50 protein-coding genes (1 of these 50 cut by a window edge) are annotated in these 56,562 nt (G+C 64.9%); 23 read left to right on the forward strand and 27 right to left on the reverse strand.

Features of this window, described 5'->3' with window-relative positions; translation table 11 throughout:
- Positions 1-91: 91 nt before the first annotated feature.
- From mtnA to gyrA, 3 genes are all read left to right on the forward strand, one after another.
- The gene (gene mtnA, locus AC1DYM_RS14790) at positions 92-1,105 is read left to right on the forward strand and encodes an S-methyl-5-thioribose-1-phosphate isomerase (RefSeq protein WP_477339648.1); all 1,014 of its coding nucleotides are present in this window, start codon (positions 92-94) and stop codon (positions 1,103-1,105) included.
- Positions 1,102-1,515 carry a GtrA family protein gene (locus AC1DYM_RS14795; RefSeq protein ID WP_477339548.1) on the forward strand — a complete coding sequence of 138 codons (414 nt, stop codon included), beginning with the start codon at positions 1,102-1,104 and terminating at the stop codon, positions 1,513-1,515. The genes mtnA and AC1DYM_RS14795 overlap by 4 nt, the downstream gene beginning before the upstream one ends.
- 139 nt (positions 1,516-1,654) lie before the next feature.
- A complete protein-coding gene (gyrA, locus tag AC1DYM_RS14800; RefSeq protein ID WP_477339550.1) occupies positions 1,655-4,285 on the forward strand; it encodes a DNA gyrase subunit A in 2,631 nt (876 codons plus the stop codon).
- Positions 4,286-4,334: 49 nt separating this feature from the next.
- Here the strand turns inward: gyrA and AC1DYM_RS14805 are convergent, their stop codons facing one another.
- Positions 4,335-4,817, reverse strand: coding sequence for a redoxin family protein (locus AC1DYM_RS14805; RefSeq protein ID WP_477339552.1), 483 nt, complete (start codon positions 4,815-4,817; stop codon positions 4,335-4,337).
- Positions 4,818-4,973: 156 nt separating this feature from the next.
- Here AC1DYM_RS14805 and AC1DYM_RS14810 point away from each other — a divergent pair, with 156 nt between their 5' ends.
- Positions 4,974-5,426, forward strand: coding sequence for an Hsp20/alpha crystallin family protein (locus AC1DYM_RS14810; protein ID WP_477339554.1), 453 nt, complete (start codon positions 4,974-4,976; stop codon positions 5,424-5,426).
- A 90-nt stretch (positions 5,427-5,516) separates the two neighbouring features.
- Entirely contained in the window at positions 5,517-6,434 is a 918-nt protein-coding gene (locus AC1DYM_RS14815; RefSeq protein WP_477339556.1) for a DnaJ C-terminal domain-containing protein, read from the forward strand.
- A gap of 61 nt (positions 6,435-6,495) precedes the next feature.
- Here the strand turns inward: AC1DYM_RS14815 and pilH are convergent, their stop codons facing one another.
- The 8 genes from pilH to AC1DYM_RS14855 all read right to left on the reverse strand — a co-directional run bounded on the left by pilH (position 6,496) and on the right by AC1DYM_RS14855 (position 16,348).
- Entirely contained in the window at positions 6,496-6,861 is a 366-nt protein-coding gene (gene pilH, locus AC1DYM_RS14820; protein WP_046969102.1) for a twitching motility response regulator PilH, read from the reverse strand.
- Positions 6,862-7,097: 236 nt separating this feature from the next.
- The gene (locus tag AC1DYM_RS14825; protein WP_477339650.1) at positions 7,098-7,679 is read right to left on the reverse strand and encodes an LOG family protein; all 582 of its coding nucleotides are present in this window, start codon (positions 7,677-7,679) and stop codon (positions 7,098-7,100) included.
- Between the two features lie 237 nt (positions 7,680-7,916).
- Positions 7,917-9,344, reverse strand: coding sequence for a dihydrolipoyl dehydrogenase (lpdA, locus tag AC1DYM_RS14830; protein ID WP_477339559.1), 1,428 nt, complete (start codon positions 9,342-9,344; stop codon positions 7,917-7,919).
- 110 nt (positions 9,345-9,454) lie between these two features.
- Positions 9,455-10,645 (reverse strand): 2-oxoglutarate dehydrogenase complex dihydrolipoyllysine-residue succinyltransferase, encoded by a 1,191-nt coding sequence (gene odhB, locus AC1DYM_RS14835; protein ID WP_477339561.1) that lies wholly within the window; start codon positions 10,643-10,645, stop codon positions 9,455-9,457.
- A 7-nt stretch (positions 10,646-10,652) separates the two neighbouring features.
- On the reverse strand, positions 10,653-13,505 hold the full coding sequence (locus AC1DYM_RS14840; RefSeq protein WP_477339563.1) for a 2-oxoglutarate dehydrogenase E1 component: 2,853 nt from the start codon (positions 13,503-13,505) through the stop codon (positions 10,653-10,655).
- Between the two features lie 132 nt (positions 13,506-13,637).
- Positions 13,638-14,132 (reverse strand): DUF7931 domain-containing protein, encoded by a 495-nt coding sequence (locus AC1DYM_RS14845; RefSeq protein ID WP_477339565.1) that lies wholly within the window; start codon positions 14,130-14,132, stop codon positions 13,638-13,640.
- Complete coding sequence (locus tag AC1DYM_RS14850) at positions 14,129-15,331, reverse strand: JmjC domain-containing protein (RefSeq protein WP_477339567.1); 1,203 nt, start codon at positions 15,329-15,331, stop codon at positions 14,129-14,131. The genes AC1DYM_RS14845 and AC1DYM_RS14850 overlap by 4 nt, the downstream gene beginning before the upstream one ends.
- A gap of 33 nt (positions 15,332-15,364) precedes the next feature.
- The gene (locus AC1DYM_RS14855; protein ID WP_477339569.1) at positions 15,365-16,348 is read right to left on the reverse strand and encodes a hypothetical protein; all 984 of its coding nucleotides are present in this window, start codon (positions 16,346-16,348) and stop codon (positions 15,365-15,367) included.
- A gap of 219 nt (positions 16,349-16,567) precedes the next feature.
- On the opposite strand from AC1DYM_RS14855, the gene AC1DYM_RS14860 reads away from it, so the two are divergent.
- On the forward strand, positions 16,568-16,741 hold the full coding sequence (locus AC1DYM_RS14860; protein WP_477339571.1) for a hypothetical protein: 174 nt from the start codon (positions 16,568-16,570) through the stop codon (positions 16,739-16,741).
- A 68-nt stretch (positions 16,742-16,809) separates the two neighbouring features.
- Here the strand turns inward: AC1DYM_RS14860 and purB are convergent, their stop codons facing one another.
- Positions 16,810-18,177, reverse strand: coding sequence for an adenylosuccinate lyase (purB, locus tag AC1DYM_RS14865; RefSeq protein WP_477339573.1), 1,368 nt, complete (start codon positions 18,175-18,177; stop codon positions 16,810-16,812).
- Between the two features lie 230 nt (positions 18,178-18,407).
- On the opposite strand from purB, the gene AC1DYM_RS14870 reads away from it, so the two are divergent.
- Positions 18,408-19,805 (forward strand): class II fumarate hydratase, encoded by a 1,398-nt coding sequence (locus AC1DYM_RS14870; protein ID WP_477339575.1) that lies wholly within the window; start codon positions 18,408-18,410, stop codon positions 19,803-19,805.
- Positions 19,806-19,822: 17 nt separating this feature from the next.
- On the opposite strand, the gene AC1DYM_RS14875 is transcribed toward AC1DYM_RS14870, so the two are convergent.
- The 8 genes from AC1DYM_RS14875 to AC1DYM_RS14910 all read right to left on the reverse strand — a co-directional run bounded on the left by AC1DYM_RS14875 (position 19,823) and on the right by AC1DYM_RS14910 (position 30,191).
- On the reverse strand, positions 19,823-23,344 hold the full coding sequence (locus AC1DYM_RS14875) for a hypothetical protein (RefSeq protein ID WP_477339577.1): 3,522 nt from the start codon (positions 23,342-23,344) through the stop codon (positions 19,823-19,825).
- Between the two features lie 180 nt (positions 23,345-23,524).
- On the reverse strand, positions 23,525-24,772 hold the full coding sequence (locus AC1DYM_RS14880) for a serine hydrolase domain-containing protein (RefSeq protein WP_477339579.1): 1,248 nt from the start codon (positions 24,770-24,772) through the stop codon (positions 23,525-23,527).
- Positions 24,773-24,861: 89 nt separating this feature from the next.
- Positions 24,862-25,827 carry a hypothetical protein gene (locus tag AC1DYM_RS14885; protein WP_477339581.1) on the reverse strand — a complete coding sequence of 322 codons (966 nt, stop codon included), beginning with the start codon at positions 25,825-25,827 and terminating at the stop codon, positions 24,862-24,864.
- Positions 25,824-26,681, reverse strand: coding sequence for an ABC transporter ATP-binding protein (locus tag AC1DYM_RS14890; protein WP_046969112.1), 858 nt, complete (start codon positions 26,679-26,681; stop codon positions 25,824-25,826). Before AC1DYM_RS14890 ends, AC1DYM_RS14885 begins: the two co-directional genes overlap by 4 nt.
- Complete coding sequence (locus tag AC1DYM_RS14895) at positions 26,678-27,052, reverse strand: GntR family transcriptional regulator (protein WP_046969113.1); 375 nt, start codon at positions 27,050-27,052, stop codon at positions 26,678-26,680. The genes AC1DYM_RS14890 and AC1DYM_RS14895 overlap by 4 nt, the downstream gene beginning before the upstream one ends.
- Before the next feature lie 4 nt (positions 27,053-27,056).
- The gene (locus AC1DYM_RS14900) at positions 27,057-27,392 is read right to left on the reverse strand and encodes a hypothetical protein (protein ID WP_477339583.1); all 336 of its coding nucleotides are present in this window, start codon (positions 27,390-27,392) and stop codon (positions 27,057-27,059) included.
- A 41-nt stretch (positions 27,393-27,433) separates the two neighbouring features.
- Entirely contained in the window at positions 27,434-27,619 is a 186-nt protein-coding gene (locus AC1DYM_RS14905; RefSeq protein WP_477339585.1) for a hypothetical protein, read from the reverse strand.
- 313 nt (positions 27,620-27,932) lie between these two features.
- The gene (locus tag AC1DYM_RS14910; RefSeq protein WP_477339587.1) at positions 27,933-30,191 is read right to left on the reverse strand and encodes a TonB-dependent receptor; all 2,259 of its coding nucleotides are present in this window, start codon (positions 30,189-30,191) and stop codon (positions 27,933-27,935) included.
- Between the two features lie 304 nt (positions 30,192-30,495).
- On the opposite strand from AC1DYM_RS14910, the gene AC1DYM_RS14915 reads away from it, so the two are divergent.
- Positions 30,496-31,917: a porin gene (locus tag AC1DYM_RS14915; protein WP_477339589.1), complete on the forward strand. Its 1,422-nt coding sequence runs from the start codon at positions 30,496-30,498 to the stop codon at positions 31,915-31,917.
- 106 nt (positions 31,918-32,023) lie between these two features.
- Here AC1DYM_RS14915 and AC1DYM_RS14920 read toward each other — a convergent pair whose 3' ends face one another.
- Positions 32,024-33,769, reverse strand: a complete 1,746-nt coding sequence (locus AC1DYM_RS14920) for a M28 family metallopeptidase (RefSeq protein ID WP_477339591.1) — start codon at positions 33,767-33,769, stop codon at positions 32,024-32,026.
- A gap of 122 nt (positions 33,770-33,891) precedes the next feature.
- Between AC1DYM_RS14920 and AC1DYM_RS14925 the strand changes: the two genes are divergently transcribed.
- The 3 genes from AC1DYM_RS14925 (at position 33,892) to AC1DYM_RS14935 (ending at position 37,663) form a co-directional block, all read left to right on the forward strand.
- On the forward strand, positions 33,892-35,280 hold the full coding sequence (locus AC1DYM_RS14925) for an Hsp70 family protein (RefSeq protein WP_477339593.1): 1,389 nt from the start codon (positions 33,892-33,894) through the stop codon (positions 35,278-35,280).
- Positions 35,281-35,500: 220 nt separating this feature from the next.
- Positions 35,501-36,481, forward strand: coding sequence for a helix-turn-helix domain-containing protein (locus AC1DYM_RS14930; protein WP_477339595.1), 981 nt, complete (start codon positions 35,501-35,503; stop codon positions 36,479-36,481).
- 252 nt (positions 36,482-36,733) lie between these two features.
- The gene (locus AC1DYM_RS14935) at positions 36,734-37,663 is read left to right on the forward strand and encodes an LD-carboxypeptidase (protein WP_477339597.1); all 930 of its coding nucleotides are present in this window, start codon (positions 36,734-36,736) and stop codon (positions 37,661-37,663) included.
- Positions 37,664-37,719: 56 nt separating this feature from the next.
- Here AC1DYM_RS14935 and AC1DYM_RS14940 read toward each other — a convergent pair whose 3' ends face one another.
- Positions 37,720-38,061, reverse strand: coding sequence for a hypothetical protein (locus AC1DYM_RS14940; RefSeq protein ID WP_046969573.1), 342 nt, complete (start codon positions 38,059-38,061; stop codon positions 37,720-37,722).
- Between the two features lie 214 nt (positions 38,062-38,275).
- Between AC1DYM_RS14940 and AC1DYM_RS14945 the strand changes: the two genes are divergently transcribed.
- Genes AC1DYM_RS14945 through AC1DYM_RS14955 form a run of 3 tightly spaced genes read left to right on the forward strand, consistent with a single transcriptional unit; the run spans position 38,276 to position 40,621 of the window.
- Entirely contained in the window at positions 38,276-39,517 is a 1,242-nt protein-coding gene (locus tag AC1DYM_RS14945; protein ID WP_477339599.1) for a histidine kinase, read from the forward strand.
- Positions 39,510-40,277 carry a LytR/AlgR family response regulator transcription factor gene (locus tag AC1DYM_RS14950; RefSeq protein ID WP_046969575.1) on the forward strand — a complete coding sequence of 256 codons (768 nt, stop codon included), beginning with the start codon at positions 39,510-39,512 and terminating at the stop codon, positions 40,275-40,277. The genes AC1DYM_RS14945 and AC1DYM_RS14950 overlap by 8 nt, the downstream gene beginning before the upstream one ends.
- Before the next feature lie 14 nt (positions 40,278-40,291).
- Positions 40,292-40,621 carry a hypothetical protein gene (locus AC1DYM_RS14955; protein WP_477339602.1) on the forward strand — a complete coding sequence of 110 codons (330 nt, stop codon included), beginning with the start codon at positions 40,292-40,294 and terminating at the stop codon, positions 40,619-40,621.
- Between the two features lie 138 nt (positions 40,622-40,759).
- On the opposite strand, the gene AC1DYM_RS14960 is transcribed toward AC1DYM_RS14955, so the two are convergent.
- Entirely contained in the window at positions 40,760-42,751 is a 1,992-nt protein-coding gene (locus tag AC1DYM_RS14960) for a CocE/NonD family hydrolase (RefSeq protein ID WP_477339604.1), read from the reverse strand.
- A gap of 82 nt (positions 42,752-42,833) precedes the next feature.
- Complete coding sequence (locus tag AC1DYM_RS14965) at positions 42,834-43,025, reverse strand: hypothetical protein (RefSeq protein WP_046969577.1); 192 nt, start codon at positions 43,023-43,025, stop codon at positions 42,834-42,836.
- A 137-nt stretch (positions 43,026-43,162) separates the two neighbouring features.
- On the opposite strand from AC1DYM_RS14965, the gene AC1DYM_RS14970 reads away from it, so the two are divergent.
- From AC1DYM_RS14970 to AC1DYM_RS14980, 3 genes are read left to right on the forward strand one after another with little or no spacing between them, the layout of a single operon-like run.
- Positions 43,163-43,885: a VOC family protein gene (locus tag AC1DYM_RS14970; RefSeq protein ID WP_477339606.1), complete on the forward strand. Its 723-nt coding sequence runs from the start codon at positions 43,163-43,165 to the stop codon at positions 43,883-43,885.
- Between the two features lie 56 nt (positions 43,886-43,941).
- Positions 43,942-44,331, forward strand: a complete 390-nt coding sequence (locus AC1DYM_RS14975) for a VOC family protein (RefSeq protein ID WP_477339608.1) — start codon at positions 43,942-43,944, stop codon at positions 44,329-44,331.
- Complete coding sequence (locus tag AC1DYM_RS14980; protein ID WP_477339610.1) at positions 44,331-45,962, forward strand: GMC oxidoreductase; 1,632 nt, start codon at positions 44,331-44,333, stop codon at positions 45,960-45,962. The genes AC1DYM_RS14975 and AC1DYM_RS14980 overlap by 1 nt, the downstream gene beginning before the upstream one ends.
- Here AC1DYM_RS14980 and AC1DYM_RS14985 read toward each other — a convergent pair.
- Entirely contained in the window at positions 45,928-46,392 is a 465-nt protein-coding gene (locus tag AC1DYM_RS14985) for a heme-degrading domain-containing protein (protein WP_477339612.1), read from the reverse strand. The two genes, AC1DYM_RS14980 and AC1DYM_RS14985, sit on opposite strands and share 35 nt — an antisense overlap.
- Positions 46,393-46,579: 187 nt before the next feature.
- Between AC1DYM_RS14985 and AC1DYM_RS14990 the strand changes: the two genes are divergently transcribed.
- The 3 genes from AC1DYM_RS14990 to AC1DYM_RS15000 all read left to right on the forward strand — a co-directional run bounded on the left by AC1DYM_RS14990 (position 46,580) and on the right by AC1DYM_RS15000 (position 49,109).
- Complete coding sequence (locus AC1DYM_RS14990; RefSeq protein WP_477339614.1) at positions 46,580-47,518, forward strand: enoyl-CoA hydratase/isomerase family protein; 939 nt, start codon at positions 46,580-46,582, stop codon at positions 47,516-47,518.
- Between the two features lie 145 nt (positions 47,519-47,663).
- The gene (locus tag AC1DYM_RS14995) at positions 47,664-48,374 is read left to right on the forward strand and encodes an SDR family NAD(P)-dependent oxidoreductase (RefSeq protein ID WP_046969583.1); all 711 of its coding nucleotides are present in this window, start codon (positions 47,664-47,666) and stop codon (positions 48,372-48,374) included.
- 81 nt (positions 48,375-48,455) lie between these two features.
- Positions 48,456-49,109 (forward strand): DsbA family oxidoreductase, encoded by a 654-nt coding sequence (locus tag AC1DYM_RS15000; RefSeq protein WP_477339616.1) that lies wholly within the window; start codon positions 48,456-48,458, stop codon positions 49,107-49,109.
- Here the strand turns inward: AC1DYM_RS15000 and AC1DYM_RS15005 are convergent.
- On the reverse strand, positions 49,106-50,026 hold the full coding sequence (locus AC1DYM_RS15005; protein ID WP_477339618.1) for a LysR family transcriptional regulator: 921 nt from the start codon (positions 50,024-50,026) through the stop codon (positions 49,106-49,108). The genes AC1DYM_RS15000 and AC1DYM_RS15005 overlap by 4 nt on opposite strands.
- A gap of 87 nt (positions 50,027-50,113) precedes the next feature.
- Between AC1DYM_RS15005 and AC1DYM_RS15010 the strand changes: the two genes are divergently transcribed.
- Positions 50,114-51,706: a Na+/H+ antiporter gene (locus AC1DYM_RS15010; RefSeq protein ID WP_477339620.1), complete on the forward strand. Its 1,593-nt coding sequence runs from the start codon at positions 50,114-50,116 to the stop codon at positions 51,704-51,706.
- A gap of 9 nt (positions 51,707-51,715) precedes the next feature.
- Here AC1DYM_RS15010 and AC1DYM_RS15015 read toward each other — a convergent pair whose 3' ends face one another.
- Complete coding sequence (locus tag AC1DYM_RS15015; protein ID WP_477339622.1) at positions 51,716-52,795, reverse strand: NAD(P)-dependent alcohol dehydrogenase; 1,080 nt, start codon at positions 52,793-52,795, stop codon at positions 51,716-51,718.
- A gap of 249 nt (positions 52,796-53,044) precedes the next feature.
- Here AC1DYM_RS15015 and AC1DYM_RS15020 point away from each other — a divergent pair, with 249 nt between their 5' ends.
- Positions 53,045-54,157 carry an alkene reductase gene (locus AC1DYM_RS15020; RefSeq protein WP_477339624.1) on the forward strand — a complete coding sequence of 371 codons (1,113 nt, stop codon included), beginning with the start codon at positions 53,045-53,047 and terminating at the stop codon, positions 54,155-54,157.
- Between the two features lie 65 nt (positions 54,158-54,222).
- Positions 54,223-55,125 carry a LysR family transcriptional regulator gene (locus tag AC1DYM_RS15025; protein ID WP_477339626.1) on the forward strand — a complete coding sequence of 301 codons (903 nt, stop codon included), beginning with the start codon at positions 54,223-54,225 and terminating at the stop codon, positions 55,123-55,125.
- Positions 55,126-55,154: 29 nt separating this feature from the next.
- Here the strand turns inward: AC1DYM_RS15025 and AC1DYM_RS15030 are convergent, their stop codons facing one another.
- Together AC1DYM_RS15030 and AC1DYM_RS15035 are read right to left on the reverse strand one after the other, a co-directional pair.
- On the reverse strand, positions 55,155-55,493 hold the full coding sequence (locus tag AC1DYM_RS15030; RefSeq protein ID WP_477339628.1) for a hypothetical protein: 339 nt from the start codon (positions 55,491-55,493) through the stop codon (positions 55,155-55,157).
- Between the two features lie 97 nt (positions 55,494-55,590).
- Positions 55,591-56,562 carry the 3' portion of an FAD binding domain-containing protein gene (locus tag AC1DYM_RS15035; protein WP_477339630.1) on the reverse strand. 147 nt of this gene lie beyond the right edge of the window, so 972 of the gene's 1,119 nt are visible here — the last part of the coding sequence; the start codon falls outside the window, past its right edge; its stop codon occupies positions 55,591-55,593.

Below are 56,562 nucleotides of genomic sequence, written 5' to 3' on the forward strand. Positions count from 1 at the left end.
GGACGCGCGAGCCAAGGCCTACGCAGGTCGTGTGTGGAGCCGCTTCAGCGGCGATTCGCGCGGTAGCGCGCACGGATGCGATAATGGCGGCATGACTACGAACGACTCCCACGACTCCATTCGCGCCGTGCAGTGGCAGGGCGATCGACTTCGACTGCTGGACCAGCGCCGCCTGCCGGCGGAAGAAATCTGGTTCGATTGCGTGAACTCGAACGACGTCACGCGCGCTATTCGTGACCTCGCCGTACGCGGTGCTCCGGCCATTGGCATCGCCGCCGCGTGGGGCGTGGTGCTCGCCGCGCAGAAGGGCGAAGACCTCGTCACCGCGATGGCGACGCTGCGCGCGGCGCGGCCCACCGCGGTGAATCTCATGTGGGCGCTGGATCGCATGAACCGGCGTGTCGTCGCCGATGCCGATGCCGCTGCGCTGGAGACCGAAGCGCAGGCCATCCAGGACGAAGACCTGGCCGCCAACCGCCATATGGGCGAACTCGGTGCCTCGCTGATCGAAGCCGGCTCGCACGTGCTCACCCACTGCAATACCGGTTCACTGGCCACCGCTGGCTACGGCACCGCCCTGGGCGTGATTCGTGCCGGTGTCGCGATGGGCAACATCGAGCAGGTCTATGCCGGCGAGACGCGTCCCTGGCAGCAGGGTGCACGCCTCACCATGTGGGAGCTGGTACGCGACGGCATCCCCGCCAAGCTCATCGCCGATTCCGCCGCCTCGCACCTGATGAAGGACGGCAAGGTGAAGTGGGTGATCGTCGGCGCCGATCGCATTGCCGCCAACGGCGACACTGCCAACAAGATCGGTACCTATCAGCTCGCCATCGCGGCACGCCATCACGGTGTGAAGTTCATGGTGGTCGCGCCGTCGACGACCGTCGACATGGCGACGGCCACTGGCGCGGATATCGAGATCGAGCTGCGCGACGCGACCGAACTGCTTTCCATCGGTGGCACGCGTACCGTGATCGACGGTGCCGACGCCTGGAACCCGGTGTTCGACGTGACCCCGGCCGACCTGATCGACGCCATCGTCACCGAGCGCGGCGTGATCCTCAAGCCGGATGAAGAACAGATGCGGATCCTGTTTCCGTGAGTCCTCTCCGCCGCGAAGTCGCGCTTTTCGCGGTGGGTGGCCTGCTGGGTTTCATCGTGGATGCGGGTATCGCGCAGGGCCTGGTCGGCCTGGCGGGGTGGAGTGTGTACACCGCGCGCGTCGTATCGTTCCTCAGCGCGGCGACCGTCACCTGGTGGTGGAACCGCAACCACACCTTCGCGCAGCGCGATTCGGGCCGTAGCCAGGGCGCTGAATGGCTCCACTGGATGGGCCTGATGGCGGTCGGCGCCTTGATGAACAACGGCGTCTACGTGCTCGCGTTCCAGCTGTTTCCCGCGCTGCGCGAGTGGCCTGCGGTCGCCGTGGCGGCAGGGTCGGTGGCGGGCTCCGTGGCGAATTTCGTGTTCGCCAGGACACTGCTTTTCGGTACCGCCAAAACACCTGCGTAAGTCATTGAATTAGAACGTCTTTTAGCTGTCTTTTAGACGCCCGTTGTGCTACCATCGACGGGTTGGGTCGGCCGCGTCGCGATACCGCGAATCGCGCGGCCGGCGGGGGCCTATTGATGGATATCCAGGAAGCCGATTGATGGCAGAACTCGCCAAAGAAGTCATCCGCGTCAACATCGAAGACGAGATGCGTCAGAGCTATCTCGACTACGCGATGAGCGTCATCGTCGGGCGCGCACTGCCCGATGTGCGCGACGGCCTCAAGCCGGTACATCGACGCGTGCTGTTCGCCATGAACGAGCTGAGCAACGCCTGGAACAAGCCGTACAAGAAGTCGGCCCGCGTGGTCGGTGACGTGATCGGTAAATACCATCCGCACGGCGACGCATCGGTTTACGACACGATCGTCCGCATGGCGCAGCCGTTCTCGCTGCGCTACATGCTCGTCGACGGCCAGGGTAACTTCGGTTCGGTCGATGGCGACAATGCCGCCGCCATGCGATACACCGAGGTGCGCATGGCGCGCCTCACGCATGAGCTGATGGCCGATATCGACAAGGAAACCGTCGATTTCGGGCCGAACTACGACGAAAGCGAACACGAGCCGCTGGTCCTGCCGACCCGCGTGCCGAACCTGCTCGTCAACGGTTCGGCAGGCATCGCCGTCGGCATGGCGACGAACATTCCGCCGCACAACATGACCGAAGTCATCAACGCCGTGCTCGGCCTGATCGAGGATCCCTCGCTCGGCGTCGACGAGCTGATGACCTTCATCCCCGGTCCGGATTTCCCGACCGCCGGCATCATCAACGGCTCGTCCGGCATCGTCGAGGCGTACCGCACCGGTCGTGGCCGCATTCTCGTGCGTGCCCGCACCTCGATCGAAACCGAAGCGAACGGCCGCGAGACGATCCTCGTCCACGAGCTGCCGTACCAGGTGAACAAGGCTCGCCTGATCGAGAAGATCGCCGAGCTGGTCAAGGAAAAGAAGCTCGAGGGCATCAGCGAGCTGCGCGACGAGTCCGACAAGGACGGCATGCGCGTGGTCATCGAGATCCGCCGCGATTCCATGGGCGACGTCGTGCTGAACAATCTGTTCCAGCAGACCCAGCTGCAGGTCACCTTCGGCATCAACATGGTGGCCCTGCTCGACGGCCAGCCCAAGCTGATGAACCTCAAGGACATCCTCGAGGCCTTCATTCGCCACCGCCGTGAAGTCGTTACGCGCCGCACCATCTTCGAGCTGCGCAAGGCTCGCCAGCGCGCGCACATCCTCGAAGGCCTCACGGTCGCGCTCGCCAACATCGAAGAGATGATCGAGCTGATCCGCACGTCCGCATCGTCGGCCGAGGCGCGCGAGCGCATGGTCGCCCGTCGCTGGGAGCCGGGCCTGGTCAAGGCACTGCTCGCTGCCACCGGTGCCGAGTCGTCGCGTCCGGAAGACATGGATCCGCGCGACGGTCTCAACGAGAACGGCTACCAGCTGTCCGAAGCGCAGGCCACCGAAATCCTGCAGATGCGTCTGCATCGCCTCACCGGCCTGGAGCAGGAAAAGCTCTCGGACGAGTACCGCGAAATCCTCAACACGATCCGCGCGCTCATCGAGATCCTCGAGAATCCGGCGCGCCTGCTCGAAGTCATTCGCGAAGAGCTCGAACAGATCCGCACCGACTACGGCGACGCGCGTCGCACCGAGATCCAGCACTCGCAGGAAGACCTGAACGTGCTCGACCTCATCGCGCCGGAAGACGTGGTGGTGACGCTCTCGCACACCGGTTACATCAAGCGGCAGCCGGCCAGCCTCTACCGCGCGCAGAAGCGTGGCGGCAAGGGGCGCTCGGCCTCGGCACTGAAGGATGAAGACGTCGTCCAGCAGCTGTGGGTAGTCAACACCCATGACACGCTGCTGACGTTCACCAGCACCGGTCGCGTTTACTGGCTCAAGGTGTACCAGATGCCGGAAGCCGGCCCGGGTGCGCGTGGCAAGCCGATCGTCAACCTGCTGCCGCTGGGCGAGGGCGAGAAGGTACAGGCCCTGTTGCCGGTGCGCGAGTACGATCCCACCTGCTTCGTGTTCTTCGCCACCCGCAAGGGCACGGTGAAGAAGACGCCGCTGACCGAGTTCGCGTTCCAGCTGCAGAAGGGCAAGGCCGCCATCAACCTCGACGAGGGTGACGCCCTGGTCGATGTCGCGATGACCGGCGGCGAGAGCGACATCCTGCTGTTCGCGTCGAACGGCAAGTCGGTGCGCTTCGATGAAGGCACAGTCCGTTCGATGGGTCGTACCGCTACCGGCGTGCGTGGCATGCGCCTGGCCGACGAGGCTGAAGTGGTCTCGCTCATCGTGGCGGCGGGTGAGGGCGACATCCTCACCGCGACGGCACGTGGCTTCGGCAAGCGCACGACACTCGACGAGTTCCCGAAGAAGGGCCGCGGCACGCAGGGCGTCATCGCCATCCAGTGCTCGGACCGTAACGGCAGCCTCGTCGCAGCCACCCAGGTCACCGAGACGCAGCAGCTCATGCTGATCTCCGACCAGGGCACGCTGGTCCGTACGCGCGTGTCGGAAGTCTCGCAGCTGAGCCGTAACACGCAGGGCGTGACGCTGATCAAGTTGCCCAAGGACGAGACGCTCATCGGCGTGGTTCGTCTGGAAGCCGAGGAAGAGCTGGAGATCGAAGGCGAGAGTGAGGTCATCGACGGTGACGTCGCCGCCGACCTGCCGCCGATCGAAAGCGGTCCTGTCGGTGACGAGCCGAGCGACGCGTAAGAACGAAAAACCCGCCGAAAGGCGGGTTTTTTTTGCGCTGCTGTATTTCCTATTTGTCGATGGCTTCGAGCATCGCCTCGGCGGCCGTGACGCGGAACTCGCCGGGTGCTTCCACGTGCAGCACCTTCACCACGCCGTCTTCGGCATAGATCGCGAACCGCTTGGAGCGAATGCCCATGCCGTTCTTTGTGCCGTCGAGCTCGAGGCCGAGGGCGATGGCGAACGTGGCATTGCCGTCACCCAGCATCAGCAGGTCGTCCGGCACGCCCTGTGAGATACCCCAGGCGTGCATCACGAAAGCATCGTTGACCGAGATGCAGGCGACCTTGATGCCGCGCTCGCGGAAGTCTTCCATGTGCTGGATGTAGCCGGGCAGGTGCTTGTTCGAGCAGGTGGGGGTGAAGGCACCCGGCACCGCGAACACGACGACCCTGCCCTGGCCGAGGACGTCGAGGCTGGAGACTGTCTCGAGACCGTCCTTGAACTGGGTGAGGGTGTGATCCGGAAGCTTGTCGCCAACCGCGATGGTCATGGGGTGTCCTTTGTGGGGAGAGATGTCCGAGCTTAGCGCGAACGCCACGTCTCGCCCAATCGGCACGGAAGGGGCGGCACTTGAATCCCGGCGCGTCGGTCATATGTTTGTTCCCAGACGGCCACGGGGCCGAAAAACTTCTTGGGAGTCAAACAGATGAACCAGCTTCGTCATGTGTCGTTCCGTCGTGCGCCAGTGTTTGGCAGCGACGTCCGCAATGTCTTCGAACAGCTCTTCGGCAACGAGATTGCCGCGCCGGTGGCTACCACGCAGACCGCTTGGGTACCGCGTGTGGACGTTCGTGAAGAGGACGGCCGTTTCCTGATTCTCGCCGACGTGCCGGGTGTGAACCTGGCCGATATCGAGATCCAGATGGAAAAGAACGTGCTCACGATCAAGGGCGAGCGTAAGGCATTCGCCAGCGAGACCGAGGGTAAGTTCAGCCGCGTCGAGCGCACCACGGGTGCCTTCACGCGTAGCTTCACCTTGCCGGAAAGCGCCAATGCGGAGGGCATTACGGCCTCCGGTGCGCATGGCGTGCTCGAAATCGCGATTCCGAAGAAGGCTGAAAGCGCGCCGCGCCGCATTGAGATCAACGCAGCGGGCTGATTCGCTTTAAGCTTGTAAACTGGCCCGCGGTGGACATGCGCCACCGCGGGCATTCTGCTTTTTGTTTTCGACACAAGCCCGGGAGAGCCTGTGGAGTTCAAGGATTACTACGAAGCACTTGGGGTGAAGCCCGAAGCGACCGACGCCGAGATCAAGGCGGCGTACCGCAAGCTCGCCCGCAAATACCATCCGGACAAGAACAAGGAGCCGGGTGCGGAAGAAAAATTCAAGGCGATCAACGAGGCCAACGAGGCCCTGAAGGACCCCGAGAAGCGCAGGGCCTACGATCAGCTGCGCGCCGGTGGCTACCGCCAGGGCGAGCAGTTCCGCCCGCCGCCGGGCTTCGGCCAGGGCGGTGGAAGCTACGATTTCGGTGACATGGGTGGCCGCGGTGGCGGCGACTTCAGCGATTTCTTCGAGAGCCTGTTTGGCGGCGCAGGCCGCGGCAGGGGCCATCAGCAGTCCCAGGCGCGGCGCGGTCGCGATATCCAGGCGAAGATCGAAACCGACCTGCAGACCGCCTTCAATGGTGGCAAGACCCGCGTCGTGCTCAATGACGCCTCCGGTGGCGAGCGCGTCCTCGAGGTGAAGATCCCGGCCGGCATCACGCCAGGCCAGACGATCCGCCTGGGCGGGCAGGGGCATCCCGGGATGGGCGGTGGCCCGTCGGGCGATCTGTTACTGGAGATCGGTATCCGCGACGATGTGCGTTTCCGCCTGGAAGGTCGCACGGTGACGCATACCTTGCCGATCACGCCCTGGGAAGCGGCGTTGGGTGCCACGGTGCCGGTGCCGACGCTGGGCGGGCATGTGGACCTGCGTATTCCCGCGGGTTCGCAATCGGGCCGCAAGCTGCGTCTCAAGGGGCGCGGGCTGCCGGGCTCGGAGCCGGGCGACCAGATTGTCGTACTGGAGATCCGCGTGCCGGTGCCGGAGACCCACGAGGAGCAGGCGGCCTACGCGGAATTCAAGGATGCGTTTGCGGGGTTCGACCCGCGGCAGGGCTAGGTAAAACTCGTTGAAATCTACCGAGCCCACCTACATGGCGGGCTCGGTGGGAGCCGATTCATCAGCCCGGCAGGTGCTCCTTCAGGGCCTTGACCAGCTCCTCTTCCTTGATGGGCTTTACCACGTAGTCCTTGGCGCCCTGGCGCAGGCCCCAGACCTTGTCCGTGTCCTGGTCCTTGGTGGTCACCAGGATGATCGGGATGTGCTTGGTCGTCTCTTCCTTGCTGATCGTGCGCGTGGCCTGGAACCCGTTGAGGTTCGGCATGACGACGTCCATCAGGATCAGGTCGGGAATTTCGCGCTTGGCGACTTCCACGCCCTGCGCGCCGTCCTCGGCCGTGATGGCCTCATGGCCCAGTTTCTCAACGATGCGCTTGATGCCCAGCAGCTGCGACGGCGAATCGTCGACGATCAGGATACGAGCCATTCACTTTCCCCCGGGACCAGGCCCGATGTGTTGTCCTTGATGACGGACGCCTTCCAGGCGGCCGTCTCGAATACTGCGGTGACGTAAATACGTCGCGCGTTGCGCCTCTGGCGTGCGCTCATTCTACCGGCCGGCGCGCTTGTATCAATGGTGCAACGGTCGAAACCTGTTTTGACAGGGGTTTGAGGCACCGGTCCAAGCTGCCGGTCGACGGAAAAGGCCCATCTTATCGGCGATCAGACGGCGTCCGAGGTGATCCACTTCGGCGTGTACGACGACTCGTAATGCTTCATCCAGTCGAACAGGGCGTCGATGCTGGCGCCAAACCAGACCTGGTCGCGCTGGTTCTTCTTGACGAAGCCCTCGGCCACCATGTGGTCCATGCTGGCAGCCAGGCCGGCGTAGAAGCCGCGTATGTCGAGGAAGGCGCAGGGGTAGCTGTGCAAGCCGAGCTGAGCCCAGGTGAGCATCTCGAACATCTCGTCCATGGTGCCGAAGCCGCCGGGCAGGGCGACGAAGGCGTCGGACAGTTCGTACATCCGGGTCTTGCGCTCGTGCATGGTCTCGACCACCTGGAGTTCGGAGAGGCCGACGTGGGCGACTTCCTTCTCGACCAACTGGCGCGGAATCACGCCGATGACCCGGCCGCCGGCGGCCAGGACGGCGTCCGCGACCGTGCCCATCAGGCCGACCTTGCCACCGCCGTAGACCAGGGCAATGCCCTCCTGCGCGAGGCGCGTGCCGAAGGCCTTCGCCGCGTCCGTGTATTCCGCGTTACCGCCGCTGCTGGAACCGCAGTAGACGCAGAGGGATGTGATGTCGCGCATAGGGAGTCTCCGATGTGTTTATAGGACGGCACGGCACAAACCATGCCGTCCTATAAAGACATCCGGCATGGATAGCTCTCGCTCGGTAGGAGCCGATTCATCGGCGATCCCTAACGGTGTCGCGAGTACCCATCGCCGATAAATCGGCTCCTACCAAGCAAGGGACCTGAAACGATAAAGCCCGCCCATGCTAAGGGCATGGACGGGCTTCGGGTCACACAGGGGCGATCAGTTGCCCTTGTGGATGGCGCGCTTGTCGACCGACAGGGCGGCTTCGTGCACGACTTCCGACAGGGCCGGGTGAGCGTGGACGATGCGGGCGAGATCTTCCGACGAGCCCTTGAACTCCATCGCCACGACGCACTCGTGGATCAGCTCGGAGACGACCGGGCCGACCATGTGCACGCCGAGGATGCGATCGGTTTCCGCGTGGGCGATCATCTTGACCTGGCCGATGCCTTCGTTCATCGCCACGGCGCGGCCGTTGGCAGCGAACGGGAAGGCGCCGGTCTTGTACGGGATGCCTTCTTCCTTGAGCTGCTCTTCCGTCTTGCCGACCCAGGCGATCTCCGGCTCGGTGTAGATGACCCAGGGCACGGTGTCGAGGTTGATGTGGCCCGGCTTGCCGGCGATGAGCTCGGCCACCATGACGCCTTCCTCGGAACCCTTGTGCGCAAGCATCGGGCCGCGCACGGCATCGCCGATCGCCCAGACGCCATCAACGCCGGTGTGGTTGTGCTCGTCGACCACGATGCGGCCGCGCTCGTCGAGCTTCACGCCGGTGTCGTCGGCCAGCAGGCCGGCGGTATAGGCACGGCGGCCGACCGCGACCAGCAGCTTGTCGACGACGAGCGACTGAGCGGCGCCGTCCTTGTCGGTGTAGCTGACATGGACTTCGTCACCCTTGACCTCGGCAGCGGTCACCTTGGCATTGACCTTGATGTCCAGGCCCTGCTTGGCGAATTCGCGGGCGGCCATCTTGGCGATGTCCTGGTCGGCGACGGCGAGGAACTTCGGCAGCGCTTCCAGCACGGTCACGTCGGAACCCAGGCGCTTCCACACGCTGCCGAGCTCGAGGCCGATCACGCCGGCGCCGATCACGCCCATGCGCTTGGGCACGGCGGTGAGGTCGAGCGCGCCGGTGTTGTCGATGATGTGCGTGTTGTCGAACTTCGCGAACGGCAGCTCGATGGGCACCGAGCCCGAGGCGAGGATGACGTTGGTGGCGGAGATCGTCTGGACGGCGCCGTCGTTGCCGGTGATTTCGACCTGGTTGCCCTTGAGGAGCTTGCCCTTGCCGAAGAACGAGGTGACCTTGTTCGCCTTGAACAGCATGGTCACGCCGCCGGTGAACTGCTTGACGATCTTGTCCTTGCGGCCGATGAATGTGCCGATGTCGATCTGCGGATTCTCGGCGGTGATGCCGTGATCCTTGAAGTTGTGCGTCAGGTTGTGGAACTGCTTGGACGAATCCAGCAGGGCCTTCGACGGGATGCAACCGACGTTCAGGCAGGTACCGCCGAGGGCGGCCTTGCCGTCCTTGCCGACGAAGGCGTCGACCACGGCGGTCTTGAGGCCCAGCTGCGCGGCGCGGATCGCGGCCACATAGCCCGCGGGGCCCGCACCGATGACGATGACGTCGAACTTGTCGCTCATTGCTTTGCTCCGGATGTCACTGCGGTATCTGCTACCGCCCAATATGGGGTCGGAACATGAAAACGGGAGTCTTTCGACTCCCGCCTTCACATTTGACGTTTAGCCGACCATCAAAGGCCGAGCAGCATCCGCTGCGGGTTTTCCAGCTGGTTCTTGATGTCGACCAGGAAGAGCACGGCGTCCTTGCCATCGATGATGCGATGGTCGTACGACAGCGCGATGTACATCATCGGGGCGGCGATCACCTGGCCGTTCTCGACGATCGGGCGCTCCTTGATCGTGTGCATGCCGAGGATGGCGCTCTGCGGCGGGTTCACGATCGGGGTGGAGAGCAGCGAACCGAAGGTGCCGCCGTTGGTGATCGTGAAGGTGCCGCCCTGGAGGTCGTCCAGGCCGAGCTTGCCGTCGCGGGCCTTCTTGGCGTAACCGATGATGCCCTTCTCGACATCGGCGAAGGACATGTCCTGCACGTCGCGGAGGACCGGCGTAACCAGACCCTTCTCGGTCGACACGGCGATCGAGATGTCCTGGTAGCCGTGATAGATGATGTCCGAACCGTCCACCGAGGCGTTGATCACCGGGTAGCGCTTGAGCGCTTCGGTGGCCGCCTTGACGAAGAAGCTCATGAAGCCGAGCTTGACGCCGTTGGCCTTCTCGAACTGCTCGCCCAGGGCCTTGCGCAGCTTGACGACCTCGGCGAGGTTCACTTCGTTGAACGAGGTGAGCATCGCGATCGAATTCTTCGACTGCATCAGGCGCTCGGCGATGCGCGTACGGATACGCGTCATGGCCACGCGCTCTTCCGGACGGCTGCCCGGGGTCGGCTTGGCGGCGGGAGCGGCGGTGCCACCCTTGCCGGCGTTGACCAGGTCTTCCTTGGTGACGCGGCCGTCGCGGCCGGTGCCGGCGACCTTGGAGGGGTCGATGTTGTCTTCGACGGCGACGCGGCGGCCGGCCGGGGAGAGCTCGTCGACGCCCTTCGGCGCGGCGGCTTCGGACTTCTCGGCCTTCGGGGCCTCAGCGGCGGCAGCAGCCGGCGCCGGGGCGGGCGCGGCAGCGGCGGCGCCTTCCTCGATCACGGCGATGACCTGGCTGCTGGTGACCGTCGAGCCTTCCTCGAACTTGATTTCCTTCAGCACGCCGTCGACCGGCGAGGGCACTTCGAGCACGACCTTGTCGGTCTCGAGGTCCAGCAGGTTCTCGTCACGCTTGACCGCATCACCGGCCTTCTTGTGCCAGGTGGCGATGAGCGCGTCCGAGACCGACTCGGGCAGGACCGGGACTTTGACTTCGATGGACATGCTTGCCTTACTCCGCTGCGTGATCGGTGCCGACTGGCGCGACGAGTGCTTGCTCGACGAGCGCCGTCTGTTCGGCGATATAGGTGTTGAGATGGCCCGGAGCCGGCGACGGCGAACGCGAGCGTCCTGCGTAGGACAGGCTCTGCTTCGAACCGATGCAGGCCTGAAGGTGGTGACGGATCTGGAACCAGGCGCCCTGGTTCATCGGTTCTTCCTGGGCCCAGACCACTTCCTTGGCGGAAGCGAACTTTTCCAGTTCGGCCGAGACTTCCGGACGCGGGAACGGATAGAGCTGCTCGACGCGCACGATGGCGACGTCGGTCAGGCCGCGCTTGTCGGCGTCTTCGAGGAGGTCGTAGTAGACCTTGCCCGAGCACAGCACGACGCGCTTGACCTTCTTTGCCGGCAGATCGCGGTGTTCGCCGATCACCAGCTGGAACTTGCCATTGGCCAGTTCATCGAGGGACGACACGGCCAGCTTGTGGCGGAGCAGGGACTTCGGTGTCATCACGATCAGCGGCTTGCGCACCGGGCGCACCTGCTGGCGGCGGATCATGTGGAACGCCTGGGCCGGGGTGGTCGGCACGCAGACCTGCATGTTGTCGAGCGCACACAGCTGGAGGAAGCGCTCCAGACGAGCGGAGGAGTGCTCCGGGCCCGCGCCTTCCTGGCCGTGCGGCAGCAGCAGCGTGAGGCCGCAGAGGCGATCCCACTTGGCTTCGCCCGAGCTGATGAACTGGTCGATCACGACCTGGGCGCCGTTGGCGAAATCGCCGAACTGGCCTTCCCAGATGGTGAGCTGGTCCGGCGAGGTGGTCGCTTCGCCGTATTCGAAGGCCATGACGGCTTCTTCGGACAGCAGCGAGTCGATCACGTCGACGCGGGCGTCGGCGCGCACCTTGGACAGCGGCATGTAGGTGTTGTCGCTGGACTGGTCGTGGAGCACGGCGTGGCGGTGGAAGAACGTGCCGCGGCCGGCGTCCTGACCGACGATGCGCAGGTCGTTGCCTTCGGCGATGAGCGTGCCGTAGGCCAGGTTTTCGGCGAAGCCCCAGTCACCCGGGAGCTCGCCGGCGGCCATCTTGCGGCGGTCGTCGTAGATCTTGGCGACGCGCGCGTGCAGCGTGACGTCGGCCGGGATGGTCAGGAGGACATCGGAGACCTTGGCCAGCTGCTCGCGCGGCACACCGGTGTTCGCTTCCATCGCCAGGTTGGTCTTCTGGAAGCGGGTCCAGTCGACCGGGATGTCGCGGGTCGGGTTCGGATCGATCGCGATCAGCGGCTCGCCCTTTTCGAGGCGGGCACGATACTCGTCGAGCATCTTCTGGCCGTCGTCCGCGGCGATGTCCGAGGACTTCACCAGCGCCTGCGCGAAGAGGTCGCGCGTGGTCGGACGCTTGCGGATGACCTGGTACATGAGCGGCTGGGTCGCTGCCGGCTCGTCGGCCTCGTTGTGGCCGTGACGGCGGTAGCAGACGAGGTCGATGACCACGTCCTTCTTGAACTGCTTGCGGAACTCGTAAGCCAGGCGGGTGACCTGGATCACGGCTTCCGGATCGTCGCCGTTCACGTGGAAGACCGGCGCGTTGACCATCTTGGAGAGGTCGGTGCAGTACAGCGTGGAACGGGCGTCTTCGCGCTTGGACGTGGTGAAGCCGACCTGGTTGTTGATCACGATGTGCAGCGTGCCGCCGATGGCGAAGCCACGGGCCTGCGACATCTGCATCAGTTCCATGTTGACGCCCTGGCCTGCGAAGGCGGCGTCGCCGTGGATGATCAGGGCCATCGACTTTTCGCGGGCGGTGTCGCGGCGGCGCGACTGGCGCGCGTGCACGGAGCCGGCGACCACGGGGTTGACGATTTCCAGGTGCGACGGGTTGAACGCCAGCGCCACGTGGACACCACCGTTCGGCGTCTTCACGTCGGCGGAGAAGCCCAGGTGGTACTTCACGTCGCCCGTATGCATCGGGCTGTCGTCATGCTCGAACTTGCCTTCGAACTCGTTGAAAAGCTGCGAGGGCGCCTTGCCGAGGATGTTGACCAGGACGTTGAGGCGGCCGCGGTGGGCCATGCCGATGATGACTTCCTTGACGCCGTTGTCGCCGGCGGCACGGACGATGTCATCGACCATCGGGATCATGCTTTCGCCGCCTTCGAGCGAGAAGCGCTTCTGGCCGACGTACTTGGTGTGGAGGAAGCGTTCCAGGCCTTCGGCGGCCGTGAGGGCCTCGAGCACGCGGACTTTCTCGGCCTTCTGCAGGCCCGGCGAACCGGCGGCCTTTTCCAGGCGCGAGTAGATCCACGAGCGCTGCTCGTAGTCGGAGATGTACATGAACTCGGCGCCGACGGTGCCGGTGTAGATCTGCTTGAGCTTGGCGAGGAGGTCGCGCAGCGGCATGCGCTGGCCGCCACCGGCGAAGGTGCCGGCGTCGAACTCCGTACCGAGATCGGCGTCGGAGAGGCCGTGGAAGGCCAGGCCGAGGTCGGGGGTGTCGATATCCGGGACGGTCAGGCCGAGTGGATCGAGCTGCGCTGCGATGTGGCCGCGCGAGCGGTAGGCCGTGACCAGGCGGAGCACGCCGGCCTGTTTCTGCGCGTAGGCGTTGTCGGCGGAGCCGGCAGCGGGAGCCGCGGCGGCCGTGCGGCGCTGTTTCTGCGCGGCTTCGATACGAGCAATGGCACCGGAATGGGCGACATCGCCGGCCTCGCGACCCTTGAAGGATTTGAAATAGGTATCCCACTCGCCCGGAACAGAGGCGGGATCGGCTAGCCATGCTTCGTAGACTTGCTCTACGTAGTCGGCGTTACCGCCGGCGAGCTGGGAGGATTCGGAAAACTCGCGGATCAGGTTTGCGCTCACGTCACCACCGGCACACACGAAAAGGACGGGCTGCCGCTGGACTCGTGGGGACGCGCCGCGGCATAAGAATCCGTTAAGTATAGCTCCGTGGTGCTGCGACGCGCCAACCCGGATTCACGTTTCGTATGCCGTTCAGATCCCGAGTGGTCTTATCTGCCACGCCGGCTCCGCCCGCTCCCAGACTTCGTCGAAATACGCCATCAGGCGAGAGGTCTCACCCGGGGCGTCGAGGTCGCCACGCGCCTCGTAGCGGTTGGCGACGGGCCTGAACAGATACCCACGGGCAGTATCGGCGACGAAGGCCGAGGCATAGTCGAGGTGGGTCTCATCCACCGGCACACGGATCGACACGGCGGTCGGCAGGCGCTGGGCGAGGGCGATCAGCCGGTGCCCCTCCCGGTGGGCCTGTTCGGCGTCGTGGGTGAGAATGCGGACCTGGGCCTGCCGACCGCTGGTGGCCAGGCGGCGCAGCTCGGTGAGAATCGCCTCACTGTCGAGGATGCCCGGCTCCATGCGGGGCAAATACATCGCGGTGCGGTAACGCGCCTGGGTCAGCAAGCGGACATGGGCAACCTCGAGACCGGCACGGTCCTCGACAGTCAGCACCGTGTCCGCTGTGCCGGTCACCGACGGCGCCCCTTGCGGACGATCAGCTGGCCCTCGTTGACCAGGGCGAGCAGCACCTCGCGTTCGGCCGCCTTCACCTTACCGTCGAGCCGGAACTCGCGTTCGGCTGACAGTCGCTCGGCGAGGTCGAGCGAGCAGGGGTAGGCGTGACCACTCACATAAAGCGTGGCGTCCTTCTTGCCGCGGACCCAGGCCAGGCGGGCGAACGGGTGTCGGACGAGGGCGGCACCGCCGTCGAGCGCCTTGTCCAGCGCAGCAGCCGTGCTCGGCTTGGGCGGCGCGGCGGGTACCTGGGCGTTCCGATAGCGGGTGATGAATCGGCCGAACCAGTCGGCCAGCAGGTCGCGGTCGAGCGCCGCCGCGAAGGGCAGGGCCTGGCGCAGGCGATTCAGGGCGGCCGTATCGATCTCGCCGACCCGCTTGGCGGGAACGAGGTCGGGATCGGTGTAGCGAAGCTCGTCGGGCATACGCTCGGCGAGGAAGTCCGCGAGGTCGCCGGTGAGTTCCGCCTGCGACGGCGCGCGCATGCCGACCGAGAGCGTCATGCAGTCGCCGAGGGCAACGCCGTCGTGGGGCACGCCCGGCGGCAGGTAAAGCATATCGCCCGGTTCGAGCAGCCACTCGTGGGTCGGCAGGAATTCCTTGAGCTGCTTCAGTTCGACATCGGTACGGAAGTCGAGCGGGGCGTCCGGGTCGTCGCTGATCGCCCAATGGCGCTGGCCGATGCCCTGGAGCAGGAAGACGTCGTACTGGTCGACATGCGCGCCGACGCCGCCGCCGTCCTCGGCGTAGGAGATCATCACGTCGTCCACCCGCCAGCTCGGCAGGAAGGAAAAATGCTCCAGCAGGCCGGCCACGTCGGCGTCCCACTTGTCGACGTCCTGGACCAGCAGGGTCCAGTCGCGCTTGGGCGTCTTGCCGAATTCGGCCTCGTCGAAGGGGCCGCTCTTGACCGTCCAGCGGTCGCGCTTCTCGTCATGAATGATGAGGCGGGCGAGCACGCCCTCTTCGCAGGCCAGGCCGGCGAGGTCGTTGGGCTGGATCGGCGGCTGGAAGTCCGGGAAGGCGTTGCGGATGAGCAACGGACGCTTCTGCCAGTAATTGCGCAGGAACTGCGTCGCGCTCATGCCGAGCGGCTGGCTGGCGCTGCCGCGCACTTCGATCGGGAGGGTCTTGCGGGTGGGGGTCTGGATGGCCATGGGCGGCATTGTAGCCGCGTTATGGCTCATGTCTCAGGGGTGCGCTGTCCGTGAGCGAAGGCGCTGGATCGTCGGCTGGCAACGGTCGATGACGAGCTGGCGGAACCAGGGCATTTCCGCATCGCGCAGGGGCGTGAGGTCGGGGTCGGTCATCAGGCCCATGCAGATCTGGTCGTCGATGCGACCGGCGTCGGCAAGACCCTGCAGCTCTTTGTGAGCGGCCGGCAGGTCGCCGAGCAGAATCCGGTCGATGGCGATGTTGTAGGGGGCGAGGGGGTCGGTTGCGCGGTTCGCGTCGAACGCGTCGATGCTTTCCTCGATGGCCTTGTGCCACTCGGGGCTGCCCTTCGGCGCGCGCTTGGCGATTTCGCCCAGTGCAATGCCATAAGGCTCCATGAGCTCGGATTTATCCGTCGCTTTCGCGATGCCGGCGCGCGCCGTCTGGAGTGCCTTGGCGAGCATGGCATCGACGTCGGCCGGCTCCACTGCCGCTTTTGCGGCGGTGAGGTACCAATGTGCGGGGAAGTAATAGCCCATGCCGCGTGCGATGTTCTTGGGGTCTTTCGCGTGCGCTTCATTGGCGATGTATTCGGCAATGAGTGCGTCGGCCCTGCTCAGGCGTTCACCTTTCATTGCCGGGTCGCTTGTCACAGCAAGGATGAGGAGTGCCTTCGCTTCGCTTCCCCGCGCCATGTTGATCCAGTTGGATGTCGACGGCTCGTTCTTCAGGAAAAACTCCGCGCCTTGCGCGGCGTTCTCCAGCATCGCTGTCTTGCAAGCAGGCTCGTGAGTGAACTCGGTCCACTGCACCTGCGCGTCGAACGCCATGTATATCCGCCAGTCTTCCGGTGCCTCGATACCCTTCAACTCGGTGAGGTAATTCAGCGGCAGACTCGGAATCGGATGGCAAACCGTATGTAGCTTGTCGAGTTGGCCGGAGGCCAGGTCCTGGATCGCGCTGGCATGTGCAAGCGAGGGCAGCAGGAGGACGGCAAATGCGAGTGCGCGAACGAACATGGTCGACTTCCCTGTACGTGACTATCCCGCCTTTGCGGCGGTACCTGAACCGTGGAAGCCCGCTCGACGACGGCGCGCCTTCCCCCGAGGGTCGGCATCATATCGTCCCGGTGTGCTCCTCGCCAGGCGTAACGCGCACAACACGTTTCATCGCTCCTTGATGCAACCGCGCGTACGTTGTAACGACATAACGCGCCGTCGTTATCTCCGGAGTCACCCATGAAACGCCTTCTTCTGATCGTCGTGCTTCTTTCGTCTGTTGTGTCCCTCAGCGGTTGTCTCATTCGCGATCACCGCGATGGCGGACCCGGTCGCTACAACAACGGCCCCGATCACCATTGCGACGATCGTGACCATCACGACAACAACTGCAACGATCGCGACCACCACTGAAGCCTGCAGATACGAAAAAGCCCGGCATCTGCATGCCGGGCTTTTTTGTGCACGATGTTTTCGCGCGATCAGATGGCTTTGGCGAGCTTGTCCGCAAGACCGATGTACGAGGCCGGCGTCAGCTCCGCCAGCGCCTGCTTCGCATCGGCAGGCAGGTCGAGCGTAGCGATAAACGCGCGCATCGAGTCCTTCGTGATGCCCTGGCCACGCGTGAGTGCCTTAAGCTGCTCATACGGTTCCGGCAGGCCGAAACGACGCATGACGGTCTGCACGGCTTCGGCGAGGACTTCCCAGCTATTGTCGAGGTCGGCGGCGACGCGGTCGGCGTTGACGTTGAGCTTGCCCAGGCCCTTGAGCAGCGATTCGATCGCGACCAGCGAGTGGCCGTAGGCCGTGCCCAGCGCGCGTAGCACGGTGGAGTCGGTGAGATCGCGCTGCCAGCGGCTGATCGGAAGTTTCTCGGCGAAGTGGCCGAGCAGGGCGTTGGCAAGGCCGAAGTTGCCCTCGGCGTTCTCGAAGTCGATCGGGTTCACCTTGTGCGGCATCGTCGACGAACCGACTTCGCCCGCCTTCAGTGCCTGGCGGAAGTAGCCGAGCGAGATGTAACCCCAGATGTCGCGCGCGAGGTCGATCAGGATGATGTTGATCCGGCGCAGCACGTCGGCGAACTCGGCGATGCCGTCGTGCGGTTCGATCTGCGTGGTGTACGGGTTGAACGTGAGGCCGAGGCCGTCGACGAAGTTCGAGGCAAGCGCTGGCCAGTCGACCGCCGGATAGGCGATGACGTGCGCGTTGTAGTTACCGACGGCACCGTTGATCTTGCCGGGAATCTCGATGGCGACGAGCTGGCGACGCTGGCGCTCGAGACGCGCGACGACGTTGGCGATTTCCTTGCCCATCGTGGTCGGCGACGCGGTCTGGCCATGCGTGCGGGCGAGCAGGGAAAGGCCGGCGTGTTCGTGTGCGAGACCGCGCAGCTTGGCGATGACCTGGTCCAGCGCCGGGAGCAGCACCGACTCACGCGCATCGCGCAGCATCAGCGAGTAGGCGAGGTTGTTGATGTCTTCGCTGGTGCAGGCGAAGTGCACGAACTCCTTGGCCTGGGCGAGCGCGGGATCGTTGCCGATCTTTTCCTTGATCAGGTATTCGACCGCCTTGACGTCGTGGTTCGTCGTCGCTTCGATGGCCTTGATGCGTTCGCCGTCTTCGATCGAGAAGTCGTCGGCGATGGCGAGCAGGCGGGTCACGGCGTCGGCCGGAAAGGCCGGCAGCTCGACGATGCCCGGGTGCGCGGCCAGGGCCAGCAGCCAGTGGATTTCCACATGCACGCGGCGATGCATGAGGCCGAATTCGCTGAAGATCGGGCGCAGCGGCTCCACTTTGGAGGCGTAGCGGCCATCCAGCGGCGAGAGGGCGGTCAGCGTGGCGTGGGACATGGGGCGATCCTGGAGGCGAGGCGGGAGCAGCCGGCGATTATAAGTCATTGGGCGCAATGGGGTCCCGGCTCGACCCCCTGTAGGAGCCGATTCATCGGCGATCCCGCGGCAGCGGGCCGGTTTGGGGCWGGGGGTGGGTTGGGGCGAGCACCCTTCGCCGATGAATCGGCTCCTACAAAAGCGGAGGGATCGGCCTTACTGTAGGGGAGTCCCCCTACCGAGATCCCCGCATGAGCAAGTTCCGCACCGAACGCGACAGCATGGGCGAGTTGAAGGTACCCGCCAAAGCCCTCTATGGCGCCCAGACCCAGCGGGCGGTGGATAACTTCCCGGTCTCGGGGCTGACCCTGCCACGCGAGTTCATCCGTGCGCTGGGCCTGATCAAGTCGGCGGCGGCGGAGGCGAACGTCAAGCTCGGGCACCTCGACAAGGCCTCGGCGAAGGCCATCCGGGCTGCGGCCGAGCAGGTGGCTGCTGGCGGCGTGGACGAGCACTTCCCGATCGATGTCTTCCAGACCGGCTCGGGCACCAGTTCCAACATGAATGCGAACGAGGTCATTGCGCATCTCGCCGGTGCGGCTGGGACGACCGTGCACCCGAACGACCACGTCAACGCGGGGCAGAGTTCTAACGACGTGATCCCCACGGCCATCCTGGTCAGCGCCACACTGGCGACGACGGAGAAGCTGCTGCCGGCGCTGAAGCACCTGCGCAAGACCATCGACACGCGGGCGAAAGAGCTGAAGAAGGTGGTCAAGACCGGACGCACTCACCTGATGGACGCCATGCCGATCACCTTCGGTCAGGAACTTTCGGGCTGGTCGGCGCAGATCGCCGATGCCTCCGAACGCATCACCGATACGCTCAAGCGCACGCGCCGGCTGCCGCAGGGCGGGAGCGCGGTGGGCACCGGGATCAACGCGGATCCGAAGTTCGGCCCGGCGGTTGCCGCGGAGCTGTCGAAGCTTACRGGCGTGAAATTCGAATCCTCGGAAAACTACTTTGCGGGCATGGCCGCGCAGGATGCGCCAGTGGAACTCTCGGGTCAGCTTCGCGCGCTGGCTGTCGCGGTCATGAAGATCGCCAACGACCTGCGCTGGATGAATTCCGGTCCGCTGGCGGGCCTGGGTGAAATCGAGCTGCCAGCCTTGCAGCCGGGTTCGTCGATCATGCCGGGCAAGGTCAATCCGGTGATTCCGGAAGCCGCCGCGATGGTCGCTGCACAGGTTATCGGCAACGACGCGACGATTGCCGTCGGTGGTCTGTCGGGCAACTTCCAGCTCAACGTCATGCTGCCGGTGATCGCGTACAACCTGCTGCAGTCGATCGAGATCCTTGCCAATGTCATGGTGTTGCTGGCCGACAAGGCCATTGCCGGCTTCAAGGTCAACGAAGAGCACATCCGCGAAGCGCTCGACAAGAATCCGATTCTGGTAACCGCGCTCAATCCGGTCATCGGCTACGAGAAGGGCGCCGCCACGGCCAAGCAGGCCTACAAGGAAAAGCGCCCGATCATGGATGTCGCCCTCGAGACGACAGGGCTGTCCAAGGCCGAACTCGCCAAGTTGCTCGACCCAGCGGCGCTGACCAAGGGCGGCATCCACGGGGGCGGTGGCGGCGGTGGCTGAGGTGGCCGCCTGAAGCGTCAGCGGCCGGCTCGCGGCCGTGGTATCCACAATTCCAGGACATTGGGCTGACCGCTTCCCGGCGGCAAGGCGACGGCGCGAGCCGGCTGCTTTGCCAGGGCGGGAAGCGCCGTATTGGCCCAGGCGACCAGGGCGGTGGCACACGCGGCACCCTGCGGCGCGTAGAGCACGGTCGGTGTGCGCCACTCGAACGGCGTGCGCTGGCCCGAGCGACGCGCGGTATCGCTGACGTTCTCGATGCCTGGCACCACGATGCCGAGATCGCGTACGGGTGCGAGACTCGCCATGACCTCGTCCCTCTGGCGGTCGTCGTAGATTTGCGTGTACAGCAGGAAGGCCTGTTTCGTCTGGCCGCAGGCATCGACGACGCGCTTGCGTAGCGCAACGGCGTCGACGGCGTTGACGGCAAGCGTAGGCTTTGCAGCCGGGAGGGCAGGGCTCGCCGGCAACGCGACCGGTCTGGACGGTGCCGATGCAGACACCGTCGCCGTGGTTGGCGAGGGCTCGGGCGGCGTCGGTGGCGGAGGCGGTGGCAATGCTTCGAGCATGGGCGGCGGAGGTGCCGGGGATGCCGCGGTGATCGACGCTGCTGCATTCACCGTGTTTTCCGCAGCGTCTCGCCAGCGGTCATAGTTACGCATCGCGGCCGTCCATTCGCTGAGCGGTACCGTGCCCAGGGTGTTTACCAGGCCAGCCTGCTGCTGGCATTCGGACCAGAGCTCGCTTTCCTCCGTCGTGGTCTGGGCGGTGCGGTCGCAAATCGACTGCACGGTAGCCCAGAGGTTCTGCATCAGGTCGCGTTGACTGGAAGTCAGCGTACGACCCTGCAAGTCGTTGGTCAGGATGACGAGGCGACCGTTGATTTCGTTGTTGTAGGGAGCGCCGTGAAGGTCGGCGGCCGATACCGACGTCATGACCGCTGTTGTCTCCTGGCTGATCCGCCGCGCCTCCGCCGCGCTCGCGGCCTGCGCTTGCGCCAGTTGCTCGCTGTGGGCATCCCAGGCTTGCCAACCCGCGAGCAATCCGGTCAGCAACGCGCCGACACCGATGGACGTCCCCACGGTGGTGGCGATGCGTTGTGCGCGGCTGGGTACCGTCACCGGTGCGGACAACTGGCCGGCATCGGTGCCGATGATCGGCGTCAGCCACGCCCACTCGTACACGGACGCGAGCAGGTCGGCGTTCACCGGCGTGCCGAGCAAGACGCCCAATTCACAGTAACTTTCCCACTGCGCCTCGCTGAAGAACTGGTTCGCGGTGCTCTGCTGCGGAAAGGTCGCATCGCGATCGGCATAGCCAGCGACGTCGAGCGGCATGTCCGGGGGCAGGTGGGGCTTGACGATCAGCAGGCAGCCGCGCTTGCCGCTGGCGTACGAAACGCGGGCCAACAGGAGGCTCGCGTTTCCGGGAGTCGGAGCGACCGTGGAGGGCGTGCCGAAACGCGACGCCAGCGCACCGGCGGCGTGGCCAAGTGCGCCGGGGTCGATGAATTCGATGGCCGCGTCGTAGTCGATACGCGCCTTGCGGATCAGGTTCTCGACATCGGCGAACAGGTAGTCGGGATCGGCACCGCAGTCGGCCAGCACGATGGTCTGCAGCTCCCGCTTGAGCAGCGCATAGACACCGGTGTTGTCAAAATGGCCACCGTCGGACAGGTACCACTGCGGGCTACCAAGTCCCGGAAAGCGCGCGAACATCTCGCGCAGCAACGACGTGTACTTGGCGACGATGGCGGGCTTCTCCGCGCGACTGTCGGCGAGGTTCTCCTGCCAGTAACCGAGACGCAGGCCACTGAGGAACGACAACGCCGCCACGCCAGGACGGGTCAATGAACCCATGCCCGAGCCCAGGGCAGCACCGGAGATGGCGATCCACTCCGCCAACGTGGTCCCCGCGAGACTGGTCTGCGAACCGGCGACGGGCCCATGCGTGCCGGTTTCGACACCTAGTGCGCTCACGGTGAGGGCGACGCCCTTGCGGTCGGCGTTGTACGTGTCGGTGCGATCGTCGACAGTCTGGTTGACGCAGCAATTGACCAGATGGATCGGACCGCCGTGACGGTGAGGCGCATAGTCGGTCATGCATGGGTCGTCGCCATCCAGGAGACGGGTGACCTTGACGATCGCACCGCTCACTGTCCGGTTGTTGGCCGAGACGACGCTGACTGGAAACCGGGGATGCGCCGCACCCGGCGTCGCTGCTGTGTTGCCGACCGAGACGTAGGCGCGTGCGATGCGCGAACGATAGAAGTAGTGCAGCGACGATTCATTGAGTTGGGCCAGCGAACGACCATTGAAGAGCAGGTAAAGCACGCCGACGAGCGCGACACCGCTCCAGCGCAGGTAGGAACCGATGGAGCTTTCGCCGGGTGCCAGGCCTTCGAACGGAAAAACCAGGGTCTGGAAGATCGTTGTCCAGAACAAGGCCAGCGCGACGATGAGGACCAGGCCAAGCACATTGGCAATGGCGGCCCATGGCAGTTTTGCCATGCTGCCCTTGCTGGCCCCCTGAAGCGCGGGCAGGACGAGGCGCACGATGCCGATCAACACCGTCGTGATACCCACGCCGGTGGCCATGCTGCCTCCCGCGGGGCCGAAGAATGTCCGGGCGTTCAGCCATTCGCGCAGGTACCAGCTCGCCATGTCGAGGAGCCCCAGGGCGAAGATCAGGGCGCCTGCCCTGAGGCTACGGGCGAGACCCGCCGTATAGCGCACGCGGTCCTGCGCACGGGCGTGGCGAAGGCCGGTGATCCGTGAGCAGATCCACGCGAGCGGTGTCGGTAGCAAGGCGATGGCGCCCAGCCCAAGCAAGGTGGTTTCGAGGGACGCGGCAGCCGAGACCGCATGCATCGCCAGCGCGACGCCGATGACGCCCGCCAGGAGTGCGGTGGCGAAGCCGCCCCAGGTCGCTCGTCCCAGGAACCAGTAGCCATAGCAGATGACCAGTCCGGTTGCCGCGGGCACGGGTAGCAACCACCACCACACGCTCATCGCCACGGGCATGACCCCGGTACCGGCGATCAACCACGCATAGGCGAGGTGCGGGAGGGTGACCACGCAGGTGAGCAGGGTCGCGAGCGCGGCCACTTCCACGTGAGTCGCGATGAAGCCTCGCAACTGGCTGGCCGCGGCCTGCAGCAGGTCGGCAGCGCCGGCGGGCGCGAGGAAGCGGCCGTTATTGCGCAACCACCAGAGGAAAACCGAGCCGTCCGCGGCGACACCTTTGGTCACGGCCTCGGGCGTTCCTTCGGGCGTGCCGTTGAACAGCCGACCCCATGCCGAGCCGATGTAGCCACCACCGGAGACGGTGGAAAGGTAGTCGAAGCGGTGGAGCACGCCGTTCTTTGCCAGAGCCCTCAACAGGCCCAGGCAGAACGTGGCGCTGCGAATGCCGCCCCCCGAGAGCGCCAGTCCGATGTGCGGCGCGGCGGGATCGATGCCGGCGGCGGCGCGGCGGCGTGCCAGCGCTTCGCGCTCGCTCTCCGCGGTTGGCTCCGCTGGCGCGGCGTCTTCGGTCGTCATGGCGAGGGTCCCCTGCCGTGGATGCGAGCTCGTGGTCCGGCTCATGCGAACCGGATCGAGGCGGCGGTCCCCTCACCGGGCGCTTCGTCGCCTTGGTTTTAGACCCTGCGTCGCGCTTGTGCAATACAGCGGAAAGGGTATTCCTGTGCGCTGGCGCACGTTTATGCCGGGGCGTTGCGTTTACATGGAGGGCCTGGGCATGACACAGGTGCCAGGGGGCATCGTTCGGCCGGCTTCGCCGCTGAATTCGGGATGGTCGAACGGGATGTCGTTCTCCCAATACCAGGGAAAGCAGGTCTCGCCGATCGTCGCCTCGAGCAGGTAAGCGAAGATGCCTTCGCCGTTGGAGCTGTTGCTCATCAGCAGGATGCAGGTGCGCGAGTCCATCTGGCAGACCGCGAGGTTGTTGGTGCCGTCGTCGTGCCCCGATTTGAAAAACACGGGCCCGTGATCCGACTGGTAGCGGCCCATGCCCAGCCCGTAGGCGAGCCGGATGCGGTCGTTCGCCGTCGTGTCCGGGGAGCCGATGGTCGGGAACTGTTGCAGCGAATGGATCGACACCTGGGGCGTGAGCCACGTTCGATACGTTGAAGGGCTGAGGCCGTCGCCACGAACCATCGCCGCCAGCAACTGCGCGTAGTCATGCGGTGTGGTGTCCATCGACCCTGCGGCGCGAACGGATTCGCGATGCTTGTGCCCGAGCGCCTTGCCATGCTCGTCGTAGCCGATGGCGACATTGCTGGCGAAGTCGTCGCGCCAGGTCATGCCGGTACGACTCATGCCGAAAGGCGTGAACAGACGCTCGCGCATCAACGTGTCCACATCGATGCCCTTGCCATGCTCGATGACGAACTGCAGCAGGTTGATGCCTTCACCGGAGTACGCGTAGCGTGTGCCCGGATCGAAATAGAAGGCCAGCTTGCCGTTGGGATCGTAATCCTTGCCCGGCTGCCAGAAACGAAAGTTGGCGAAGCCCGAACGATGGCTGAGCAGGATCGCCGGCGTCAGCGCTCTCCAGCGGTTGTCGCCTGCCAGGTCGGCGTATTTCTCGTAGGTCGGAAGCGGCTTGGGCAGGTCGTTGGCGATGCTGGCGTCGAGGTCGAGACGGTGCTCGTCGACCAGTCCCATCACTGCGTACGAGAAAGCCATCTTGGTGATGGACGCGGCGTACATGACGGTGTCGGTCTGCAGGGGAAGGTGCTGCGCTGTGTCGCGTTCGCCGTAGGCACGCAGATAGACGACCTTGCCGTCTTCGATGATGGCGATAGCGAGACCGGGAACGTTCGCCGCTTTCATGAGTTCGACGACGCGGTGGTCGAGTGCGTCGCCGCGCAGCGGCTTCGGTGTGTCGCGAGCGACCGGTCGCGTGGCGCAACCGGCGAGGAGCAGGGCGAGCGGGACGAAAAGGAACCAAGGCGGACGGACCATGACCAACCTCCGTGATCGAGCGGATGGATTCGTGATGTCGTAACCCCTGAATGGAAGACGGCCCCCGCAGGGGCCGTCGATCCATCGTTTCAGCTGTCGTCCCGCCAGCGCCGGAACCAGATGGCGCCGGCGATCATCGCCGCACCGGCCGCCGCACCAATCCAGAGCGAGGGGCTTGCCAGGGCGCTGTAGTGGTAAGCGAGGTCGAGGCTGTCGAGCAACGCCGCCGGGTCGTTGTGACCGGGCATCACGATCGGCGAGGCATTGCCGACCCAGCCGCCCGGGACCAGCCCGCCGAGCATCCTGCCCACCACGTTGCGCCAGTACCAGTTGCTCGACATATCGATCGAGCCCATCAGACCAAACCAGGAGACGATGACGCCCGATCCGACCGGCAGCGCGATAGCCCAGAGGAACGGTTTGCTCCTGGACCATGCCGAGCAGAGCAGCAGCCAACCCAGCGTAGGCAATGCCCAGACCGCATACAACGGGATCAGCAGGATCAGGTTCAGCACGACGCGGAAGGGGTGTGCCTCCATCATCAGGGCCCACAGGCCGATTCCGTGAACGCTCGCAGCGATGGCCATGAGGATCATCATTGCCAACCCGACGATCACGCCCACGACGATAGCGATGACCGGGGCTACGATGGCCGCGCTGGCAAGCTTCGACAGGACGGTCGAGGTATCGGACAGTGGCAGCGACTTCCAGAACAGGATGCTGCGGTCGCGACGATCGTCGTACAGCGCACCCAGGCAGTAGAAGAAGACCACGATGGCGGTAATGCCGAGGATGATCGCTGCGACCGCGTAGAGCATGATGTCGATGCCGGCGCCTGCGTTGTGCAGGTCCTGCGGGCTCATGTTGTACTGGAAGTGCATGTTGTCGCCACCGAACTTCAGTCCGCCCCAGTGCGCCTTGCCCAGGATCTCGCCGAGGATGATGCCCATCCCGTTGAGGACGAGGAAGACGATGCCGGTGATCACCGGGGCCCAGAAAAAGCCACCCTTGTGTTCCCAGAATTCGCGCTTGACCAACCAGTAGAAGGTTTTCATGCGTAGGTGCCCTTCATGGTGGCGACGAAGAGGTCGCCGATCGACGGACGTCGTACCTCRCCCAGGCGTTCCAGCTCGGGCCGGCTGACGTTGTCGAAGAGGAAAATGCTCTTGCCGAAGACCTGGCGCTCATCGAGTGGCTTCAGCTCCCTGGCGGCGTGTGCGAACTCGGCGCCGACCAGGACCTCGGCAAAGCGTTCGCCCAGGCTGTCCATGTCGGTGTCGAGCACGATCTTGCCGTCGCGGATGAACATGAGGTCGGTGAGGATGTGTTCGATCTCCTCGACCTGATGCGTGGTGACCAGGATGGTCTTTTCCTCGTCGAAGTAGTCTTCCAGAAGGCTCTGGTAGAACTGCTTGCGGTAGAGGATGTCCAGGCCCAGCGTAGGTTCGTCCAGAACCAGCAACCGGGCATCGATCGACATCACCAGGGCCAGGTGCAGCTGCACGATCATGCCCTTGGACAGCTGTTTCACCTTCTGCTGCGGCTGCAGCTTGGTGCGGGCGAGGAAGGCATCGCACTTGGCGCGGTCGAAGCGGGGGTGGGTGTTGGCGACGAAGTCGACCGCATCCTTGACCCGGATCCAGCGCGGCAGCACGGCTACGTCGGCGATGAAGCAGACCTGTTCCATGAGCTTGTCGCGATCCTTGCGTGGATCCAGGCCGAGGACGTTGAGCTGGCCCTCGAAGGTGGTCAGACCAAGGATGGCCTTGAGCGCCGTGGTCTTGCCTGCCCCATTGGGGCCGATCAGGCCGACGATGCGCCCCGATCCGATCTGGAAGCTGGCGCCATCCAGCGCCAGTGACGACTTGTAACGCTTGCTCAGGCCGGTGGCGGTAACGACCGCGGTCATGACGGATCCTCCGTGGAGCCTTGGGCTTCACGCATCAAAGTCTTGAGATCGAGGCCCATGCGCTGGAGACGGGCAAACAGTGCCGGCCATTCTTCGCGCAGGAAGCGCTCCCTTTCACTCTTCAGTAGCGCGTCGCGCGCTCCATCGATCACGAACATGCCAAGACCCCTCCGTTTCTCAACCAGTTGTTCGTCGACCAGCTCCTGGTACGCCTTGGAAACGGTCAGCGGGTTGATCTGAAAATCCCCCGCGACCTGGCGTACCGACGGCAGCGGGTCGCCTTCGTTCAAGGCGCCGTCCAGGATCATCGCCACCACGCGTTCGCGGAGCTGGCGGTAAATCGGGACGCTGTCGTTCCAGGTGATGGACATGTAGTTAATCCTTGGCCGTGCGGCGCAGTGCATTACCAAACGAATAGTAGGGCATGGCCAGCTGCGCGCCGATCAGCGCAGCGGCGCGATCTTCCGCGCTGCGCTTGATGGCGGCAGCCGCCGAGTCCAGGGTGGCCTCGCTAGCCAGGACAGCCTCGCGCACATCGGCGTCGGTGGGCCTCACCTGGATAGCGGGGAGGTCGACGACGCGGACGCCGTTGACAAAATAAGGGGCGGCGACCAGTGCAGCGGCGCGGTCATCGAAGGAGCGCAGGGCGAACACGCTGGTTCCGGCGATCAGGACAGAGGCGGTGAGTGCGATGAGGTTCGGCGCTTTCATGGTTCGACTCCGATGACTTTGCTGCAGGTCGGGCAGTGGGTTTAGAGGGAGGCGACGTTGGCGTCGGCGTCGGCGTAAACGACGACCGGGGCCAGGTCGGTGACGTGCGTGCCGTTGATCTCGGTGAGCGGGGCGGCAGCCGTGCTGGTGCTGTGGAAGCCGGCAAGGGTGGCGGTGGCGATGACGAAGGCGGCGGCGAGGGCGGCGACGTTGAGGTTGCTTTTCATGTCAGTACTCCAGTGGTGGTGTGGGTGACCGGTGTTGTAGTGAACTATAACACCAGATTTTTAGTCGTCAACCAGAATTTCGTGAAATTCCATATGACTTATGGCCTATGCCGTGCCGCGCTGTGCTGGTGGGGTGCGTCGGTGGCACTAGCTCTGATGCGGTTTGTGAGGAAAAGGTTTACCTGCGGAACCAGAGCTGTCTTCGGTAGGAGCCGATTCATCGGCGAATGGGTGCTCGCGATAACCCGGCCCGAAACGAAAACGGCCGGCCCTTGGAGGGGCCGGCCGTCAGCCGAGCGAGGTCGCGGGAGGTTTACAGCTCCGCGCGGAACTCCACGCCGATGATGCGCGGGTCGTTGACGAACGCCGTGCGGTTGTTGAAGTCGATACCGCCGGTGATCACCTTCTTGTCGGTGATGTTGCGACCGTAGAGGGCGATCTCGCGCTTGCCGAAGTCCCAGTTGTAACCGACGCGGATGCCGCCTTCGAGGAAGGGCTTGCTCTTGAACTCTTCGGAGTCGTACAGGAAGAAGTTCACTTCGCTGCGGTAGTTCCAGTCGGTGTAGACGAAGAACTCGCCGCTCTCGCCGTACGGGATGCCGTAGCGGGCCGTCCAGGTGCCGATCCACTTCGGCGCGTTKGGCAGCGAGTTACCGTTGATCAGCGCGTTGCCGTCTGCATTGAGCGGATCGAGGACCGTGCAGCCACCACCGCACGGCGCGATGGCCAGGTTCTTGTCCTTCAGCTCGGTGTGGTTATAGCTGCCACCGGCCGTCATGTAGAACTGCGGCGTCAGGTAGGCCTCGAGGTCGAACTCGGTGCCGTAGCCCTGGGTCTTCTTCGCGTTGATCAGCTGGGTCACGTTGCTTGCACCACCGACCGCGGTCAGCTGCTGGTTGTGCATGTCGTACTTGTAGATGTCGGCGTTGAAACGGACCTTGTTGTCTTCCGTGGTCGACTTGAAGCCGATTTCATACGAGGTGACCGTCTCCGGCCGTGCCGTGGAAATGCTGTTGGCGAAGGTGATGCGGCCCTGCACGCTGGGCGCGCGGAAGCCGTTGGCGACGCGTGCATACACGTTCGCATTCTTCGACAGCTGCCACGTGCCGGTGAGGTCGCCGCTCCAGCGCGAGTCGGTCGGCTTGGAGGTCAGCGGGCCGATCGGGCCGGTGAAGCCAAGGAAACGCTCCGCGCTGAAGTCACGCTTGTCGTGCGACCAGCGCGCACCGGCACGAACGTCGAACGCGTCGGTGAACTGGTAGTCGGTCGAGCCGAAGAGCGCCCAGGCCTTCGTATGCTGGCTCTGCTCGACCAGGCCATTGAGGGCGTGGTTGTTCAGCGTGTCGTACGAGTAGTTGGTGATCGCGACGTCTTCGTCGAAGTAGTACGTGCCCACCTGCCACTTCAGGCGTTCCGAGCTGTCGTTGGACAGACGGAATTCCTGGCTGATCTGGCGATCCTTCGGCAGTGCGTCGGCGGTCTCGGAATAGAAGGGCGTGGTGCGGTCGGTGCTGCTCGGGCGGGCCGGCGTCTCGGACGCGTCGTAACCACCGTCGACGTCGCCGAGGCTGTAGGTCTGCGCGCGCTCCAGGCCGGTGATCGAGGTGAAGTTGAGATCACCGAAGTGCCAGTTCAGGTGCAGGTTGCTGCCCCAGGTGAACAGGTGCTGCTTGTTGTTGCCGTCCTGCGAGACCGAGTCGCGGTCGAAGCCCTGCACGAACTGATCGCTGCCCAGGGTGATCGCATTGGCGCGGTTGACCATGGCGCTGCCGTCGAGCAGGCGGCCGTGTACGTTGATCAGCGCGTCGAAGTCGTCGGAATGCTTGTACAGGGCCTGCAGGCGAACGGCGCGGTCGTTGTAACCGCCGAGGTCGTCCTTTTTGCCCTTGTAGTCGTTGTCGATCCAGCCATCGCGATGCTGGGCGATGGCGGAGACGCGGCCCGACCAGTCGGAGCTGATCTTGCCGCCGATGGCGGCTTCGGCATTGGCCGTGCCGTACGAGCCGTAGGAAACGCGCGCGTAGCCTTCGGTTTCCTGGGTCGGCTTGCGCGATTCGAACTTGATGACGCCGGCCGGCGAGTTACGGCCGAAGAGCGTGCCCTGCGGACCGCGGAGCACTTCCACCTGCTCCAGATCGAACAGCGGGAAGCCCTTGAGGATCGGGTTCTCCTGGACAATGTCGTCGTAAACCATCGACACCGGCTGCGACGCATTGAGGTCGAAGTCGCTGTTGCCGAGGCCGCGGATATAGAAGCGCGGGAACTCGCGTCCGTACGAGGTTTCGGCATACACGCTGGGCGCGCGTGCAGCGAGCTGGAGTACGCCGTCGCCCGCCTGGCCAAAGGCCTCGAGCTTCTCGGCCGTGATCACGGTCATCGAGATGGGCACCTTCTGCAGGTCTTCCGTGCGCTTTTCAGCGGTGACGGTGACGGTCTCCAGCGTGGCCGTCTTGGCCTTCGGAGCGTTGGGCGCGGCGTCCTGTGCGAAGACCGGGCCGACGGTGAGCGCCGTGGCGATGGACAGGGCAATGACGAGACGTCGCGGCATACGACGCGAGCTAACGAGAGACATGGTGTGGTCCGCCTGGGGGGTTCCTGGGTGAGAGTGCCTCGCCAACTGCGGTCGAGCCGGTCCCCTGGCGAGGGAGCGTCTTTACGAATTATCCCTTGTGACGTGGGCATGACGGAAGTGTTGCAACGCAGAAACCTGCGTGGATTGGCGTCGCTTGCCACTGTCACCGAAGTGCAATGGAGGGCGGATAACGTGCCGGTGAATCAAGCGAGTTGGCGACGTTTAACGCCATTAAGCGACAGTATCGCCGACGTTTGAGGTTTTTCTCAACCGTTTCTATGAGTAATTTCGGAGCCAACTGACCATGAAGAGACTTCCCCTGGCCGCCGCCTTCTGGACGATGTGCGGTACCGCGGCCGCCGAGGGCGCGCCGCAAGAAGCCATCGAGCTCTACGTCGACACCGCCACCCGGCAGCTATTTGCGGAGCCGGGACCGGGCCGGCAGCGACTCGGCAAGTTCGCCCAGGTAACCGACACGCCGGCGCCGGTCGCGGCCACGACGGCGGCTCCGACGGCCGCCACCGCGTCGGCAGGCAGCACCGCGCAGCCCGCCGTGGCCGCCAGGTCGGCGTCGTCGGCCACGCCGGCGGCCAAGGCCTGGTACGACAAGATCGGCATCCGCGGCTACCTGCAGATGCGCTACAACCAGGAAGTCGGCGGGGATGCGAAGGACCTCAAATCCCCCGGCGATCGCTACATCGGGCGCGAACAGGGCTTCGGCATTCGCCGCGCGCGCGTCGTCATCAGTGGCGACGTGACCGACAAGATGTCGATCTACATCCAGCCCGACTTCGCCAGCACGCCGACGGGTTCGAGCACCGGTAACTTCGCCCAGCTGCGCGACGCGTACGCGGACCTTTGGCTGGACAAGGACAAGACCTATCGCATCCGTGCCGGCCAGTCGAAGATTCCGTACGGTTGGGAGGATCTGCAGTCCAGCCAGAACCGTCTCGCCCTCGATCGTGCGGACGCGTTGAACTCCGCCGTTCGAGACGAGCGCGATCTCGGTGTGTTCTTTTACTGGACGCCGAAGGAGATCAAGGAGCGCTACGCCTACCTGGTCAAGTCGGGCCTGAAGGGCTCGGGCGATTACGGCGTGTTCGGCGTCGGCGTGTACAACGGGCAGGGCGCCAACCGCCCCGATCGCAACGACCAGCTGCACTCGGTGATCCACTTCTCTTATCCGTTCAAGTTCGCCAACGGGCAGTACCTCGAGGTGGGTGCGGACGCGTATTCGGGTCGCTACAAGGTGACGACCGGTTCGGCGACCATCGACGGCCGGACGTTCACCCCGACGGTGGACGCACCCGTCGCCGGCTCGACGGACCGTCGCGTCGCGGCCCACGTGGTGTATTACCCGCAGCCGTTCGGGTTCCAGGCGGAGTGGACGGTGGGGCAGGGCCCGGAGCTCGATGTCGCGCGCCGCGTTGTCCGCACGCAGTCACTGCGTGGCGGCTATGCACAGGTGATGTACAAGTTCGACGGCGACTACGGCTCGCTGATGCCGTATGCGAAGTGGCAGACCTATCGCGGCGCGGCGAAGTTCGACACGAACGCACCGAAGATGCAGGTGGATGAAATCGAGGCCGGCATCGAATGGCAGCCTTCGAATGCGGTCGAGCTGGCGGTGGCGTGGGCGAACATGCGCCGTACGGATGTGAGTACGGCGCCTTATCGTCGGATCGACGGGCAGTTGCTGCGCATGCAACTCCAGGTCAACTACTGAGCAAGTCGGGTAGGAGCCGATTTATCGGCGATGGTGCTCGCGACACCCTGGCCCGCTGCCGCGGGATCGCCGATGAATCGGCTCCTACACGAGCTGTCGTGCGGAGTTATTTTTTCTTTTTGGCCGGCGCAGCGAGAGAGCTTTCGCGGATGGCCTTGAACTCGCTGCCGTCTTTCCACACCGGCCAGACATCGCTGTCGGCGAGCTTTTCGCCGAGGGCGTAGAACGCCTTGACGTTCTGCGTGACGCCGTCGAAGTTCCAGCGCATGTCGTAGACGTCGGTCGGCTGGTGGTAGTGATTCTTGACGTAGTCTTCCTCGGCAGCCTCACCGGCCGCCTTGCCACCGACCACCATGTCGATGCCGCCGCCGGCGGACAGGGCCGGCACGCCGGCCTTGGCGAAGTTGAAGTGGTCGGAGCGGAAATAGTGACCCTTCTCCGGTGAGGCATCGCCGCTGACGACGCGACCGTCTGCCTTGAGCACCTCGGCGAAGATGTCTTCGAGATCACCCTGGCCCAGGCCGACGACCTCCATGTCCTTCGTCGCGCCGGTGATCGGCAAGGCGTCCATGTTGATGTCGGCGACGGTCTTGTTGAGCGGGAAGGGTGGGTGGGCGACGTAGTATTTCGAGCCGAGCAAGCCCGATTCTTCCATCGTCACCGCGGCGAAGATTACCGTGCGCTTTGGCTTGTCCTGGGCGAACTTGCCGGCGATCTCCAGCAGGGCGGCGATGCCGGTGCCGTTATCGACCGCACCGTTGTAGATCTGATGGCCCTTCAGCGAGGGGTCGTGGCCCAGATGGTCCCAGTGCGCGCTGTAGACAATGGCCTCGTCCGGTTTGTCGCTGCCCTTGACCATGCCGATGACGTTGTTGCTCAGCGAATGCGTGATCGCGCTTTGCAGGTGGATCGATGCCTTGGCATCGAGTGGCACTGCCTTGAAGCCGCGCACGTCGGCCTGTTTGGCGAGGTCGTCGAAGTTTTTTCCCGCTTTCGTAAAGAGGCGCTGCGCGGCTTCGTGGGTCAGCCAACCGGCGACCGGCAGGCGGGGCGACGGGTCTTCGCTCTGGGGAAGATCGAGCCGGGGCGTGGACCAGCTGCTCTGGACCACGTTCCAGCCATACGCAGCGGGCTCGGTCTGGTGGACGATGAACGCGGCGGCGGCACCCTGGCGAGCGGCCTCTTCAAACTTGTAGGTCCAGCGGCCGTAATAGGTCATCTCGCGACCCTTGAAGAGCTTCGGGTCGTTGGCGTTCCAGCCCGGGTCGTTGACCAGGATGATCACCGTCTTGCCCTTGACGTCCACACCGTCGAAGTCGTTCCACTGGGCCTCCGGCGCATTGACGCCATAGCCCACGAAGACGACGTCCGAGTCCTTGAGGTCCACATCCGATTTTGCCTGCAAGGTGCCGGCGACCATGTCGCTGCCGAAAGCGAACGCTTCCTGGCCACCCCCTTCGGCGACATCGAGCCTGACGTTGGCCGTATCGGTCAGCGCGGTGGAGACGGCGGGCACGGATTGCACCCACTCGCCCTTGTTGCCCGGCTCCAGGCCCATCCGCTTGAACTGCTCGATGATGTAGTTGGTGGTCAGGCGCTCGCCCAGCGTGCCGGGCTTGCGGCCGTCGTATTCGTCGGATGAGATCACCCGCAGGTGGGCGGCGAAGTCGTCCGGCGTGATCTCGGGGCTGAAGGTGTGCTGCTCGTTCGCCACGGCGGGAAGCGGCGGTGGTGGCGAGGTGGCAGCTCTGGCCGGGGCGGGAGGCGGGGCCGCCGCGGTCTTGTCTTCGTCGTGGGACTGGCAGGCCGCCAGGGTCAGGGCGGTCAGGCAGGCAAGAGCGAGTCGACGCATCGGCGGGGAGCCCCATGGGTGGAAAAGGAGGACTCCGAGTGTACTGGCAAGGGCGGCCCTGTCGCCGGGGCGGCAAGGGCCCCATAATGGTGGGTTATCCCGTTCCCGGAAGACCCCTCCCCATGCGTATCGGCATCGACTTCGGAACCAGCTACTCGGCCGCCGCGGCCATCGTGGACGGTCAGCTCGAACTGGTCCGTTTTGGCGACGCGCGCCAGTTCCGGACCGCGGTTTTCTTCCCCGAAGTGGTGCCCAACGTCGACGACTTCGTCCTGACCCCGGCCCTGGAGGCCCAGGTGGACGCGTTCGTGCGCGCCTCGCGTCTCGACGAGCGCCAGGCCGGCCGGACTCCGCGCGGCGACATGGATCTGCGACGCGACGCCATCCGCGTCGTGCGCCGTCAGTGGATGGAAGAGCGCACACGCGAAGCCTCGGCGTCCGTGGCCAGCTTCCAGGATGCCCTTTTCGGCGAGGAAGCCGTCGATGCCTACCTTGAAGAAGGCACGGGCAACCTGATCGAATCGCCGAAGTCGATGTTCGGCTACAAACTCGATCCGCGGGTGCGCAAGACCATCGTCAGCATCGCGGCACACATCCTGGAGCACGTTCGCCTGGTGGCCACCCGGCAGTTCGGCACGCCGGTCCGCGAGGCGGTCATCGGGCGTCCGGTCGAGTTCCGCAGCTCCATGGGGGCGGCCGGCGGCGAGCAGGCCCTCTCCATCCTGCGCGAAGCAGCGCGTATCGCCGGTTTCGACGAGGTCTCGTTCCTCGAGGAGCCCGCCGCCGCGGCCATGCATTACCACCAGTCGCTGGCGGAGCGTCAGCGCGCGATCATCGTCGATATCGGCGGTGGCACGACCGACGTCGCCTATGCCGAACTCGGCGCCGGCGAAGTGCCGATCATGCATCGCAGCTGGGGTTTGCCGCGCGGCGGCACGGATCTCGACGTCGGCGTGAGCCTGCACAGCTTCATGCCGCGGTTCGGCAAAGACCTGAGCGGCGTGCCGGTCCACCATTTCGTCGAAGCGGCCAGCGTGCACAACCTGCCCAAGCAGCGCGAGTTCCGTAAACAGGACTATCGCCTGGTGGATGAGCCCTTCGGGTCGCGCCTGCGTGCCCTGCAGGGCACCGGTGCGACCACCCGCCTGAACCAGTCGGCCGAGCGGATGAAAATCGATCTTTCCGCATCCGACGAAGCCTCCGCGACGCTGGATTTTATCGAGGCAGGTCTGACGATCGACGCGGTTGCCGGCGATTTCCGTGCGGCTTCGGAAGACTTCCTCGACCGCATGGGGCGGCTTCTCGATCAGGCGCAGGCGGACATCGGCGAGGCACCGGCGAGCGTTTTTCTCACTGGCGGCACGTCCCGGTCGCCGCAGGTTCGTGAGCGGGTGGGCGCAAGTTTTCCCGGCATACGGGTAGTACACGGCGACCCCTCGCTGGGTGTAGTCTCTGGGCTCGCACAAGCAGCACTTTTATCAAATTCATCAATCGCTTCCGATAGTCGCTAAGCTAATTCGGCATATTCACAATGTCCGAGCATGTCCTGCATTACATGGTTAGTTGTAGCGTCGGCGCGGCTCGATTGAGAAAGTGAGTTTGTGCCGACCGATGGAGATTCAGTCGCGGCAGGGGTGGCCTGCCAGTGGATGCTGCGGGGGTGCATATGGGAAGGGTTAGCGTTCGGATACGGGTGGGCAAAGGAACAACCAACCGCAGGGAGGTAGGCGCATGACTCGCCCTTCCAACATTCAGGGGCTGGAAGATTACGATCTGGTCAGTCTGGGCGCGGCACTGGGCATGTGCGAGGTCGATCTGTTGACCCTCAGCCCCGCCCGGCCCCGCGCATCGATCGCGTCGAAGACGCACGACGGCGTTACGTATCTCACCGGCCACATCGACTTCGATGTGCGTGGTTCCCTTACTGTGCCTGACGACGCATGCATGCTCGTCTACCTGCACGAGACCGGCGAACGCAGCTGGTGCCAGGGCGTCGGTGTCGAGTCGGAAATGGGCGTGACGCTGCTGCGTGGCACGCCAACCGACTTCATGTTCGAGCGCGGCACGCGGTTCACCCTCGTGGTTGCCCCGTATGCACGCTTCCGCGCGCGATTCATGGCCTCCGACCACGCCGATGTGGACATGGCCGCGCAACGACTTCGCCTGTTTTCGGTGACCTCCGACCATCTCAAACGCGCTTACCGGCAGATACGCGAACGCGTCCGCGAGGTCGAGGATCTGGCCTTCGGGCCGGTCGAGGACCTGCTCGACGAGCACATTCGTGTCGCCCTTGGATCATCGTCCGAAGAGCGACCGGTCGCCTCGCGCGGTCGGCGTGCGCATTACCAGGTCATGCGACGCGCGGAGCGCTTCATGCGTGCCAATCTGCGTCGCGATATCTACTCACAGGAGCTCTGCCAGGCGGCAGGGGCCAGCGAACGCGGCCTGCGCTATGCGTTCGACGACCTGCTGGGCATTCCGCCCAACCGCTACCTCGCCATGCTTCGGCTGTGCACGGCTCACCGCAGCCTCGTCACGGCGGAAGCCGGCCGACGCTCGGTCAAGTCCGTGGCACTCAGCTGCGGCATGTGGGATCTCTCGCGCTTCGCTGAGAAGTATCGCAGCGTGTTCGGTGAACAGCCGCGGGAGACCCTCGTACGCAGCGCACCTGCGGATGATCTGGCCCCCGCGGAAGAGTTCGAAGGCTGGTAGCGATCACGGCGCACGGACGCTGCCGTTTACGACTATCCCGTTGCCGCAATTGATCAACGGGACCGGCGTCCTCCTTCTCTAATCGATCCCATCACGTCCATTCGGGCGTGTTGGATCGATCCAGTGGAGATGGCCGTGATCAGTCACACYGCGCAGGTGCGCAGCGGGGCGTTTGAGCCCGCGTCGGACAACTTCGGGTTGCCTTTGCGCGCCCGTAGAGGTATTGGTAGTGCAAGTCACGCACTGCCAGTCATGTCGAAACGATTCGAGATACGTCTTATAGCTCCTTCCGGCTACGCCGAAGATCGCGCCGCCTGCCAGCGAGGCATTGAACGCCTGCAAGCCGCGGGCCACACGGTCCTCGGCGCCCATGTCGTCGACCGCGTGTCGTTGCGTTTTGCCGGTAGCGACGCCGAGCGCGCGGCGGACATCAATCAGCTCGCCAACCCCGACCTGCCGCTGCCGGACGTCGTCATGGCGATTCACGGCGGCTACGGGGCCATCGCGCTACTGGCACACCTCGACTACGAAGGCCTGTCGGCGCGGTTCGCAGAGAGTTCGTGCGTGCTCGTCGGGCATGGCGATTTCACGGTGATCCAGTGCGCGCTGTATGCGCGCTGCCGGATCGGCTCGCTCTTCGGTCCCATGCTGGTCCAGGATTTCGGTGCCGGGTACCTGCGCGAGAACACGTGGCGGCACTTCTGGCAGACCCTGCAGTCGCCGCGTACCGACATCAGCTGGCTGTGTCCGGAAGGGCAGCAGGACATCCACACCGAGGGCACCCTATGGGGCGGTAACCTTTCGGCACTCTGCAGTTTGATCGGTACGCCGTACCTGCCCGTGATCGACGACGGCATCCTCTACGTCGAGGAGACGGGCGAGCAGGCCTATCGCGTCGAGAGGATGCTGTACGAGCTATCCCTGAGCGGTGTCCTCGCCACGCAGCGGGCGATCATCCTGGGCGGACTGGGCGGCCAACGCGTCAGCGAATACGACAACGGCTACGACATCGAGCACGCGCTCGATCGCTTCGCCGCAGCCTGCGGCATTCCCGTCGTTCGTGGTCTTGCGTTCGGTCACGGGCAGGACAAGTGGACCCTGCCGTTCGGCGCCCGCGCCGTACTCGACGTCGCTGACGGCACGGCCGAACTGCTCGTGACTGGCTATCCGTATAAGGCCTGATCGGGCCTGAGCCGTAGAAAGCCTGAGCCCCAGGGCTCAGGCCGGTGATACGGCGCTCAGCCGAGCGCCGTGACCTGGGTGGCGCCGATCACGCCGATGAAGACGATCGAGAGCATCCAGAATCGTGCAGGGTCTCGCCACACGCACACGCCCAGGCAGACGATGCCGAGCACGCAGGAAACGATGCCGGCGGCGTGCAGGCCCAGTGTGATCAGTGACGGATCGGAACCGCCCGTGGCGATCATCATCGGTCGGAAAATGGCGTACCACGCCAGGACGAGGCAGGCGCCGCCGACGATACCGAGCAGCCAGTTGGCAGGATGATTCTTCGGCAGCATATTGATGCCGAGATAGATCGCGAGAACAACGACAGCGAAAACGACGAGCAGCAAAGCCATGCGTTAACCCCTTTGTCTTTGTCGTGGCTCGCGGTCCCCACCGCTAGAGCCAACCGCCCGAGCATGGCCCATCGGGCCCTGCAGGTCATGCTGCGGCGCAGAAGGACGCTTTCGCAGGGTTTCGTCGGCGAATCCGGCGTTTCGTCGGAAACGCGTCGAGGAAGGCCCGCCCCGCATCGTATGCTCCGTCGCAGTCACGTTCCGGAGCCTTGCGATGGCCAGCCTCAAATTCCTCGGTCGTGTGCTTGTCGCATGGTTCGCCGCCTGGTGCATGCTGCTGGTGGTGTTCGGCATCTTCGACTGGCACCACGGCGAACTTCCCTGGTTCGTCACGCTGGCCTGGTTCGTTGGCCTTCTCATCGCACTGGGGCGCGGCGTCACGCATCTCTACCGGGTGCGCACGATCGCTGGACGCATCGATGGCGAGACCTTGTCCAACCGGCAGCGTCGTCGTGTCGAGGTGCCTTACGGTGCCGACGAAGCCTTTGACATCGTCGACGCCGTGATCCGCGAAGTACCCCACGTGCAGGACATCAATGGGGGCCGCGGCGGTCTGCAGATCCGTGCGACGGTACCGCTCCTGCCCGCGGATATGCCGCGCCGCCGTCGCTCGTTGCAGCACGGCACGTTCGAGCGCAATACGCGTATCTCGGCCACCATCACGCCGGCCGATGGTTCGAGCAGCGTCATGTTCGTCTGCGAGCCCGACAGCAGTGCGTGGATGGACTGGTTCAATCCCGACGGCGGCGCATCGCTCGAGGCGGTTGAAACCCTGGTGCGCGCACTGACCCAGCGGCTGGCCGAGCGGCGCAATCGCGAGCGTGCCGACGTCAGGCAGACGGCCATGGAGAAGGAGCTCACGGCCGCCCAGCTCGGCCTGCTACAGGCCCAGGTCGAACCGCACTTCCTCTACAACACGCTGGCCAGCGCACAGGAGCTGGTCCGCACCGATCCCGCCCGCGCCGACCGCATGCTCGGTCACCTGATCGATTACCTGCGCCGCTCCCTGCCACGCACGGATGGTTCGTTGTCCACGCTCGGGCAGGAACTCGAACGTTCGACCGCATGGCTGGAAATCATGAAGCTGCGCATGGGCGAGCGACTGACTGTGCATACCGAGGTCGCCGACGATATCGCCGCGCTGCCGATGCCGTCGATGATGTTGCAGACCCTGGTTGAAAACGCCATCAAGCATGGCCTCGAGCCGAAGCCCGGCGGTGGCGGCGTATGGATACGGGGCCGCGTGGAAGGTGGGTTGCTCTCACTCACCGTCGCCGACGATGGCATGGGTTTTCGCAGCGAAGGTTCGGGTACCGGCATCGGCCTGAGAAACCTGCGTGAGCGTCTTCGCCTGACTTACGGCGCGACGGCGAGCTTCGTCATCGGCAACAACTTCCCTAACGGTGTCGCCGCGACGATCACGCTACCGGCCAAGGGAGTGAGCGATCATGCCTAAGTGCATCGTTGCCGAAGACGAGAAGCTGCTGTCCGCAGCGCTCCAGCGTGAACTGGCCAAGGCATGGCCCGAGCTCGAGATCGTGGCCGTCTGCGAAGACGGTGGCGAGGCACTCGAAGCCATCGTCACGCACCAGCCGGACGTCGCTTTCCTCGACATCCGCATGCCGGGCCTGACCGGCATGGAAGTGGCCGCGGCGGCGGCCGATGCCAGCCCGCACACCCTCGTGGTCTTCGTGACCGCGTACGACCAGTACGCCGTGGACGCGTTCGAGCGCGGCGCGATCGACTATCTGCTCAAGCCGGTGGTCGCCGAGCGGCTTGCCCAGGCGGTAACGCGGCTACGCGGCCGACTCGCCGATGCAGCGCGGCACGCACGCCGCACCGGTGACCTGGCAAAAGACCTGATCGGGCGCTTCGACGACGTGCCCGACGAGCCGCTCACCTGGATCACCGCAGGCGCCGGGAAGGCGACGCGCCTGATCCTCGTCGAGGATGTGATCTACTTCCGCGCCGACAACAAGTACACGGTGGTCGCGACCGCCGAGGGCGACGCGCTGCTGAGTCGCCCGATCCGCGAGCTGCTACGCCAGCTCGATCCGAGGACGTTCCGCCAGATCCATCGTTCCACCATCGTCAACCTGCGCCAGGTCGCCTCGGTCGAGCGAGACGACACCGGCAAGGGCTGTCTGCGCCTGCGAGGGCGCCCCGAAACCCTGAATGTGAGTCAGCCGTTCATGGCCATCTTCCGCGCCATGTGACGAAGGAGACTTCCATGCGCACCCTGTTAGCCATCATCTACTGCTTCCTCAACCTCGCCGGTTGCACCGACGCGCAGAACCGCAGCATCGTGGCCACGGCACAAGAGAACGGAAAGGTGACCCTCGACAGCCTGACCGACGTGCGCATGGGCCGCGCGTGGTTCGAATGCAAGGCGAGCCAGAGCGGTCGCTGTTACTACACGGTATTCAACGGCGAGGCGCAGGTCCGCGTGTTCTCGCTGTCGGTGGCCGAGGCATTGCGCCTCGACAACCTGCCGGCGGGATTCCGCCAATGCGTTACGACATCCGAGGGCAAGGTGTCCGCCGATTGCCGGGCGGGGTGACCTGCAAGAGCATCGCCGCTGAAGCGGCTCCCACACCGAGCGAAGCGGCTCCCACAGAGGGTACGGAGCAACCCGTGCTTTGTAGGAGCCGATGTATCGGCGATCCCGCGGCAGCGGGCAACCCGCTGCCGACGGCAATCAGGGCGATGTACGCGGCACGATCGTATAGGTGATCTTCGACGGATGCGCCGCATCGTGATGCACCGCGTTGTGCGCGATCACACCCTTGGCTTCGTCGTAGTTGTTCCCACCGGTGTTGAGGTTGCGGTCGAAGCGCGGGAAGTTGCTGCTGGAGATCGCCACGCGCAGCTTGTGCCCTGGGTAGAAGAACATGCTCGTGTCGATCGGCTGGAAGGTGACCTTGTAGACCTCGCCATCCTTCATCCACACCGGCGGCTTGTCATAGCCCTCGCGGTAACGCATGCGCTGGATGTTCTCGGTGATGTTGAACGCCTTGCCGTCCGTGCCAACGTCCATCACCTTGAAGGTGAAGTCCGTATCCTTCGCATCGGAGGATACATAGAGCGTCACCGTAATCGGTCCGCTCACTTCGGTGCCTTCCTTGAAGGGTTCGGAGTCGTAGACCAGGATGTCGTTGCGGGTCAGCTGCGGGTTCTGGTCGAAGGAGCCGAACTTCACCGCATTGCCCTGGCAGCAACCGCCACCGCCGAGCGTGGTGACCGGATTGGCCGGGTCGTAGACGAAGCTATCGGGCTGATCGGTACCGCCTGCCGTGTCGACGAGCTTGCCGTCGCCGTAGAGCGTGTTGGCCTTGCCACCGCTGGTGAAATACAGGTCGCGTGTCACCGCACCGGCCGGCGGCCAGGTCGGCGAGTTGTGCCACTTGTTCTCGCCCATCACGTAGTACATGACCTTGGGCTGCTTATCGACCACCGGGCTGTCCACGCCCTTGAGGAACTTGTCGAACCAGCCGAACACCAGGCTCTGGTAATCGAAGCGGGCGTCGCCCACGTCCAGGTCGCCGATCATGGTGTGTTCGGTGGCACGCGCGTACGCGCAGTGCAGCACCGGCGCGATGATCGCGTACTGTTCGTCCGCGACGGCCTTGGGTGCCGTGGCACGCACCTGGTTGAACGCGGCGAGGTTCGGCGAGACGGAGACGTCGAACCAGCTCATGAACCACAGGCCGGGCTTGTTGATCTTCATGTCTTCGTGCCACAGGCCGCCCTTGCGCCAGGCGGGGCTGTTCGGCGTGCGCGCAATCATGTTGCCGCCCGTGGGGACATCCATCGCATCGGCGAAAATGCCCTTCGGACCGTCGACGGCCTTGAGGATCTCGTTCTCGGGCAGGTGCCAGAACGCCTGGTCCCAGTCGACCGGCGGCATCTGCGGATCGAGGTCGAAGGCCTTGGAAGCGCGGATCAGGTCGGCCTGCGACGTATTGGCGGGGAACATCGGACGCACCTGGTTCTGCTCACCGTAGATCCAGGCCTGGAAGAGCATCTGCACGGCACCGCCGCGGTACCAGTTACCCTGCTCGTAATACGGGCCGACCTTGYCGACGCCCGCACCGAAGCCCTGCACGTTGAACGTCGCCAGTGCCGGTTCGTTCTCCGCGACGACGGCCATCTGCCATTCGGCCGTGGATGAACATCCGGTCGTGCCGACCTTGCCGTTGGACCACGGCTGCGTGGACATCCAGCGGACGGCGTCGACGCCATCGCTGAGCGGCGCGCCGAGGATGTCGTAGTTGCCTTCGGAGAAGTAATGGCCGCGCTCGTTCATTTCGACCAGCGCGTAGCCGTGTTTTACGGCTTCGATCTCGTGCGTCATGTCACGCGGCGCACCGATCTTCACGTCCCAGAAATTGAAGTTGTACGGCGTGCGCGAGAAGATCGTCGGCACCTTTCCGGTCGCGTTCTTCGGGCGGTAGACGTCCGCCGCCATGCGCTTGCCGTCGCGCATCTTCACCATCACCTTGCGATCGATGATGGCGATGTCTTCGAGCTGCTTCTCGAGGTCGATGCGCTTGGCGATGAGGGCTTTCTGCTCGGGCGTCTGCACGGCCTGTGCGGCGACGGGCGCCGCAACGAGTGCAAGGCAAAAAGACGTGACGCCGACCGACAACGCGGTCCTGACGTGAGAGAGGGCAGGGCGCGAGGTTCGCATGCTGAAGCCTTGTTGTCGGGACGATCGGCCGAGTCTGGCAAATTGTCCTAAGCAGGTAAATCCGTGACTTCTGGCATGGACGCTAGGCTTCGGGCACCGAGATCCCGTGTTTCATCAAGATCGCGGAGACCTCCGAACTCACCCAGTCGAAGTGTTCCGGGCCCGCTGCCTCCAGGACCAGGTTCGACTGCGTCGCGAATGTCGGCCAGAAAGCATCGGGGTCAGGATTCTCATGCAGGCCGGCCTGTACCTCGGTGGCCAGGCGGTCGAGCATGCGTTGGAGATCGTCGCGATGTGTCATGGCCCCAAGGCTACGCCCGACATGTGTACGCAAGTCGTGTACGTTCGTGCTTGACCTCAACTTTGGTTGAGGTTGTTCAATGGCTGTTCCGAACGGAGGCCGAGCCCCTCATGCGCATTACCCGACTGACCCTGCCGTCCACCGACGTGGGCGCCTGCCTGGCTTTCTACCGCGATGTTCTTCAGTTGCCGACGACCGGATCGACCGTCCACGTCGGCTGGACCGATATCGAGATCGTCCCCACGTCGACGGACACGGGGAGCATCCACCTTGCTTTCAATATTCCGCATCACCGGTTCGATGCGGCTTGCGCGTGGCTGGGCGAGCGGGCGCTGCTGCTGCGCGATTCGCGCGAACAGGAGCGATTTCGACTCGGAGGCGTATGGGATTCGGATTCGGTTTACTTCGCCGGTCCCCATGACGCGGTGCTCGAACTCATCGGGCGACGTCCGCTCGGCCTCGGTTGCCCCATCGCGGCCGGGTTCCGTAGCAGCGAAATCGCTTGCGTCAGCGAGGTGGGGCTGCCGACCGGTGATGTCCCGGCGCTCGTTCGTCACCTCGTCGTGGCGACTGGCCTCCTGCCATTCGGCGACGTGGCCGACGGGTTCGCTCCGATAGGCGATCACGAGGGACTGCTCATCGTCGTGGACCGTCACCGTCCCTGGTTTCCGGAAGGGAAACGGCTTCCGGGGGCGCGAGGCATCGAACTGCTCATCGAAGGCGTCCTGCCTGGTGTCGTGGTGACCGACGGGGAGGGGTGGCGGATGAGCACGGCCAGCCCGGAATCCACTTCGTTCGGGAAGCGCATGCGCGGTGCGATCTCTGTCTGGTGACGTTTCATGTCGATGCCGCCAGAATCGGTGCTTCGAAACGGCTCAGGGGAACTCACATGCGTCTCGGCTACACGCTCATCTACGTTCCCGATGTCACCGCCACGGTGGCCTTCTACGAATCTGCCTTCGGCTTGACGCGACGCTTCATCCACGAGAGCGGCCTCTATGCCGAGATGGCGACGGGCGAGACGACGCTCAGTTTCGCCGGCGAGGCGATGGCTGACATGAACGGGCTGGCTATCCGCCCGAACAGCCCGCGGGATCTGCCGGCGGGCATCGAGCTCTGCCTGGTTACAGACACGCCGGAGGAGGCGTGCGCCGTGGCCGTCGCCGCGGGTGCCCTCGCGGTCAAGACGGTGGAAGAAAAGCCTTGGGGCCAGAAGGTGGGTTACGTGCGCGATCTCAACGGCTGTCTCGTAGAGATCTGTTCACCGGTCAGCGCCTGATGGAAGGCGTCGCCGACGTCGATGTCGACTACATCGTCATCGGCTCCGGCTTTGGCGGGAGCGTATCCGCGCTGCGGCTGGCCGAAAAGGGCTACCGCGTCGCGGTGATCGAGCAGGGCAGGCGGTGGACGCCGGATACCTTGCCAGCGACCAACTGGAGCCTGCGGCGCTGGCTGTGGTCACCAGCTCTCGGGATGCATGGCTTCTTCGGCATGCGCTTCTTTCGTCACGTGATCGTCCTGAACGGCAATGCGGTCGGTGGCGGGTCCATCACGTACGCACAGACGCTTCTCGAGCCGCCGGCCAGCGTCTGGCGCGAAGGGCAGTGGGCGGGGCTGGAAGAGTGGGAGCGGATCATGCCAGCGCACTACGCGACGGCAAAGCGCATGCTCGGCGTCACGACCAACAAACGGCTTGCCGCAGCGGACTTCCGGCTGCGCGACATGGCGGCTTCCGTCGGTGTGGGGGCGTCGTTCTACGTGACGGACGTCGGAGTCTTCTTCGGTCGGGAGGGCGATGCACCGGGGACGGTGTACCGCGACCCTTACTTCGACGGTGAAGGTCCCGAGCGCCGTGCATGCATCGGGTGTGGCGGATGCATGGTCGGCTGTCGGCATGGGGCGAAGAACACGCTGGACATGAACTACCTCTACCTTGCCGAGAAGCGTGGGGCGAGGGTGATCGAGCAGACGCGGGTGGTGGATGTGCGTCCTTTCGGCGAAGCGCAGGATGGCTCGGACGGTTATGTCGTGACGACGCGTCGGGGCGGCACGTCGGCGCGTCTTCGCTGCAAGGCGGTGGTGTTCGCTGCTTCGTCGCTGGGCACGCAGGATCTGCTGTTCCGTATGCGCGAGAGCGGTGCCCTGCCGTCGATTTCCGCGACGCTCGGGCAGGGTGTTCGCACGAATGCCGAGTCGCTCATCGGCATTCGCTACCCGGGATCCGCGGACGATCTCTCCCGTGGCGTCGCCATCGGCTCGGGCATCCATATCGATGCGTATACGCACATCGAAGCGACGCGCTATCCCGCCGGTTCGGACGTCATGGGCCTGCTGACCACGGTGATGACCCAGGGGCGTCACCGACGGCTGAGCTGGCTGCTCACGATCGCGCGCATGTGTGTGACGCGGCCTCGCGCCTTGTTCCGGCTGGTGCGCACGAAGGACTGGGCACGCGAGTCGATGATCCTGCTGTGCATGCAGACGCTCGATGGCCAGCTCACCATGCGTCTCGGACGCCGTTGGTTCTGGCCGTTCAGCCGTCGTCTCGTCACCGAAGGACCGAAGATTCCCACGTTCATTCCGGCCGCGAATGCGTTTGCGATGAAGGCTGCCGAAGCGACCGGAGGCGTCCCGATGACGTCACTCTCCGAGATCTTCCTCGATATCCCGATGACGGCGCATTGCCTGGGCGGCGTTGTGATGGGACGCGATGCTGGCACGGGTGTATGCGACAGCCGTGGTCGCGTTCACGGTTATCGGAACCTGCACGTCTGCGACGGCTCGATGGTGTCGGCCAACCTCGGCGTCAACCCCAGCCTGACCATTACCGCGCTCGCCGAGCACGTGATGAGCCACGTGCCGGAAGCGACGGCGCTCAGCGTTGCAGAAACGAACGCAGCACGGCCGTAACCAACTGGTGGTCGTCAAGCGAGGGCATGCCGGAGACGGTGATCGCGCCGATGACGCCCAGCGAGCGCAGCCGCAACGGAAATCCGCCACCGTCTGACGCATGCTCGGCGGGGGACAATCCGTAACGCGCCTCGAGGGTTTGGCCAGCCTTCGCAAGCTTCATGCCGACGACGAGAGTGCTGGTGCCGAGGGCGAGCACGGTGTTGCGCTTGCGACGGATCCAGTTGCCGTTGGATGTGTCCGCGCCCGGTGTCGTCGTGTAGAACAGGGGGCGATCGCGCAAGGCGATCTCGATGGCGACGGCTCCCGACCGAGCGAGTGCGCCTTCGCGCAAGGCATTGCCGATGGTCCAGGCATCGTCGAGGCTGAAGCGGTCGAACTGCAGTGCGGCTTCTTCTGCGGCCAGTTCGTCCAGGGTCGGATGGGTCATGCGGCGGTGTCTCCGTAAGGCATGCCCGGATTCTAGTGCCTGACGTACGGGCGTGGCGAAAAGCAACAATCTTGTCCCTGCGCTTCAAGCTATAGCTACATGCGGTGTTTCAGTCGTCGTCAACCCTTCGCGCGGTGACGACAGGTCTGCCCTTGCGCGACACGAAACCGCAAACCGAGGTGATCTCATGAAAATTCGCTTCATCGCAGGGGCGATTTTTATCGCCGCCTTCGCTGCCACTGTCTTGCCTATGGAAGCGCTGGCAGCCGGCCCCAGCGCCGTCGCTGGCAAGCAGGAGATCAGGGTCCGGCAGGTCTCGCCGACGTACTGGCGAGTCACGCTGCACAACCCGCCGTTCAACATCTTCGGGCCGGAGACGATTCCGCAATTGAACGAGGTGATCACGGCGATCGAGAAGGATCCGGATCTTCGCGTCGTCGTCTTCGACAGCGATGTGCCCGGCTTCTTCCTGACCCACTACGACTTCGTTCCCGCGCTGGAAAAGACCACGAGCCTTCCGCCGGGCCCGACCGGGCTTCCGCCTTTGCCCGACATGCTGATCCGCCTGAGCAAGGCACCCGTGGTATCGATCGTGTCGATTCGCGGCCGTGCCACCGGCGTGGGTAGCGAGCTCTCGCTGGCCAGTGACATGCGTTTTGCCAGTCGCGAGAAGGCGATCCTGTCGCAGTGGGAGGTCGGCGCCGCCCTGGTCCCCGGTGGTGGGCCCATGGCGCGCTTGCCGCGGATGATGGGGCGCGGCCGTGCGCTCGAGGTCCTGCTGACCGGTGACGACATCAATGGCGACATCGCCGAGCGCTATGGCTACGTCAATCGCTCGCTACCCGATGCCGAGCTGGACGGCTTCGTCGACGCGCTGGCACGGCGTATTTCCCGGTTCGACAAGCAAGCCATCGCGGACATCAAACAACTGGTCAATGGCCCGTCCCTGCCGCCCGACAACGAGATCGGTGCGGGCTGGGCGGCGTTCATCACCTCGGTCCAGCGTCCACAGGCACAAGCAAAGATCGGCCAACTGATGAAGGAAGGCCTGCAGACGAAGCCCGACGTGGAAGCGAGGCTGGCGCACTACACGGGGGAGCTCGGCGCGACCGACGCGGGTAAGTAAGCCGGGGGATTGTTTCGCGTCGCGGAACGGTCACTGCCTGCGGCTGGCCATTCAGCCCCTCAGGCGCGATCCCCAACTTGGGTTCCATCGGCTCGACGTGAGCCGCCGGCGATCGACCGATCGCCGGACCCTTGAGGAGATCGACATGAGCAATGAACAGAAAGTCGCCATCATCACCGGTGGCTCGCAAGGTATCGGCGAAGGCCTGGTCAAGGCCTATCGCGCGAAGGGCTTCCGCGTCGTCGCAACGTCGCGTTCGATCGTCCAGGGCAGCGACCCGGACGTGCTCGCGGTCGCCGGCGACATTGGCGAGGCCGCCACGGCCGAGCGCGTGGTGCGCGAAGCGCTGGCCAAGTTTGGTCGCATCGACACGCTGGTGAACAACGCTGGCATCTTCATCGCCAAGCCGTTCACCGCTTACACGGCGGAAGACTTCGCCTCGATGATCTCGACCAACCTGTCCGGCTTCTTCCACATCACCCAGCGTGCCATCGCCCAGATGGAAAAGCAGGGCAGCGGCCATGTCGTCAGCATCACCACGACCTTCGTCAACCAGGCGATCGCCGGCGTGCCGACGGCCCTCGCCAACCTGACCAAGGGCGGACTCACCTCGGTGACGAAGGAACTGGCCGTGGAATACGGCGAGAAGGGCATCCGCGTGAACGCCGTCTCTCCTGGCTTCATCAAGACGCCGATCCACTCGCCGGAAACCTTTGCGACGCTCGCCGCTTTCAACCCGATGAAGCGCATCGGCGAAGTCAGCGATATCACCGACGCGGTGCTCTACCTGGAAGGCGCGACCTTCGCTACGGGTGAAGTGCTCTACGTCGACGGCGGCCAGAACGCCGGTCGCTGATCGCATCGGCCGGGACGGCACGCCTGCGACATCACGCGGGCGCGCCGTCCACCTCTCAACGTGACTGACGGAATCCATCTCATGCAAGCGCAGCAAACCACCGTACTCAAGCTCCAGGTCGTCGCCGATGTGATCTGTCCCTGGTGTTTCATCGGCAAGCGCAGCCTGGACAAGGCGATCGCCACGCTGGCCGGGCAGGGCATCGACGTCGAGCTGGAATGGCTTCCCTTCGAACTGAACCCAAACCTGCCGCCGGATGGCATGGACCGCCGTGCGTTCCGTAGCGTCCGCTTCGGTAGCTGGGAGAACGCGCTGGCGATGGATGCACGCGCCGTCACGGCCGGGCGTCCCCTCGGCGCCGTGTTCAACTACGACAAGCAGACGCGCACGTCGCATACCCTGGCCGCGCACTCGCTGCTCCGCCTTGCCTGGAATGAGGGCGGCTCGTCCCTGCAAACGCGCCTCGCCGACGCGATGTTCACGGCGTACTTCACCGACGGGCTGGACCTGAGCGATCCCCGCGTGCTCGAGACGCTCGCACAGCGTCTGGGCATGTCGCCGGAGGCAGTGGATCGCTCTACGGCCCTGCACGCCGAGGTGCGTCAGCGGGAGCAGGCCGTGCAACAGGCGGGTGTGACCAGCGTGCCGAGCTATTTCATGAACGACAAGCCGTTTTTCTCTGGCTCGCAGGACCCGCAGGGCTACGTGCGCCTGCTCACCGAAGCTGCCGCCTAATGGCCGCCGAGGGCTTCGGCCTCGGCCATCAGGCGTGCGAACTCGGCACGTAGCAGCGGCACGGCAAAGTCGACGAAGCTGCGCACCTTGGGGACGGCCAGGCGCCCGTTCGGCGTGATGAGGTGCACGGGCAAGCCGACGGATTCGGCATGACGGAGCACGAGGCGCAGGGAGCCGTCACGGACGTGGTCCGCGACGTGATACGTGTAAAGCCTTGTCACGCCGTGGTGCGCCACCGCGGAGGCCATGGCAGCGCGCACGCTGTTCACGACCAGTCGTGGTTTGAAACGGATCGAGCGCGCAATGGCGCTGCCCGGCGCAGGCGGAAACACCCAGGTGTCGTGACCGAAGTGCGTCGTGGTGATGATCCGGTGTTGCAGAAGATCGCCGGGCTCGCGGATGGCCGGTCGGGCGTCAAGATAGGTCGGTGACGCCACCACCACGCGTTTCACGTCGCCACCGACGCGGGTGGCGACCATCGACGAATCCTGCAGTTCGCCCACGCGCAGGGCGATGTCGATGCCCTCGTCGACGAGGTTGGCGTGGCGATCGAGCAGCCTGAAGTCGATCGACACATCCGGGAATGCTTCCAGATAGGCATCGACGACGGGCCGCAGGATGTCCTCGCCACTGACTGGCGGTGCCGTGATGGTCAGTGTGCCCCGCGGCGACGCGCGCTCGCCGGCCACGCTGAGGTCGGCTTCGTCCAGTTCAGCCAGTACACGGCGGCATGCCGCGGCATAGCGCTCCCCGGCCTCGCTCAGGCGAATCGAACGGGTCGTCCGATGCAGCAGTTCCGCGCCGACATGATGCTCGAGGAAGGCGATGGCCCGGCTCACGGCTGCCGGCGACCGGGAGAGGCGCCGGCCGGCGCCCGCAAGGCTGCCTTCATCCAGTGCGGCGACGAATACTTTCATAGCTTCGATACGGTCCATCGGCAAAGGATAGTCCTCCTCGTCTATGCTTGTGACTGCACGGGACGTTCCTCGTCCGCAGGGGGCATCATGTCGTCGACAGAAACGTTCAAATTCGTACTTATTCTTCTAGTCGCGATCCTCGCCCTGGAGTTGATCGCACGCCGTTTCCGGCTGCCTTCGGCAGCGGCACTGCTGGCGGGCGGTATCGGCATCGCCTTCCTTCCCGGCATCCCGCCGGTGACCTTCGATCCCGAGTTGGTCCTGATCGTCTTCCTGCCGCCGCTGTTGCAGGACGGCGCGTACTACACGGTCTGGTCGGACTTCCGCAGGTATCTCGGCGGCATTCTTTGGCTGGCCATCGGCGCGGTCGTCTTCACGACGCTGGCCGTCGGCGCGACGGTGCACTGGATCGTTCCGTCACTGCCCTGGGCCGCGTGCTTTGCGCTGGGTGCGGTCGTTTCGCCGCCGGACGCGGTAGCCGCCAAGGCCGTGCTCGGCAAAGTCCGCCTGCCGCGACGGTTGATGGTGCTGCTCGAAGGCGAGAGCCTGCTCAATGATGCGACGGGTCTGGTGCTGTTTCGCTTTGCCGTCGCCGCCGCGCTGACCGGTGCGTTCAGTGCACAACAGGCCGCATTGAGTTTCGTTGGCCTTGCGGCCGGCGGAATTGCGGTGGGTGCGGTGGTCGGCTTCGTAGCGGTCCAGGTGGTGCGTCGTATAGGCCATATCTACCTTGCGATCACGGCTGCCTGCCTGTCGCCCTGGGCGGCGTATATCGGTGGCGAAAGCCTCCACGTCTCCGGTGTCCTGTCGGTGGTGACGACGGGCATCCTGCTGGGCTGGTACCAGCACGACATCTTCTCGGCGAACGTGCGCGTGCGCGCCTCGGCGTTCTGGGCAGTGATGATCTTCCTGCTCGAAGCGCTCGTCTTCATCCTGATCGGCTTTTCGCTGCGCAGCGTGGTCGAGCGTCTCGGCGGCATAGGCAGTGCGCTGGATGCTCTGGGCATGCCGATCCTCGCCGTGCTCGCCGCGGTGATCGTGTCGCGCTTCGTGTGGATCTACGCCACCGATTACCTGCGCGCGCCGCTTGCCCGGCTCATCGGCCGGAAAGTACCCCCGGCATCGCCCGCGGCGTCGTTCCTGCTGAGCTGGGCGGGCATGCGTGGGGTGGTGACGCTGGCCATCGCGCTGTCGCTGCCCGAGCAGATGCCCGGTCGCGACCTCACGCTGGCTGCCGCCTTCGCGGTGATCCTGGTCACGGTGGTGGTGCAGGGCGGTACGATCGCCCCGGTCATCCGCTGGCTGAAGCTCGATGCGGCCGTGCACGTCGATACGCACCATCTCAACGAAGGGCAGGCGAACCGGCTTCTCGATATCGCACAGCTGGAAGCCATCAAGGCACGTGCGTACGACAGCGAAGGCCATCTGCTGCATCCGCGCCTGCTCGAGCAATACACGTATCGGGTGACCATCGCCGAGCGCTTCGCGGTGGCACCGCAGGACTTCACCGGCGGCCGCGAGGCGCACTACGACATGATTCTCGCCGCCATCGCCGCGGGACGCGCGGAGCTGCTCCGCCTGCACCGCTCGGGGCAGATCCACGACGAACTGCTGCACTACTTCGAGCGTGACCTCGACATGCAGGAGATCTCTGCCGAGAACGATCGGCAGAGTCCCTGACACTTCCGCTTAGGCGGCGTGCTTCATCGACGCCATGTCGATGACGAAGCGGTACTTCACATCGGCTTTCGCCATGCGCGAGAAGGCGGTCTCGATGTCCTGCATGCGGATCATCTCGATATCCGCGACGATGCCGTGCCTGGCGCAAAAATCGAGCATCTCCTGCGTTTCCTTCGTGCCGCCGACCAGCGATCCGGTCAGCGAGCGACGGCCGCCGATCAGGTTGGCGACGGACGGTGACGGGTGGGGCTCGGCAGGGATGCCGACCAACACGTGGGCACCGTCCAGCGAGAGCAGCGAGGTGTAAGTGTCGAGGTCATGCGCCACGGCGACCGAGTTGAGGATCAGGTCGAGGGTGCCCGCATGCGCTGCCATGGCGGCGGCGTCGCGTGAGTTCAGCACTTCATGCGCGCCGAGGGCGAGCGCATCGGCACGCTTCGACTCCGACGTCGTGAAGGCCACCACGTGCGCACCGAGCGCGCGGGCCAGCTTGATACCCATGTGGCCGAGACCACCGATACCGACAACACCGACCTTGCGACCGGGACCTGCCGCCCAGTGACGCAGCGGCGACCACATGGTCACGCCAGCGCAGAGCAGGGGAGCCACGGCGGCGAGCTGCTCCTCGCTGTGCGTGATGCGGAAGACGAAGTCCTGCTTCACCACGATGGCGTCCGAATAGCCGCCCTGGGTGGTCGTGCCGTCGATGCGGTCCGGGCTGTTGTATGTCCAGGTAGCACCCTTGAGGCAGTAGGACTCCTGGACATGCAGGCAGTTCACGCACTGGCCGCAGCTGTCGACCATGGTGCCGACGCCGACGAGATCGCCGGGCGCAAAGCGAGACACCTTCGCACCGACCGCGGTCACGCGGCCAACGATTTCGTGGCCCGGTACCAGCGGATAGTCGGTGCCGTTGGGGTAGATGAGGCCGTCCCATTCGCCGTGTGCGGTGTGCAGGTCGGAATGACAGACGCCGCTGAACAGGATCTCGACATGCACGTCGTCGGCGCGCGGGTCGCGCCGTTCGAAGGTGTACGAAGCCATGGGTGCGGTGGGAGAGAAAGCGGCATAGCCGCGTGCGATGGACATGGGCGTTTTCCTTGATAGGACAGATGACTGTCCTGTCAGTGGGGGTGGGGCGTGGGCTGGGTAGGCGGCGGCAGGGCCGATCTGTGCGGACACAGGCGTCCGCAATGGCATGGGCGGCAGACGATTGCGGAATCCACGGCCGCACTGTTTGGAACCTCGCCGATCTACTGGCGGTGGGAAGGAGGGCCCAACTCGTTGCCAAGCGCGGATGCTTCCGCGGTAATTCCTTCTCACTACCGGCCGATTGTCATGACTCGCAAGCTGCTCGAACCCATTTCCCTAGGTCCCATCCGCCTCGACCATCGCGTGGTCATGGCGCCGCTCACCCGCATGCGCTCCGAACAGCCGGGCGACAACCCGGGCGACCTGATGGTGGAGTACTACCGTCAGCGCGCCTCCAAGGGCGGTTACATCGTGTCGGAAGCGACCGTGGTCGCGCCGAACGGCGGAGGCTACCTCGGCTCCCCGGGCATCTACAGCGATGCGCAGATCCCGGGCTGGAAGCGCGTCACCGACGCCGTGCACGCCAAGGGCGGTGTGATCTTCCTGCAGCTGTTCCACGCGGGTCGTCAGTCGCACTTCGATATGCAGCCGGATGGCGGTGCGCCGGTCGCTCCTTCTGAAGTTGCCTACGAAGGCGTTGCCTATACGGCGAACGGCTGGGTTCCCAGCTCGCCGCATCGTGCGCTGAGCGAGGCGGAAGTGGTCGACATGGTGGAGCAGTTCCGTCTTGCCGCCGAGCGTGGCAAGGAAGCCGGCTTCGACGGCGTCGAGATCCATGGCGCGAACGGCTACCTGATCGACCAGTTCCTGCAGGACGGTTCGAACCAGCGCAGCGATGCCTACGGCGGCAGCATCGAAAAGCGCGCCCGCTTCCTGCTCGACATCACCAAGGCTGCCATCACCGTATGGGGTAGCGATCGCGTCGCCGTGCGTCTCGGCCCGAGCGGCAGCTTCGGCGGCATGAAGGACTCGAATCCGGAGGCACTGTTCACCTATGTCGCATCCGAACTGGACAAGTTCAACCTGGCTTATCTGCACCTGATCGAACCGCGCGTGCTCGGGAACGCGGAAGACGCATCGAAGGACCAGAACCCGGTCGTTTCGCGCCTGCTGCGCAAAGTCTTCCACGGTCCGCTGATCGCGGCCGGTGGATTCACGCCGGAATCGGCCGAAGCGATTCTTGCCGAGGGCAGTGCCGACCTGGTCGCCTTTGGTCGCTTCTTCATCTCCAACCCGGACCTGCCGGCCCGCATCGCCGAGGGCGCTTCGCTGACTGCTTACGACCGCGATACGTTCTACGGTGGCACCGCCGTGGGTTACACGGACTACCCGGCGCACGCCGAGGTGGCCGTCGCCTGAGATTGCCTTGAAAGGGCGGAAGGCAGCAGGATGTAACCTTCCTTACCCCGGATGAGGCGCCCGCCTTGGACAGCCTTAGCTCCCTCGCCACCTTCGTCCACGCGGCGGAAACGCGCAGCTTCACGCAGGCTGGGCGCATCCTTGGCCTGTCCTCGTCGGCCATCGGCAAGACGATTGCCCGCCTCGAGGCACACCTGGGTGTGCGCCTGTTCCATCGCAGCACGCGAAGCATCTCGTTGACGCCGGAAGGCGAGATGCTGCTGGAGAGCTGCCGACGGATTCTCCAGGAAATCGGCGACGTGGAGCGTGAGCTGGCGGGTAACCGGGCCACGCCGCGCGGCAAGCTGCGGGTCAGCCTGCCGATTCTCGGCGGTCTTTTCGCCCCGACGCTGGCCGGTTTCATGGCGAAGTACCCCGAGATCGAACTGGATCTCGACTACAGCGACCGCCTGGTCGACATCGTCAACGAAGGCTTCGACGTCGCCATCCGCACGGGCGAAGGCGTCGACTCGCGACTCATGTCGCGGCGACTGGGCCTGTATCACCTGGTGCTCGTCGCATCGCCGGGCTACCTCAAGCGCGCGGGCACGCCCAACGTGCCGGCGGATCTCGCCAGTCACGCGTGCCTTCACCATCGCTTTCCCACCACCGGCAAGCTTGAGCGCTGGCCCTTTCGTCAGGACAACAAGGGACCCGACGTTCCGGTACCCGTCGCCGCGGCAGCGAGCACGCTCGCTCCCTTGCTGGARATGGCCGAGGCGGATTGTGGTATCACCTGCGTTCCCGACTTCACCATCGAACCCAGCGTGAAAGCCGGACGGCTCGTCCGCGTGCTCGACGACTTCCTCGATCACGAGAACGTGTTCCGCGCAGTGTGGCCATCGAGTCGCAACATCGCGCCACGGCTTCGCGCCTTCCTCGATTACTTTGGTGCCAACCTCTTTCCGACGCACAACGCCGGGCGCTGAGCGCTCGCCGGAGCAAGCCGGCGCTTTGGCTATCGCGCGCCGAGCGTGGCTACGAAGCGCATCGCGCGGGCGATGCTGGTGCTGATGATGGGCAGGCGGCCGACCGGGATCGAGATCACCGCGACCTCCTCGCGATGGAGGTGGATGTTCGCCTCCGCATGGCCCCAGGCCAGTTCCACTTCGTTGGGTGCCAACGAGCGGGACGGCACGTCGTCGTTGGTGATGCGCTGCACTTCACGAAAGAAGTGCAGGTGTAGAAATCCGTCGTCGGTCGGCCCGGTGACGGCCATACCTGTGGCGACCCCCGACACGAAATGCGACGTGCGCGTGTGGAGGATGCTCTTCGTCTGCACTTCGGACACGGTCAACCCTCACTTCCCCTTCTCCCAAGCATAGGAGGGGGATGATGTCGCCGTCTATCGGGTGAGTGGGGGCGGATGCGACAAATGTGCGGAGGTCGGCACTTCAGGTGGTGAGGGGGCGCCCGAGTTCCCTGCCGTAGACCGCCAGACGGTGGCCTTCGGCCAACCGCTCGGCCTCGTAGACGAAGAGGGCTTTCTCGAGCGGCAGTCGATCGAGGGCGGCCACGAGCGCCATCGCGTCGCCCGCCGCCTTGGCCACGCCCATTGCCGTGTGGGGACGTATGACGAAGGCCGCATCGCCGAGCAGGGCGACACGGTCGCGGACCATGCGGGTGCTCTCGTAGTCGAAGATCGCCTGTAGCGAGGGCGTGGGTTCCGCTTCCACGGCCAGGACGAAAGGCGTGGGGAGGACCTCGCGGGCCGTCTCCCTCAGGGCGTCGCGGAGATCAGGCGGTACGTCGCCTCGGGCCACGGAATACGCGCGCAGGCGTCCGTCGCTACCGGTGAGCCAGCGATCGAGCGCGAGGCCTTCGGCAGCCTGCCGGTACCACACCCAGTTGTAGCGTCGCTGGCCGGGCGCCGTCTCACCCGCCGGTCCGGGCACGAGGTAACCGAGGATCTGTGACCCACGCGGGTGGTAGAACGCGAAGCGTTCGGAAAGCACGGCCGCCGCCGCGACCGGGAGATGGGTTTCGGCAATCAGTCCGCGCCAGGCGACATAGCCGGCGTAGATGCTCGCGGTGGGGCCGTGGCTCACGGCCGGGCGCACGACGGAGCCGACACCGTCCGCACCGATCACCAGGTCGAAGCGATGCGTCTCACCGTCATCGAGGACGATCGTCGCCGCCGAGCTCGTATTCTCGACGCGGACCACGCGGGCGCCCACGCGATACGCCGCCGGTGGCAGCAGGTGCCGGACGGTGCGATAGAGGTGGTCCCAGGAAATCTGGGTCTGCGGTGTCACATCACGCTGGGCGATGCTGCCGTTCCGCGCAAACGTGATCCGCTCGTGCGCAAGCACGCCGACGCGCGCTGCCTGCTCGCAGCCGAGCAGGCGCAGGATGGCGTACAGCTC

The organism is Luteibacter sp. P1_D3 (genome assembly GCF_056406135.1).

Excerpts from the sequence above, each read along its gene's own strand:
- mtnA (WP_477339648.1), top strand. The coding sequence starts at position 92 with ATGACTACGAACGACTCCCACGACTCCATTCGCGCCGTGCAGTGGCAG.
- gyrA (WP_477339550.1), top strand. The coding sequence starts at position 1,655 with ATGGCAGAACTCGCCAAAGAAGTCATCCGCGTCAACATCGAAGACGAG.
- AC1DYM_RS14805 (WP_477339552.1), bottom strand. The coding sequence starts at position 4,817 with ATGACCATCGCGGTTGGCGACAAGCTTCCGGATCACACCCTCACCCAG.
- AC1DYM_RS14810 (WP_477339554.1), top strand. The coding sequence starts at position 4,974 with ATGAACCAGCTTCGTCATGTGTCGTTCCGTCGTGCGCCAGTGTTTGGC.
- pilH (WP_046969102.1), bottom strand. The coding sequence starts at position 6,861 with ATGGCTCGTATCCTGATCGTCGACGATTCGCCGTCGCAGCTGCTGGGC.
- lpdA (WP_477339559.1), bottom strand. The coding sequence starts at position 9,344 with ATGAGCGACAAGTTCGACGTCATCGTCATCGGTGCGGGCCCCGCGGGC.
- odhB (WP_477339561.1), bottom strand. The coding sequence starts at position 10,645 with ATGTCCATCGAAGTCAAAGTCCCGGTCCTGCCCGAGTCGGTCTCGGAC.
- AC1DYM_RS14850 (WP_477339567.1), bottom strand. The coding sequence starts at position 15,331 with ATGGCCATCCAGACCCCCACCCGCAAGACCCTCCCGATCGAAGTGCGC.
- AC1DYM_RS14855 (WP_477339569.1), bottom strand. The coding sequence starts at position 16,348 with ATGTTCGTTCGCGCACTCGCATTTGCCGTCCTCCTGCTGCCCTCGCTT.
- AC1DYM_RS14860 (WP_477339571.1), top strand. The coding sequence starts at position 16,568 with ATGAAACGCCTTCTTCTGATCGTCGTGCTTCTTTCGTCTGTTGTGTCC.
- purB (WP_477339573.1), bottom strand. The coding sequence starts at position 18,177 with ATGTCCCACGCCACGCTGACCGCCCTCTCGCCGCTGGATGGCCGCTAC.
- AC1DYM_RS14875 (WP_477339577.1), bottom strand. The coding sequence starts at position 23,344 with ATGACGACCGAAGACGCCGCGCCAGCGGAGCCAACCGCGGAGAGCGAG.
- AC1DYM_RS14880 (WP_477339579.1), bottom strand. The coding sequence starts at position 24,772 with ATGGTCCGTCCGCCTTGGTTCCTTTTCGTCCCGCTCGCCCTGCTCCTC.
- AC1DYM_RS14885 (WP_477339581.1), bottom strand. The coding sequence starts at position 25,827 with ATGAAAACCTTCTACTGGTTGGTCAAGCGCGAATTCTGGGAACACAAG.
- AC1DYM_RS14895 (WP_046969113.1), bottom strand. The coding sequence starts at position 27,052 with ATGTCCATCACCTGGAACGACAGCGTCCCGATTTACCGCCAGCTCCGC.
- AC1DYM_RS14900 (WP_477339583.1), bottom strand. The coding sequence starts at position 27,392 with ATGAAAGCGCCGAACCTCATCGCACTCACCGCCTCTGTCCTGATCGCC.
- AC1DYM_RS14905 (WP_477339585.1), bottom strand. The coding sequence starts at position 27,619 with ATGAAAAGCAACCTCAACGTCGCCGCCCTCGCCGCCGCCTTCGTCATC.
- AC1DYM_RS14915 (WP_477339589.1), top strand. The coding sequence starts at position 30,496 with ATGAAGAGACTTCCCCTGGCCGCCGCCTTCTGGACGATGTGCGGTACC.
- AC1DYM_RS14920 (WP_477339591.1), bottom strand. The coding sequence starts at position 33,769 with ATGCGTCGACTCGCTCTTGCCTGCCTGACCGCCCTGACCCTGGCGGCC.
- AC1DYM_RS14925 (WP_477339593.1), top strand. The coding sequence starts at position 33,892 with ATGCGTATCGGCATCGACTTCGGAACCAGCTACTCGGCCGCCGCGGCC.
- AC1DYM_RS14930 (WP_477339595.1), top strand. The coding sequence starts at position 35,501 with ATGACTCGCCCTTCCAACATTCAGGGGCTGGAAGATTACGATCTGGTC.
- AC1DYM_RS14935 (WP_477339597.1), top strand. The coding sequence starts at position 36,734 with ATGTCGAAACGATTCGAGATACGTCTTATAGCTCCTTCCGGCTACGCC.
- AC1DYM_RS14940 (WP_046969573.1), bottom strand. The coding sequence starts at position 38,061 with ATGGCTTTGCTGCTCGTCGTTTTCGCTGTCGTTGTTCTCGCGATCTAT.
- AC1DYM_RS14945 (WP_477339599.1), top strand. The coding sequence starts at position 38,276 with ATGGCCAGCCTCAAATTCCTCGGTCGTGTGCTTGTCGCATGGTTCGCC.
- AC1DYM_RS14950 (WP_046969575.1), top strand. The coding sequence starts at position 39,510 with ATGCCTAAGTGCATCGTTGCCGAAGACGAGAAGCTGCTGTCCGCAGCG.
- AC1DYM_RS14955 (WP_477339602.1), top strand. The coding sequence starts at position 40,292 with ATGCGCACCCTGTTAGCCATCATCTACTGCTTCCTCAACCTCGCCGGT.
- AC1DYM_RS14965 (WP_046969577.1), bottom strand. The coding sequence starts at position 43,025 with ATGCTCGACCGCCTGGCCACCGAGGTACAGGCCGGCCTGCATGAGAAT.
- AC1DYM_RS14970 (WP_477339606.1), top strand. The coding sequence starts at position 43,163 with ATGCGCATTACCCGACTGACCCTGCCGTCCACCGACGTGGGCGCCTGC.
- AC1DYM_RS14975 (WP_477339608.1), top strand. The coding sequence starts at position 43,942 with ATGCGTCTCGGCTACACGCTCATCTACGTTCCCGATGTCACCGCCACG.
- AC1DYM_RS14980 (WP_477339610.1), top strand. The coding sequence starts at position 44,331 with ATGGAAGGCGTCGCCGACGTCGATGTCGACTACATCGTCATCGGCTCC.
- AC1DYM_RS14985 (WP_477339612.1), bottom strand. The coding sequence starts at position 46,392 with ATGACCCATCCGACCCTGGACGAACTGGCCGCAGAAGAAGCCGCACTG.
- AC1DYM_RS14990 (WP_477339614.1), top strand. The coding sequence starts at position 46,580 with ATGAAAATTCGCTTCATCGCAGGGGCGATTTTTATCGCCGCCTTCGCT.
- AC1DYM_RS14995 (WP_046969583.1), top strand. The coding sequence starts at position 47,664 with ATGAGCAATGAACAGAAAGTCGCCATCATCACCGGTGGCTCGCAAGGT.
- AC1DYM_RS15000 (WP_477339616.1), top strand. The coding sequence starts at position 48,456 with ATGCAAGCGCAGCAAACCACCGTACTCAAGCTCCAGGTCGTCGCCGAT.
- AC1DYM_RS15005 (WP_477339618.1), bottom strand. The coding sequence starts at position 50,026 with ATGAAAGTATTCGTCGCCGCACTGGATGAAGGCAGCCTTGCGGGCGCC.
- AC1DYM_RS15010 (WP_477339620.1), top strand. The coding sequence starts at position 50,114 with ATGTCGTCGACAGAAACGTTCAAATTCGTACTTATTCTTCTAGTCGCG.
- AC1DYM_RS15015 (WP_477339622.1), bottom strand. The coding sequence starts at position 52,795 with ATGTCCATCGCACGCGGCTATGCCGCTTTCTCTCCCACCGCACCCATG.
- AC1DYM_RS15020 (WP_477339624.1), top strand. The coding sequence starts at position 53,045 with ATGACTCGCAAGCTGCTCGAACCCATTTCCCTAGGTCCCATCCGCCTC.